57 protein-coding genes and 1 pseudogene (2 of these 58 cut by a window edge) are annotated in these 57,671 nt (G+C 33.9%); 48 read left to right on the top strand and 10 right to left on the bottom strand.

The annotated features are described in order from the left end of the window. On the top strand, positions 1 to 43 hold the end of the coding sequence (locus FS802_RS02960) for an SAM-dependent methyltransferase (protein WP_000493262.1). It extends 431 nt beyond the left edge of the window; only the last 43 of its 474 coding nucleotides appear in the window; the start codon falls outside the window, past its left edge; it ends in the stop codon at positions 41 to 43. After that, positions 40 to 480 carry a GNAT family N-acetyltransferase gene (locus FS802_RS02955; RefSeq protein WP_001223855.1) on the top strand — a complete coding sequence of 147 codons (441 nt, stop codon included), beginning with the start codon at positions 40 to 42 and terminating at the stop codon, positions 478 to 480. Before FS802_RS02960 ends, FS802_RS02955 begins: the two co-directional genes overlap by 4 nt. A 57-nt stretch (positions 481 to 537) precedes the next feature. On the opposite strand, the gene FS802_RS02950 is transcribed toward FS802_RS02955, so the two are convergent. Beyond that, positions 538 to 1,065: an HAD-IIIA family hydrolase gene (locus FS802_RS02950; RefSeq protein WP_000181712.1), complete on the bottom strand. Its 528-nt coding sequence runs from the start codon at positions 1,063 to 1,065 to the stop codon at positions 538 to 540. Between the two features lie 29 nt (positions 1,066 to 1,094). After that, a complete protein-coding gene (locus tag FS802_RS02945) occupies positions 1,095 to 1,526 on the bottom strand; it encodes a GNAT family N-acetyltransferase (protein WP_000009770.1) in 432 nt (143 codons plus the stop codon). 153 nt (positions 1,527 to 1,679) lie between these two features. On the opposite strand from FS802_RS02945, the gene FS802_RS02940 reads away from it, so the two are divergent. The 6 genes and pseudogenes from FS802_RS02940 (at position 1,680) to FS802_RS02915 (ending at position 6,261) form a co-directional block, all read left to right on the top strand. Continuing rightward, positions 1,680 to 2,390, top strand: a complete 711-nt coding sequence (locus FS802_RS02940) for an ABC transporter ATP-binding protein (protein ID WP_000887839.1) — start codon at positions 1,680 to 1,682, stop codon at positions 2,388 to 2,390. Continuing rightward, entirely contained in the window at positions 2,383 to 3,582 is a 1,200-nt protein-coding gene (locus FS802_RS02935; RefSeq protein WP_000595452.1) for an ABC transporter permease, read from the top strand. Before FS802_RS02940 ends, FS802_RS02935 begins: the two co-directional genes overlap by 8 nt. Before the next feature lie 282 nt (positions 3,583 to 3,864). After that, positions 3,865 to 4,452 carry a YpjP family protein gene (locus FS802_RS02930; RefSeq protein ID WP_098654685.1) on the top strand — a complete coding sequence of 196 codons (588 nt, stop codon included), beginning with the start codon at positions 3,865 to 3,867 and terminating at the stop codon, positions 4,450 to 4,452. Between the two features lie 106 nt (positions 4,453 to 4,558). Next, the gene (locus tag FS802_RS02925; RefSeq protein WP_001174998.1) at positions 4,559 to 5,194 is read left to right on the top strand and encodes an HAD family hydrolase; all 636 of its coding nucleotides are present in this window, start codon (positions 4,559 to 4,561) and stop codon (positions 5,192 to 5,194) included. A 1-nt stretch (position 5,195) separates the two neighbouring features. Further along, positions 5,196 to 5,305, top strand: a pseudogene (locus tag FS802_RS32000) (aminoglycoside phosphotransferase); the annotation flags it as partial. A 29-nt stretch (positions 5,306 to 5,334) separates the two neighbouring features. Continuing rightward, complete coding sequence (locus FS802_RS02915; protein ID WP_098654686.1) at positions 5,335 to 6,261, top strand: aminoglycoside phosphotransferase family protein; 927 nt, start codon at positions 5,335 to 5,337, stop codon at positions 6,259 to 6,261. Between the two features lie 41 nt (positions 6,262 to 6,302). On the opposite strand, the gene FS802_RS02910 is transcribed toward FS802_RS02915, so the two are convergent. Together FS802_RS02910 and FS802_RS02905 are read right to left on the bottom strand one after the other, a co-directional pair. Then, complete coding sequence (locus tag FS802_RS02910; protein WP_098654687.1) at positions 6,303 to 7,586, bottom strand: S41 family peptidase; 1,284 nt, start codon at positions 7,584 to 7,586, stop codon at positions 6,303 to 6,305. Positions 7,587 to 7,715: 129 nt separating this feature from the next. Further along, complete coding sequence (locus FS802_RS02905) at positions 7,716 to 9,173, bottom strand: serine hydrolase (protein ID WP_098654688.1); 1,458 nt, start codon at positions 9,171 to 9,173, stop codon at positions 7,716 to 7,718. A gap of 184 nt (positions 9,174 to 9,357) precedes the next feature. Between FS802_RS02905 and FS802_RS02900 the strand changes: the two genes are divergently transcribed. The 6 genes from FS802_RS02900 to FS802_RS02875 all read left to right on the top strand — a co-directional run bounded on the left by FS802_RS02900 (position 9,358) and on the right by FS802_RS02875 (position 17,337). Then, positions 9,358 to 11,940, top strand: coding sequence for an alpha-L-rhamnosidase (locus FS802_RS02900; protein WP_098823019.1), 2,583 nt, complete (start codon positions 9,358 to 9,360; stop codon positions 11,938 to 11,940). Positions 11,941 to 12,046: 106 nt separating this feature from the next. Then, positions 12,047 to 13,003, top strand: coding sequence for a thymidylate synthase (locus FS802_RS02895; protein WP_000679600.1), 957 nt, complete (start codon positions 12,047 to 12,049; stop codon positions 13,001 to 13,003). A gap of 19 nt (positions 13,004 to 13,022) precedes the next feature. After that, a complete protein-coding gene (locus FS802_RS02890) occupies positions 13,023 to 13,511 on the top strand; it encodes a dihydrofolate reductase (protein WP_000637214.1) in 489 nt (162 codons plus the stop codon). A gap of 154 nt (positions 13,512 to 13,665) precedes the next feature. Next, positions 13,666 to 15,651, top strand: coding sequence for a penicillin-binding protein 3 (gene pbpC / locus FS802_RS02885; protein WP_001227227.1), 1,986 nt, complete (start codon positions 13,666 to 13,668; stop codon positions 15,649 to 15,651). Between the two features lie 219 nt (positions 15,652 to 15,870). Continuing rightward, positions 15,871 to 16,506, top strand: a complete 636-nt coding sequence (locus FS802_RS02880) for an FMN-dependent NADH-azoreductase (protein ID WP_000170043.1) — start codon at positions 15,871 to 15,873, stop codon at positions 16,504 to 16,506. A gap of 111 nt (positions 16,507 to 16,617) precedes the next feature. After that, on the top strand, positions 16,618 to 17,337 hold the full coding sequence (locus FS802_RS02875) for a lysophospholipid acyltransferase family protein (RefSeq protein ID WP_000616596.1): 720 nt from the start codon (positions 16,618 to 16,620) through the stop codon (positions 17,335 to 17,337). Between the two features lie 41 nt (positions 17,338 to 17,378). Here the strand turns inward: FS802_RS02875 and trhA are convergent, their stop codons facing one another. Then, on the bottom strand, positions 17,379 to 18,035 hold the full coding sequence (gene trhA / locus FS802_RS02870) for a PAQR family membrane homeostasis protein TrhA (protein ID WP_000136877.1): 657 nt from the start codon (positions 18,033 to 18,035) through the stop codon (positions 17,379 to 17,381). A gap of 213 nt (positions 18,036 to 18,248) precedes the next feature. Between trhA and FS802_RS02865 the strand changes: the two genes are divergently transcribed. From FS802_RS02865 to FS802_RS02850, 4 genes are all read left to right on the top strand, one after another. After that, positions 18,249 to 18,434 carry a twin-arginine translocase TatA/TatE family subunit gene (locus FS802_RS02865; protein WP_000492443.1) on the top strand — a complete coding sequence of 62 codons (186 nt, stop codon included), beginning with the start codon at positions 18,249 to 18,251 and terminating at the stop codon, positions 18,432 to 18,434. Between the two features lie 42 nt (positions 18,435 to 18,476). Beyond that, complete coding sequence (gene tatC, locus FS802_RS02860; protein ID WP_000390124.1) at positions 18,477 to 19,220, top strand: twin-arginine translocase subunit TatC; 744 nt, start codon at positions 18,477 to 18,479, stop codon at positions 19,218 to 19,220. A gap of 328 nt (positions 19,221 to 19,548) precedes the next feature. Then, the gene (locus FS802_RS02855) at positions 19,549 to 19,800 is read left to right on the top strand and encodes a DUF2535 family protein (RefSeq protein ID WP_000629012.1); all 252 of its coding nucleotides are present in this window, start codon (positions 19,549 to 19,551) and stop codon (positions 19,798 to 19,800) included. A gap of 152 nt (positions 19,801 to 19,952) precedes the next feature. After that, a complete protein-coding gene (locus FS802_RS02850; protein WP_098654782.1) occupies positions 19,953 to 20,795 on the top strand; it encodes a DegV family protein in 843 nt (280 codons plus the stop codon). A 200-nt stretch (positions 20,796 to 20,995) separates the two neighbouring features. Here FS802_RS02850 and FS802_RS02845 read toward each other — a convergent pair whose 3' ends face one another. Beyond that, the gene (locus FS802_RS02845) at positions 20,996 to 21,970 is read right to left on the bottom strand and encodes an MBL fold metallo-hydrolase (RefSeq protein WP_000167209.1); all 975 of its coding nucleotides are present in this window, start codon (positions 21,968 to 21,970) and stop codon (positions 20,996 to 20,998) included. Between the two features lie 335 nt (positions 21,971 to 22,305). On the opposite strand from FS802_RS02845, the gene FS802_RS02840 reads away from it, so the two are divergent. Beyond that, a complete protein-coding gene (locus FS802_RS02840; protein ID WP_000833346.1) occupies positions 22,306 to 22,893 on the top strand; it encodes an SCO family protein in 588 nt (195 codons plus the stop codon). Between the two features lie 34 nt (positions 22,894 to 22,927). Here FS802_RS02840 and FS802_RS02835 read toward each other — a convergent pair whose 3' ends face one another. After that, positions 22,928 to 23,392, bottom strand: coding sequence for an Hsp20/alpha crystallin family protein (locus FS802_RS02835; RefSeq protein WP_001288088.1), 465 nt, complete (start codon positions 23,390 to 23,392; stop codon positions 22,928 to 22,930). 217 nt (positions 23,393 to 23,609) lie between these two features. Here FS802_RS02835 and asnB point away from each other — a divergent pair, with 217 nt between their 5' ends. The 10 genes from asnB (at position 23,610) to FS802_RS02785 (ending at position 32,093) form a co-directional block, all read left to right on the top strand. Continuing rightward, positions 23,610 to 25,511, top strand: coding sequence for an asparagine synthase (glutamine-hydrolyzing) (gene asnB / locus FS802_RS02830; protein ID WP_000333825.1), 1,902 nt, complete (start codon positions 23,610 to 23,612; stop codon positions 25,509 to 25,511). Between the two features lie 93 nt (positions 25,512 to 25,604). Continuing rightward, a complete protein-coding gene (locus FS802_RS02825; protein ID WP_000627500.1) occupies positions 25,605 to 25,964 on the top strand; it encodes a GNAT family N-acetyltransferase in 360 nt (119 codons plus the stop codon). Positions 25,965 to 26,012: 48 nt separating this feature from the next. Beyond that, complete coding sequence (locus FS802_RS02820) at positions 26,013 to 26,342, top strand: hypothetical protein (RefSeq protein ID WP_000200467.1); 330 nt, start codon at positions 26,013 to 26,015, stop codon at positions 26,340 to 26,342. A gap of 350 nt (positions 26,343 to 26,692) precedes the next feature. Further along, positions 26,693 to 27,538, top strand: coding sequence for a phosphatase PAP2 family protein (locus FS802_RS02815; RefSeq protein WP_000481799.1), 846 nt, complete (start codon positions 26,693 to 26,695; stop codon positions 27,536 to 27,538). A gap of 145 nt (positions 27,539 to 27,683) precedes the next feature. Next, entirely contained in the window at positions 27,684 to 28,649 is a 966-nt protein-coding gene (locus FS802_RS02810) for an ABC transporter substrate-binding protein (protein WP_000198714.1), read from the top strand. A gap of 131 nt (positions 28,650 to 28,780) precedes the next feature. Further along, positions 28,781 to 29,656 (top strand): D-amino-acid transaminase, encoded by an 876-nt coding sequence (gene dat / locus FS802_RS02805; RefSeq protein WP_000648370.1) that lies wholly within the window; start codon positions 28,781 to 28,783, stop codon positions 29,654 to 29,656. 98 nt (positions 29,657 to 29,754) lie between these two features. Further along, positions 29,755 to 30,402, top strand: a complete 648-nt coding sequence (locus FS802_RS02800; RefSeq protein WP_001105302.1) for a nitroreductase family protein — start codon at positions 29,755 to 29,757, stop codon at positions 30,400 to 30,402. A 259-nt stretch (positions 30,403 to 30,661) separates the two neighbouring features. Beyond that, the gene (locus FS802_RS02795; protein ID WP_000713502.1) at positions 30,662 to 31,150 is read left to right on the top strand and encodes a putative periplasmic lipoprotein; all 489 of its coding nucleotides are present in this window, start codon (positions 30,662 to 30,664) and stop codon (positions 31,148 to 31,150) included. 85 nt (positions 31,151 to 31,235) lie between these two features. Then, on the top strand, positions 31,236 to 31,430 hold the full coding sequence (locus tag FS802_RS02790; RefSeq protein ID WP_078183176.1) for a hypothetical protein: 195 nt from the start codon (positions 31,236 to 31,238) through the stop codon (positions 31,428 to 31,430). A 114-nt stretch (positions 31,431 to 31,544) separates the two neighbouring features. Next, entirely contained in the window at positions 31,545 to 32,093 is a 549-nt protein-coding gene (locus FS802_RS02785) for a cysteine hydrolase family protein (protein WP_000816760.1), read from the top strand. Between the two features lie 35 nt (positions 32,094 to 32,128). Here FS802_RS02785 and FS802_RS02780 read toward each other — a convergent pair whose 3' ends face one another. After that, positions 32,129 to 32,578: an NUDIX hydrolase gene (locus tag FS802_RS02780; RefSeq protein ID WP_000540502.1), complete on the bottom strand. Its 450-nt coding sequence runs from the start codon at positions 32,576 to 32,578 to the stop codon at positions 32,129 to 32,131. A gap of 254 nt (positions 32,579 to 32,832) precedes the next feature. Between FS802_RS02780 and FS802_RS02775 the strand changes: the two genes are divergently transcribed. The 5 genes from FS802_RS02775 (at position 32,833) to adhP (ending at position 38,143) form a co-directional block, all read left to right on the top strand. Then, positions 32,833 to 33,726: a mechanosensitive ion channel family protein gene (locus FS802_RS02775; protein WP_098654690.1), complete on the top strand. Its 894-nt coding sequence runs from the start codon at positions 32,833 to 32,835 to the stop codon at positions 33,724 to 33,726. A gap of 163 nt (positions 33,727 to 33,889) precedes the next feature. Beyond that, a complete protein-coding gene (locus FS802_RS02770) occupies positions 33,890 to 35,008 on the top strand; it encodes a GAF domain-containing sensor histidine kinase (RefSeq protein WP_144524844.1) in 1,119 nt (372 codons plus the stop codon). Positions 35,009 to 35,022: 14 nt separating this feature from the next. Continuing rightward, complete coding sequence (locus tag FS802_RS02765; RefSeq protein WP_098096036.1) at positions 35,023 to 35,670, top strand: response regulator; 648 nt, start codon at positions 35,023 to 35,025, stop codon at positions 35,668 to 35,670. 192 nt (positions 35,671 to 35,862) lie between these two features. Next, positions 35,863 to 36,717 carry a MurR/RpiR family transcriptional regulator gene (locus FS802_RS02760; RefSeq protein ID WP_001119634.1) on the top strand — a complete coding sequence of 285 codons (855 nt, stop codon included), beginning with the start codon at positions 35,863 to 35,865 and terminating at the stop codon, positions 36,715 to 36,717. Between the two features lie 388 nt (positions 36,718 to 37,105). Next, positions 37,106 to 38,143 (top strand): alcohol dehydrogenase AdhP, encoded by a 1,038-nt coding sequence (gene adhP, locus FS802_RS02755; RefSeq protein ID WP_000649116.1) that lies wholly within the window; start codon positions 37,106 to 37,108, stop codon positions 38,141 to 38,143. A gap of 130 nt (positions 38,144 to 38,273) precedes the next feature. On the opposite strand, the gene FS802_RS02750 is transcribed toward adhP, so the two are convergent. Continuing rightward, complete coding sequence (locus tag FS802_RS02750) at positions 38,274 to 39,293, bottom strand: ABC transporter permease (protein WP_000836586.1); 1,020 nt, start codon at positions 39,291 to 39,293, stop codon at positions 38,274 to 38,276. Then, positions 39,290 to 40,192 (bottom strand): ABC transporter permease subunit, encoded by a 903-nt coding sequence (locus FS802_RS02745; protein WP_000902494.1) that lies wholly within the window; start codon positions 40,190 to 40,192, stop codon positions 39,290 to 39,292. The genes FS802_RS02750 and FS802_RS02745 overlap by 4 nt, the downstream gene beginning before the upstream one ends. A 513-nt stretch (positions 40,193 to 40,705) precedes the next feature. Between FS802_RS02745 and gntK the strand changes: the two genes are divergently transcribed. The 14 genes from gntK to FS802_RS02675 all read left to right on the top strand — a co-directional run. Continuing rightward, positions 40,706 to 42,244, top strand: coding sequence for a gluconokinase (gene gntK, locus FS802_RS02740; RefSeq protein ID WP_098654691.1), 1,539 nt, complete (start codon positions 40,706 to 40,708; stop codon positions 42,242 to 42,244). A gap of 14 nt (positions 42,245 to 42,258) precedes the next feature. Next, a complete protein-coding gene (locus tag FS802_RS02735) occupies positions 42,259 to 43,608 on the top strand; it encodes a GntP family permease (protein ID WP_141499288.1) in 1,350 nt (449 codons plus the stop codon). Positions 43,609 to 43,626: 18 nt separating this feature from the next. Next, a complete protein-coding gene (gnd, locus tag FS802_RS02730; protein ID WP_000765990.1) occupies positions 43,627 to 44,523 on the top strand; it encodes a phosphogluconate dehydrogenase (NAD(+)-dependent, decarboxylating) in 897 nt (298 codons plus the stop codon). A gap of 272 nt (positions 44,524 to 44,795) precedes the next feature. Continuing rightward, on the top strand, positions 44,796 to 46,016 hold the full coding sequence (locus FS802_RS02725) for a tetratricopeptide repeat-containing glycosyltransferase (RefSeq protein WP_000526208.1): 1,221 nt from the start codon (positions 44,796 to 44,798) through the stop codon (positions 46,014 to 46,016). A gap of 34 nt (positions 46,017 to 46,050) precedes the next feature. Continuing rightward, on the top strand, positions 46,051 to 47,205 hold the full coding sequence (locus tag FS802_RS02720) for a CgeB family protein (protein WP_064477343.1): 1,155 nt from the start codon (positions 46,051 to 46,053) through the stop codon (positions 47,203 to 47,205). Positions 47,206 to 47,353: 148 nt separating this feature from the next. Further along, complete coding sequence (locus FS802_RS02715; protein ID WP_098654692.1) at positions 47,354 to 47,890, top strand: NADPH-dependent FMN reductase; 537 nt, start codon at positions 47,354 to 47,356, stop codon at positions 47,888 to 47,890. A gap of 1 nt (position 47,891) precedes the next feature. Beyond that, positions 47,892 to 49,121 carry an MFS transporter gene (locus tag FS802_RS02710; RefSeq protein ID WP_098654693.1) on the top strand — a complete coding sequence of 410 codons (1,230 nt, stop codon included), beginning with the start codon at positions 47,892 to 47,894 and terminating at the stop codon, positions 49,119 to 49,121. A gap of 63 nt (positions 49,122 to 49,184) precedes the next feature. Next, entirely contained in the window at positions 49,185 to 49,742 is a 558-nt protein-coding gene (locus FS802_RS02705) for a YdcF family protein (RefSeq protein WP_098654694.1), read from the top strand. A gap of 100 nt (positions 49,743 to 49,842) precedes the next feature. Further along, entirely contained in the window at positions 49,843 to 50,790 is a 948-nt protein-coding gene (locus FS802_RS02700; protein WP_064477340.1) for an ABC transporter ATP-binding protein, read from the top strand. Between the two features lie 3 nt (positions 50,791 to 50,793). Then, positions 50,794 to 52,305 (top strand): ABC transporter permease/substrate-binding protein, encoded by a 1,512-nt coding sequence (locus tag FS802_RS02695; RefSeq protein WP_098654695.1) that lies wholly within the window; start codon positions 50,794 to 50,796, stop codon positions 52,303 to 52,305. 213 nt (positions 52,306 to 52,518) lie between these two features. Continuing rightward, positions 52,519 to 53,946 carry a basic amino acid/polyamine antiporter gene (locus FS802_RS02690; protein ID WP_098654696.1) on the top strand — a complete coding sequence of 476 codons (1,428 nt, stop codon included), beginning with the start codon at positions 52,519 to 52,521 and terminating at the stop codon, positions 53,944 to 53,946. 75 nt (positions 53,947 to 54,021) lie between these two features. Beyond that, positions 54,022 to 54,282, top strand: a complete 261-nt coding sequence (locus tag FS802_RS02685; RefSeq protein WP_000391452.1) for a hypothetical protein — start codon at positions 54,022 to 54,024, stop codon at positions 54,280 to 54,282. 106 nt (positions 54,283 to 54,388) lie between these two features. After that, the gene (locus FS802_RS02680; protein WP_141547123.1) at positions 54,389 to 56,209 is read left to right on the top strand and encodes an AAA family ATPase; all 1,821 of its coding nucleotides are present in this window, start codon (positions 54,389 to 54,391) and stop codon (positions 56,207 to 56,209) included. Then, positions 56,199 to 57,671, top strand: the 5' portion of a protein-coding gene (locus FS802_RS02675; protein WP_098654698.1) for a hypothetical protein. The gene runs 378 nt beyond the window's last position; 1,473 of the gene's 1,851 nt are visible here — the first part of the coding sequence; its start codon is at positions 56,199 to 56,201; the stop codon falls past the right edge of the window. Before FS802_RS02680 ends, FS802_RS02675 begins: the two co-directional genes overlap by 11 nt.

Below are 57,671 nucleotides of genomic sequence, written 5' to 3'. Positions count from 1 at the left end.
AGATATAATGAGAGAGTATTGGAAGGGGAATGGAGTAAAATGAGAATATATGAGGCAACAATTGCAGATTTAGATGGACTAGCATCAGTTTTTAATAACTATCGTATGTTTTATAGACAAGATTCCGATATAGAAGGAGCAAAAGGATTTTTGCGAAATCGAATAGAGAGAAAAGAATCCGTTATTTTTGTAGCAGTTGAAGACGGTGAATATATTGGCTTCACACAATTATATCCATCATTTTCTTCCATTTCGATGAAAGAATTATGGATATTAAATGATTTATTTGTACAAGCCACTAAGCGCGGAGCAGGAACAGGTAAAAAATTACTAGAAGCTGCTAAAGAATTTGCCTTAGAAAATGGTGCAAAAGGTGTAAAATTACAAACGGAGATTGATAATTTATCAGCACAGCGATTATACGCTGAAAATGGTTATTTGAGAGATAATCGTTATTTCCATTATGAATTAACGTTTTAAAAAAATATAAGATTAAAAGAGATGCTTTCATTGTGAAAACGTCTCTTTTAATTTGTATTATTGTTGATTTAAAATCCAATTTGTAGCATCTTCAAAGTTTTCTGCAATGTAGTTTGGTTCAATATGTGCCCATTTGTCTCGGTACGTATGTAAAGCATCATATCCAGCGCCTGTTCGAACTAATATCGTTGTCGCATGTACTGTTGCTCCTGCAACGATATCAGTCCAGCGATCACCAATTACAGCGCATTTTGTTAAATTAAGTCCGTGTTTTTCAGCCGCTTGCAGCAGCATACCTGTACTTGGTTTACGGCATTCACAACCATCACCGTGTTTATGAGGACATACGTATATATCATCAAAACCGAAGCCTTCTAATTCTTTTACAAAATCAGCTACAGTCGCTATCCCATCTGCGATACCTGGTTGATTTGTGAAAGAGAAAATTTTTATATTTTGAGCTTTTAGTTTTTGCAGAGCTGCTTTTGTGAAAGGAAATAATGTAAAAGAGCCTGGATAATGTATTGTAGTGTCACCGCCAATTGTACCGTCACGATCAATAAAAATAGCTTCGATGTTTGTCATAGTTTTAGTCCTTTCCATTTATAAGTAGTTTAAAAATGTTTTACAAATCGATATCCATTTACTTCATATCCTAATTTTTTGTAAAAAGGATGTGCTTCTACTCTTTTTGTTCCACTGACTAGCCATGTGCCGATACAATTATGTGTCTTTGCTAATTGTTCTGCATAATCCATTAATACTTGTCCAATGCCTTTCCGTCGTATTGTAGAATTAACGCTAATAATTGAAATCTCCCCATAACGAGTTATATCTTCTAAATTTTCACGTATACGAAACCCAAGTAATCCACATATGGTTTCTTCTTCCTCATAAACATATAAAAAATCAAAAGGACTCATTTGTACGAATTGCAATCGGTTGTTCATATCTTCATAGGAAATAGAAGAACCTTTTAATTCTTTCGCTAAAGAACAAAGTGCATCTATATCGTCTATTGTAGCTTCGCGAATTTGAAAAGACATATAATCCACTCCAATAAAATGTAATCAAACATTAAATATTCTGTTAAAAAGTATGTATTCCTGCTATGAAAATAAATATTTTATAATGATATATAGATAGTTATCTGTTATTCTTTTCCTTGATTTTATTGGAAATGGAAAGAAGGGGAATGTATGTTAGACGTGAATATTCGCTCTGCCGGATATGATATAGGGGAAAAGACAATTCATGATATTGCCTTTTCAATTGAAAAAGGTGAATTAGTTGCACTTATTGGTGCGAATGGTGCTGGGAAGAGTACGACGATTAAAACGATGCTCGGTTTACTTGTAAATATGAATGGTGAAATATCATTTGGTGAAAAGAAAAATCCTTATGCATACGTGCCGGAACACCCGACATATTATGATTATTTGACGCTTTGGGAACATATCGAACTATTAATGGATGCTCGCGAGAACGAAGTAGGAAGCTGGGAAAGAAAAGCAGAAGAGTTATTACATATGTTTCGAATGGATAAACATAAACATGAGTATTTATCAAAGTTTTCAAAAGGTATGAAACAAAAATCGATGCTCATTTTGGCATTTTTAACTGAACCAGATTTTTATATCATTGATGAACCTTTTATCGGTTTAGATCCAGTAGCTACGAAAGAGTTTTTAAGTTATTTATATAAAGAAAAAGAACGTGGCGCAGGTATTTTACTTTGTACGCACGTATTAGACACAGCTGAAAGAATTTGTGAGAGATTTTTACTCATTTCACAAGGTACATTAGTCGCAGATGGAAATCTAGAATCTATCCAAGCGTTAGCAGAAATGCCAGGGAGTTCATTATTAGACTGCTTTGATGTAATAGTAAGGCGTGAACAGCATGATTAAACAACAATTTTATAAAAGATTGCGCCATGAACTTGGGCGTAAATGGAAGTCCATACGTTCTATAACTGATTGGACGGTTGCACTATATATTATTATTCCTGCACTTATATTTATAGGGATTTATTATCGTTCACTATGGATGGAAGAATTATCGATGGGAGAGACAGTTTATTTCGGATTAGGTTTACTCGCATTTTATGTGATTACATATTCTAGAGGAGTTCGCTCATTTTTTGAACAAGCGGATAGTTTATTTTTAATTTCTTATCCCGCTCACATGCAAAAGTTAATCCAGTATGGCATGACATATACGTTAATTCGAATAGCGATAACGAATGTAGTGGTAGTAGTTGCTATGTTACCAGTGTTGATGAAAAGTATTGGAGTGGCGCAGGTACAAATCATATTATTTTGGCTATTTTTTACTGCATTTCGATTTATGTTGTCGTTGTTAACGAGATTTATTCATATACGTGTGGGGAAACGATGGCTACTATGGATTGTAAAAAATGTGATATTTTCTATAAGTCTATCCTTTTTTGGATTGAGTCTGTTTCTTATTTATAAAAATTCCTTTTATTCTATACTATGTATCGGTCTAGCAGTTTTATTAATTATCGTATTGATAAAAGAAAAACTAAATTATAAAAATTGCTTTTTTAAAGAAGTTGAGAAAGAGAAAGAAGAAAGTATGCGCTGGACGAGTGGGATTATGCAAGTTGGTGGTCATGCGGCTAAACCGAGTAGTTCGAATAAAAAGCCGTGGATGTTTCCATGTTCTAAAAAGTTTTTAGGGAAGAAAAAAGATTCTCGTATTGTTGAATCCTTTTTAAAAGAATTTTTCCGTACAAGTAGTGCACGAATATTTTATATTCAAATTGTATGTATAAGTACTGTAAGTATTATCATGAGTCCGAGGTGGATTGTAGCTATTATTCTTGTATTTTCTTTAGTTGCAATTTCTCGTTATGCGCGCGATTATTGGAATGAATTTACGAAAAAAATGTTTCTTCATTTATATTGTGATGAAGGAAAATTACTACTGTTAAGATGGAAGGCAGATCGCTATTTATTACTTCCAGTACTGCTTTTGTATGGAATAGTTATACTTTCTCATTTTTATTTATTACCTACTGTAATTGCCGGGATTATTTTTATAGTATGGATTGGTTGGATTGTATTTTTACCATAGAAAAAGAGCCGGAAAATGGCTCTTTTTTTAATCTGTTACACATTGATAAAGGAAATATACTAAAACGAGTATGCTTGCGGCGGAATACATGACATCTAAAGTCATCTGATTGCCTCCTCATTGTTGTTGTACTTATATTGTATGAAATCTTACAATTTCATATTCAAGTGAAAAATATGTGAACGTTAACAAAATTGTAAAGTGCAAAAATTACAATCATTTTGTATAATAGAAGAAACAACCGTTATATAAAATATAATGAGTGAAAGGGAGGGAACATAAATGCCAAATTGGTTTAGAAAAACCTTAGTCGCATTAATTACCGTATTTACATTTGGTTTAGTGACGCCTCCTTCCATATTGCTTGATAATGCCAAAGCTGCGGACAAGCCTACGAGTACAGCTGGGCAACAAAATTTGGAGAGTACGTCCTATACATATGAAGAAACGAATGACAGGTTAACCACCGATACTTTTATTACTTATGCAATGCTAGAAGCAGAGAAGCAGTCGATGCAAAAGTTTGGCACTAAAATTGGTCCAGTAATTGAAGATGAGTTTAAAGGTCTAATATTACCGAAAATTGAAGAGGCAATTGCTGAGCTTGCCAATGATGTACCAGAAGATTCGCTGCAATCATTAGCGATTTCTCAAAGGCCAGCTGGCGGAAATAATGAAAAGATTTTTCATGTGTATGACACGAAATCAGGAAATGACTTATTGCGATTTCATGTAAGAAGAGATCATCCACCGCAAGATGGTTACTATTTTAATTTCCACTATCATCGATTTGATGATGGGTACTCAGGACACCATGAGTTAGGAAATATTTATTGGAATACGAATGTACCGCCAAAATGGCTTTCTTAAAAAGAACAAGAGAAAATCTTGTTCTTTTTTATGCTTATAGAAGGGTAAGACAACTATATTGTTGAATAAAATAGGTTTAGGAAAAAAGAAGTAAGGGAGTATGGGAATGCAAAAATATATTGTTTTTGACTTTGATGGCACATTAGTAGATTCACAAAATATATTTGTACCAATTTATAACCAGCTTGCTGAAAAGCATGGATATAAAACCGTAAGGGAAGAAGAAATTGAGTATTTACGTAAATTAACGATGCCGGAGAGATGTAAACAACTCGATGTACCACTGTATAAACTACCGATATTAGCATTAGAGTTTTATAAATTGTATCAACCTGCTATAAAAGATCTCATTTTGTTCCATGGGATGAAGGATGTATTAGATGAACTACATAAGAAAGGCTACGGAATTGCAGTCATATCATCGAACTCAGAAGAGCATATTCGAGCATTTTTACACAATAATGATATAGAAAATATTCAAGAAGTGTATTGTTCAAAAAATTTGTTCGGAAAAGATAAAATGATAAAACGGTTTTTAAAATCCAAAAAGATAACAGAGAAAGATATGTTATATGTTGGTGACGAACAGCGAGACGTAGCAGCATGTAAAAAGGCTGGGGTAAATGTAATTTGGGTATCTTGGGGATATGATGTCATTGAAACAGTGAAAAAAGATGCACCAGATTATATGGTCAATACACCGATGGAAATTGTACAAGTAGTACAAGGGGCGTATTCTTAATATGAATACACTTCGAGCAGGTATTCATCATATTGAATTTTGGGTAGCAAATTAGAGGAGCCCATTTCTTTTTACGATCCGAATGGTTTTATAATAGAAGTAGCGTATACACCAAATGTAGAAATGTAAGGGGAGTATATATGAAGACAATTACAGCATGGCAAAACAATATACAAATAGTAAAGGATGCAGTTAATATTGAAGAAATCTCCAAAGGTTTCTCACCAGATAAGAAATATATAATTACGTGTGCGAATAACGAAAAATATTTATTGCGGACAGGCGATATGAAAGAGTATGAAAGAAAGAAAATAGAGTTTCAAATTTTAAATGAAATGCAAAACCGTAGTGTGCAAGCACAAAAACCAATTGAAATGGGTTTGTTGGCAGAAAAAGGTTTATGCTATGGCATTTTTTCATATTTAGAAGGGAAAGATGCGAAGAAGCTATTGCCTACGTATTCACCAAAAGAACAATATGAAATTGGTATAGAGGCAGGAAAAGATTTAGCAAAAATGCATACATATGAAGCTCCTAAGGATATCCTTCCATGGTATGAAAGAGCAATGAAAAAACATCGAAAATATGTAGAGGCATATAAAACATGTGGAATAAAAATAAAAAAAGATGATAAAATCATTAAGTTTATAGATGAAAATGAAATATATTTACAAAACCGCCCAAATCGATTTCAACACGATGATTTTCATTTAGAAAATATAATTGTACGTGATGCGAAATATGTAGGTGTTGTTGATTTTAATGGCTACGATTGGGGCGACCCACTTCATGATTTCGTAAAAATTGCACTATTTGCAAGGGACATTAGTATTCCGTATTCAATCGGACAAATAGAAGGATACTTTAACGGGAGAATACCAGAGGAGTTTTGGAAATTATATGCGGTTTACGTTGGCATGACGGTTTTCTCTTCAGTTGTCTGGAGTTTACGAGCAGCACCGCATATGTTAGATGATACGTTAGAGCGTCTTACTATAGTTTTAGAAGATCATAAAGACTTTGAGTCATTAAAGCCAATTTGGTTTCAACCAGAAAAATTAATATGAAATAGAAAAGGGAGGTGTGATTCACATCTCCCTTTATTTTTTTACCATTCTTCGTTTTGAAGCAGTTGTAATGCTAATTTTAAATCAACATCTTCTTGTAGATGTTCCGGAGTCCACGGGATATGTATATGCGGCTGTATACCAATTCCGGACATTCCTTCGCCTTTATCTATAATAGAGAGCCGTGAAGTAGGGTAGTAAAGTGCGAATGTATCAGCCCATTCCATTACCGCTAAATTAGAATAAACATTTAAACCAGCAGTAGGACGACCTATTACTTTTACTTTCAATGATTTTTTTGCTACTTCTACAAAAGAATCACCAGAACTTCCACATGTAACATCTGTTAATATAACTACTCTACAAGGTGATTTTCGTCCGTGTATTTTTAATGATTGAAGTTCTTTTGGTAACTCAGAAGTATCAAATGTAACGAATCCTTTTTTATAATTCTTTTTTAAATCTTGAATAAATATATCTGTGAATATTTTGGAAAGTTCGTCTAAAGAATCATAATCTTCCATTTCGATGTCTTTCATGCGTAAATGAAAGTTTCGTTCTGTATGATTTAATTGCATTGTATCTGAAGAATCTAAAAGGGAAATCTCTTTGTCTTCGAATAAGTAAGGAAGTAATTTGAAAAATGCATCATCACTCCCGCCACGATTCAATCGCACATCTATTATTAAGTTCGGAAAAGTATTAAGCTCATCTTTATGTAAGTCTAATAATTTATTAATAGCATCAGTATTTGCGAAATCCGTCAAAGTAATTAAGAGTGTATCTTTATTCTGCTGTTTAAATGAATAAATAGGCGTATATTCGCTTTGTTTATACTTTTGTAAAGTAATGGTTTCGGTTACGCCATTTTCATTTATAAGTGTACAATTTGATGATTTTAATAAAACATAATCCCATTTTTCACGTTCATATGTATTCTCATTTAAATACTTCTTATATTTTATTAATAACTCTGGAATTTTCATATTATCTAATGCTAGAATAGCCTGTCCTTTTTTCAATCTTATTTCTTGTGAATTGGATGTAATATATAGGCGGTCTTCGTATCTTTTCACCTGGAAGCCAACACTGTTAAGAGGTTGATTTTTAGAGTGCATTTTGAAAAACATATGATTATCTTTAAAGTCTAGTAAGTAATCACGTACAATTTCAGTAAATTGTACTGGTGTTAGTTCTCCTTGTCTCTCTAGTTTTTCAACTGTCTGTAAATAAGTAGCAGGATCGTCCCATCCTTCCTTATCTATACAACCTGAATAATCGTGATGAGTAATCGAAACAATTTCTTTGGAAATTTCTGTGTACACAGCTTTTCCTCCTGGTAATTTAATTAGTTGAATAATAGAATTCTGTATCCTTTACGTATTATCCTTTTTTTGGGATGGATAATTTAAAGGGAAATAGAGGGAAGTGTTATCTTCCCTCTATTAAAATATTTATTTAATTTTCTTAAATGCAAGCGGCTGCGTGCTTAACATAGCTGGTACATGTAACTGAAGGGATGGGAATTCACCACTAACACTCATTTCATAAGCCAATAATAAACTCATTTTCATTTGGAATAAGTCAACTTTTGCAGAGAAGATGTCGTAATGATGATGCGCTAATTGAATGTCCATCTCCATAAATTTTACAAATAACGACTCATCTCGTTTGTATACTTGTAATGTTCCATATGCAGGATGCTCGAAAGTACCGGTATAATCTTCTAACTTGTGAGAAGGTGTAGTCCCTTTAATTTGTTCAGGAATGGATTCAGTTGCTTCTTTCATCATTTCCTTCATTTTTTCAGTATCTTCTACAGCACGTTTATGCCAATCAATGGATTCTAATTCAAGTAGTTCGTCATAAATTTGATTAGCGAGATAAGTAGGTAGTAATGTACCTCCAGCATTCGTTAAAATGACAAGGCCTATGTTTTCTGTTGGTATGAATGAAACAAGCGCTGAAAATCCATCAATATTACCACCATGATGAATCACCTTATTACCACGATAAGCGCTAATAAACCAACCAAGGCCGTAACTATTTAATGGAGATTCAGGAAGTGATAAAACCGGTTGATCTGGAATTGAATTGTGCGGTGTATACATTTGTTGTAATAATTCAGGAGAAATTAATTCATGCTCTCCAAATTTCCCTTGTTTTAAGTGAAGAAGGACCCAATTGGCCATATCTTCAATTGTAGAATTAATACAACCAGCAGCGCCAACCGTATCAATATTGCGGAATGGAACTTCTTTTATTTCACCTTCATTTTCAATGTAAGGTAAAGCATAATCATCTGTAGTTTGTGAATCTGTAACAGAGAAATTTGTATGTCTCATATTTAAAGGTTCTAAAATATGTTCTGTAGCGTATTGCTCCCACGTTTGATTCGTAATGTTTTCAACAATGTAGCTAATTGTTGCATACATTAAGTTGTTATAAAGAAATGCTGTGCGGAACGGTGCATCAAGTTGTAAATGTTTTATTTTTTCAACGAGATCTTTTCGAGATAAGGAAGAGCTGTACCAAAGAGCCTCATGACGGCTTACACCAGTTCGATGAGAAGCTAAATCTCGTCCGGTAACTTGTGAGCTAGCAAGTAGTTCAGATAAAGAGAAGTTAGGTATATAAGACTGGACAGGAGTATCCCAATTAAACTTATTTTGTTGTGCTAACAAGCTTAATGAAAGTGTACCAAAAGCTTTCGTTGAGGAACCGATTGCGAACCGAGTATTCGGTGTAACAGTGTCTTTTGTCTCTATATTTCGATAGCCAAATCCTTCTGAAATAATAACTTCACCGTCTTTTATAACAGCTACAGCAGCTCCAGGAACATTTAAATCCTTCATCATTTTTTCAACCGTTGTTTGTAAAGAAGTCATAACAGGAGTTTCAATTTTAGACATACTTCTAACCTCCAAATATAAATTTTATCCTACCGCACTATACTTTCGGTAATAGAAAATGAAAACCTTTTTAATTATGGAAAGTTAATAATTTTGTAAGAATGAATGAAATTATTATTTATTTAGAATTTTATTTTTATTATAATTAATTTAAATTAAGATATAGAAAAGATGGTGAAGAAGTGTGCTAACAATAAAGAGAGTGCTTTGCGATAATAAAAAAAATCCGATAGGTATAGATTCAAAAGTTGTTAAAATGAGTTGGCTGCTTGAGTCGAGTAACCGAAATGTAAAACAACTTGCTTATCAATTGCAGGTTGCGAAGGATAGAGATTTTGAAATTATAATGTTTGATTCGCGAAAAGTAGAAACAGATCAAAGTTTACATATACCAATCAATTCATTTTCATACAGAGCGGAAACGCGTTATTTTTACCGGGTAAAGGTATGGGATAATTACGGAGAAGAATCATCTTGGTCAGAAGTAGCATTTTGGGAGACTGGATTACAAGGGCAAGATAACTGGAGCGGGAACTGGATTGCTGCGAAAAAAGAACGAGCGCAAGTTATGTCCTTTAATAAAAATTTTACTATTAAAAAAGTAGTTAAAAAAGCGCGTTTATATATCACAAGTTTAGGATTATACGAGGCTTCTATAAATGGAGAGCGCATTGGAGATTGTTATTTTACCCCTGGATGGACAAGTTATGATAAGAGAGTACTGTATCAAACGTATGATATAACGCATTTATTAAAGGGTGAGCACAATACTATTTCGGTTCTGGTAGGTAATGGCTGGTATAAGGGACCACTTACCATGCATCATGTACGTAATTATTACGGTAGAAGACGTGTGATAATTGCTCAAGTACATATAACGTATGAAGATGGAACGAAAGAAAAAATTGTAACAGACGAAACATGGAAGGTAACACCAAGCCCAATTTTGTATTCAGAAATTTATGAAGGGGAGGTTTACGACGCTAGGCTAGAAGAAAGTGGGCAAGGGCTAGAAGATGTTGAAGTAATTGAGCATTCCAAACAAATACTTGTTGCGCAAGAAAACGAAGCAATTCGTAAAATGAAAATTATTAAACCGATTTCTATTTCAAAACTACCGAATCACGAATGGCTCATTGATATGGGGCAAAATATGGTAGGTTGGGTTCAATTTACAGTCCGTCATGTTTATATTGGCCAAAAGATAGAATTGCATCATGCTGAAATATTGAATAAAGACGGTAGTTTTTACACCGGAAATCTCCGAAAGGCAAAACAAAAAATAGTGTATATAGCAAAAGGAGAAGAAGAGGAAACGTTTGAACCTCATTTTACATATCAAGGCTTTAGGTATGTGAAGATAAGTGGATTAACCCAGCCGCCTCAAATAGCAGATTTTGAAGGGATTGTATTACATACGGATATGGAAAAAACGACTGAATTTGAAACGTCTAATCCATTAATCAATCAACTTCATCATAATGTGGAATGGTCTCAAAGAGGGAACTTTTTTGATGTGCCAACAGATTGTCCGCAGCGAGATGATCGACTTGGATGGACCGGAGATGCACAAATGTTCATTGGGACAGCTACGCAAATTATGAATGTACAATTGTTCTTTAAAAAGTGGCTCCAAGATTTATCATTAGATCAAAATGTTAATGGAGCTGTGCCTTTAGTTATTCCAGATGCTTTTGGGAAAAGAGCGGATTTTGATTTACATACTTCTGGTGGTTGGGGCGATGCAGCAATTATATGCCCGTGGGTTCATTATTTACATTACGGAGATGTATCGATTTTAAAAGAACAATATAACAGTATGAAGAAGTATATAGATTACATACGTTCACAAGGTGAGAACGAGTATTTATGGGATACAGGCTATCATTTAGGAGATTGGCTTGCATTAGATACGAAACCAGATGTATATGAAGGCGGAACAGACAAGCATTTTATTGCGACAGCTTATTATGCGTATTCTACATCGCTTTTACGAAGAATTGCTGAGATTTTAGATGAAAATACAGATGCTAAGTTTTATGCAGAGTTACATGGAAATATTGTTCAAGCGTTTCAAAATGATTTCGTTACACCGAATGGAAGGTTAATTTCAAATACCCAAACAGCCCACATATTAGTACTTCTTTTTGAACTAGTGAAAGATGATGTGAAGGAGAAAGTATTTAATCGCTTAATTGAGCTATTAAAAGAAAATAAAAATCATTTAACAACAGGTTTTTTAGGAACACCGTATTTGAATTTAATATTAAGCAAGTTTAACAGGCATGACCTTGCTTGTAAGCTTCTATTTTATGAAGATTATCCATCATGGTTATACCAAGTGAAAAAAGGTGCCACAACGATTTGGGAACATTGGGATGGCGTGAAAGAGGATGGAACACTTTGGAATGATAGTATGAATTCTTATAATCATTACGCATATGGCTCTATCGTTGAATGGATATACCGATATATTATTGGATTAGAAATGGATGAGACAAAACCTGCATATAAACATTTTTATGTACAACCACATTTTGATTCGAATTTAGAATGGATTAGAGTAAAACGTGAGACAGCTTATGGAGAAATTAAGATTGAGTGGCGTGTAGAAAATGAACAAGCCTTTCTCAAGATTTCTGTACCACCAAATACAAGCACTACATTGCGGATAGACGAAACGAATTGGAAAGCAGAACATAACATTGAAAAGGATTTAGGATCAGGCGATTATAAATTTACCTTTTGTAAAAATATAAAGGGGTAGAATTCTGTTAATATAGAAATATTTTTTATTGATTAGGATGATTAAATTTACTATTTTTCATGTTATGATAAATTTCATACACGATTGAAAGAAGGTTTTACTACATATGAAACATGCTGAAAATGAATACTTAAATTTATGCCGCCATGTAATGGAGCATGGTACGAAGAAAGAAGATCGTACAGGGACAGGCACTGTATCTGTATTTGGATATCAAATGCGTTTTGATCTAAGTAAAGGTTTTCCTTTATTAACGACAAAGAGAGTGCCGTTTCGCCTTGTAGCAAGTGAACTGCTTTGGTTTATGAAAGGTGATACAAATATTCGTTATTTATTGCAGCATAATAATAATATTTGGAATGAATGGGCATTTAAGAGCTGGGTAGAAAGCGATGAGTATACTGGTCCTGATATGACTGATTTCGGTCTTCGCTCACAACAAGATGAGGAATTTAAAGTGCAGTACGATGAGCAAATGGAATTGTTTAAAAAGAACGTTTTAGAAGATGATGATTTCTCGAATAAATATGGTTATTTAGGAGATGTATACGGAAAGCAGTGGCGTGCCTGGAAAACGACAGCTGGTGAGACGCTTGATCAATTAAAAGATGTAATTGAAATGATTAAAAAAACGCCAGACTCCCGTCGCCTAATTGTTTCTGCCTGGAATCCTGAAGATGTACCAAGTATGGCATTACCACCTTGTCATACGCTATTCCAGTTTTATGTAGCGGATGGCAAACTTTCTTGTCAGTTATATCAAAGAAGTGGTGACATATTCCTTGGAATTCCATTTAACATTGCAAGTTACTCATTACTAACACATTTAATCGCACATGAATGTGGTCTTGAAGTGGGAGAATTTGTTCATACAATTGGAGATGCACACATTTATACGAATCATTTTGAACAAGTAGAAAAGCAATTGGCACGTGAACCACGTCCATTCCCGAAACTTACATTAAATCCAGATGTGAAATCTGTGTTTGATTTTGAAATGGAAGATTTAACGATTGAAGGATATGATCCACACCCAGCAATTAAAGCACCGGTTGCAGTATAATTGTAGAGGAGATGAAAAAATGATTGTTTCATTTATGGTCGCAATGGACGAGAATAGAGTAATTGGCAAAGATAATAATTTACCTTGGCGTTTACCGAGTGAATTACAGTATGTAAAGAAAACAACGATGGGCCATTCACTTATTATGGGCAGAAAGAACTACGAAGCGATTGGTAGACCACTGCCTGGAAGACGTAATATTATTGTAACTCGTAATGAAGGGTATCATGTTGAAGGTTGTGAAGTAGCACATTCTGTAGAAGAAGTGTTTGAACTATGCAAAAATGAAGAGGAAATCTTTATTTTCGGCGGAGCACAAATTTATGATCTCTTTTTACCTTACGTAGACAAGTTATATATAACAAAAATCCATCATGCATTTGAAGGAGATACATTCTTCCCAGAAATGGATATGACAAATTGGAAAGAAGTTTTTGTTGAAAAAGGTTTAACGGATGAAAAGAATCCGTATACGTACTATTATCATGTATATGAGAAGCAACAATAATAATAAGGATTGATGTGAAATTCACATCAATCTTTTTATTTGTATTCGTTAATATAAGTTTATAGATGATATTCAATAGTGCTATAATGAAATCTAGCATGTAAAAATGCTAAAATTTTCAAAAGTATTCATATAGAAAGAGGAGGAGAATCGATTGAGAAAGATATGGGGGATTCTTTTTCTTTGCTTAACGTTCATGTTAGTTGGATGCGGTAAAGAAGAAAAACCACAAGAAGCGTTTGATACATATACAAAAGCATGGAATAAACAAAAATTTGCAGAAATGTATGATCAATTATCCGAAAAGGCAAAAAAAGATATTTCAAAGAAAGAGTTCACTGAGAAATATGAAAAAATTTATTCTGGCATTGAAGTGAAAAACTTAAAAGTAGAAACAGGGGAAGTAAAAGAAGATAAAAAAGATGAAGGTCCTGTTCCTTTTAAAGTAAGTATGGATACAGTTGGTGGTAAAATCACTTTTGGTCATGAAGCAAAAATGGTGAAAGAAAAAGATGGAGATAAAGAATCTTGGAAAATAGATTGGACTCCTGATTTTATATTCCCAGGTATGACAAAAGATAGTAAAGTGCGTATGCAAACAACACAACCAAAACGTGGTGAAATATACGATCGTAATGGAAAAGGTCTTGCGACGAATGGGAAAGCTTCTGAGATTGGAATTGTTCCAGAAAAATTAGATGAAACTGCTCCGCAAACGAAAGAAGCAGTAGCGAAGTTGTTAAATATGTCTGTAGAAGAGATTGATCAAAAACTAGCTGCGAAATGGGTAAAACCAGGGTATCTCGTACCAATTGGAATTTTGCCTGAGGGAGCAACGCAAAATACGTACATCGATTTACCAGGTGTTGCAGCAAAACCTGTAAATGTTCGTACATATCCGTTAGGGGAAGCAGCAGCGCATCTTACTGGTTATATCGGAAAAGTAAATGCTGAAGATTTAAAAACGCTTCAAAAGAAAGGCTATCAAGCCGATGAACCAGTTGGTAAGGCTGGATTAGAGCAAGTATTGGAAGAACAGCTACGCGGGAAAAAAGGTGGCCGTGTCTTCATGGAAGATGCACAGGGAAAAGAAATTAAAAATTTAGCGAAGACAGATGCTGTTGATGGAGAAAATGTAACTTTAACTATCGATAGTGTTGTTCAAGAAAAAACGTATAATGAAATGAAGGGAGAAGCTGGTTCAAGTGCGGCAATTAATCCGAAAAGTGGAGAAACAATTGCTCTTGTAAGTAGTCCAGCTTATAATCCTAATTTAATTGCACGAGGAACATCAAAAGCACAACGCGAGGCTTGGAATAATGATCCGAAAAAACCGATGACGAATCGATTTACACAATTATCGGTACCAGGTTCTGTATTTAAGCCAATTACAGGTGCAATTGGTCTTGAAACGAAAACAATCGATCCAAAAGAAGAATTGAAAATTGAAGGACTCAAATGGACAAAAGATTCTTCTTGGGGTAATTATTATGTAACGCGTGTAAAAGATGCAAATCCGATTGATTTTGATAAAGCGATGAAATACTCGGATAATATTTATTTCGCACAAGAAGCTTTGAAAATCGGAAAAGATAAATTTATGAGTGAAGCGAAAAAATTCGGATTCGATGAGAAATTACCAATTGAATATGGATTCCCAGCTTCTAAAATCGCAAATGATGGAATTAAAAATGATATTCAAATGGCAGACACAGGTTATGGACAAGGGCAAGTATTAATGACGCCACTCCATCTAGCATTAACGTACGCACCAATTGTTAATGATGGAAACATACCTTCTCCATACATTATTAAAACAGATAAGCAGCCAAAAGTTTGGAAAGAGAATGTCATTTCAAAAGGCAATCAGGATATATTAAAAACTGCTATGACGAAAGTAATTAATGATCCAGATGGCACTGGGAAAATTGCTAAAATTGATGGTAAGACGCTTGCTGGAAAAACAGGTACAGCGGAATTGAAAGTATCAAAAGAGGCCGAAGGAAAAGAGCTAGGCTGGTTCGCTGCATTTGATTTAAATTCACCAGATATGGTCATTACAATGATGATTGAAGATGTAAAAGGTAGAGGCGGAAGTAATATTCCGGCTGAAAAAGTGAAACATGTGTTTCAAAAATAGAAAATGATGAAGGCTATCTCCATGGAATGTGGAGGTAGTTTTTTGTTTCACCAAAAACGTATTGAAAAGATAGTGTTTATTAACTTACGAAAAAAAAGTAGCTATTTTTTATTGACATTGAACACAACTTTTTGTATTATACTTACATAAGGTAAGTTATTTACTTTCGAAATATAAATCTCAAATTAAAGATAAAATCTGTAAAAGGGAGAGAATACAATGACAAAAGTACTATTTATTACAGCAAATCCAAATTCAGCAGAAGGTTCTTTCGGAGTGGCAGTAGGGGAAGCTTTCATAGAGGCTTATAAAAACGAACATCCACAAGACGAAGTTGTAACAATTGATTTATTCAACACTACAGTACCAGCAATCGATGCAGATGTATTCGCTGCTTGGGGTAAATTTGCAGCAGGTGAAGGCTTTGAAACTTTAACTGAAGTTCAACAACAAAAAGTTGCAGCAATGAACACAAACTTAGAAACATTTATGCATGCGGATCGTTATGTATTCGTAACTCCAATGTGGAACTTTAGCTATCCACCAGTAGTAAAAGCATACTTAGATAACTTAGCAATCGCAGGTAAAACATTCAAGTATACTGAAAATGGTCCAGTTGGCTTATTAGAAGGCAAAAAAGCACTTCACATTCAAGCAACAGGTGGCGTTTATTCTGAAGGAGCATACGCAGCTGTAGACTTTGGCCGCAATCACTTAAAAACAGTATTAGGATTCATTGGTGTAAATGAAACTGAATACATTGCAGTTGAAGGTATGAATGCAAACCCTGAAAAAGCACCAGAAATTAAAGAAGCAGCAATTGCTAATGCTCGTGAATTAGCAAAACGTTTCTAATATAGAATACTTAAAAATGTCCAAGCACTTGCTGTTTGGACATTTTTTCTTCTTTTTCCTTCGTTTGTCTAGTATAATGAAGGACGGAATGATAATAGGTGGGGGTTCTGTATGATTCAAACGTTTTTTAAAATCTTTTATTTAATTTTAATCGTAATTGCGATTACACCGAGAATGTGGCGTCTGAAAAGACAAGTAAATACGATGTCGCCACAAGAAAAAGATAATGTTGTGTATAAAACGACAAATTGGTTTGGTAAGAAAATGGTACGTGTAGCTGGTGGGGCAATTGAAGTAAATGGTCTGGAAAATGTTCCAAAAGATAAGCCGGTACTAGTTGTAAGTAATCATCAGAGTAATATGGATATTCCTGTTTTACTAGGTTACTTAAATAAACCAATTGGATTCGTTTCAAAGGCAGAGATTAAGAAGTTTCCAGTTGTGCCAACTTGGATGGAACTTATGAATTGTGTATTTATGGTTCGTAATGATCGTCGTCAATCTCTTCAAGCAATTAAAGATGGAATTGAGCTGTTAAAGAACGGGCATTCTATCGTAATCTTCCCAGAAGGGACGAGAAGTAAGGGTGGCGAAATTGGAGAGTTTAAGGCTGGGAGTTTTCACCTTGCAGTAAAATCTGGTGTAGCAATCTTACCTGTAACATTAGATGGGACATATAAAATGTTTGAAGCGAATGGAAACCGTATGAAACCAGCTCATGCAACAGTAACCATTTCGAAGCCGATTACATCTGAAGAGTATGCGAATATGGATATTAAAGAATTAACGAAGCATACACAGGATGTAATCGCATCACAATTACATAAGTAATAAAAAAGGTTTCAGCTTACATTAAGCTGAAACCTTTTTTATTACGCTGTAGGTAAGACATAAAAGAGTACGCAGAAGAACATCATCGCACTACCACCTAAAACGAAAAGATGCCAAATGGCATGATTGAAAGGTAACTTTTCCCAAAGGAAGAATATAGCCCCTACAGAATATAAAATTCCGCCTGCTAAAAGTAGTGAAAAACCATGTCCAGTTAGATTTTCATAAAGTGGCTTAATAGCAACGATTATGAGCCATCCCATTATGATATAACATAATGTTGATGCCTTAATAAAGCGGCGTACAAAGAAAATTTTGAAGATGATACCTCCGATTGCTAGTGTCCATATAATAGCGAGTAACGTCCAGCCTAATGGTCCGCGAAGCGTAATCAGTAAAAAAGGAGTATATGTGCCAGCGATTAATAAATAAATGGCTGAGTGATCTAGTATAGTAAATAATTTTTCTACTTTTGGATGATGAATGCTATGTAACAAGGTCGAAAACAAGTACAGTAAAAACATGCTTACACCATAAACCGTAAATGCAACTACAGCAGATGCGGTACCATGCTTAGAGGCATGAATAATTAATATAATTAAGGCAGGGATGCTTAAAATGGCACCGATACCATGTGTAATTGCATTTGCAATTTCTTCTTTCACAAAATGTGTCATTCGTGTCATTTTTTCAGTCATAATGCAAATCCTTTCTACTATCATAAAATAATATGTCATTTCCCTTACCATATCATACACAAGAGCAATAGAAAATGAAATTTGTATAATTGATTATATTTTTGAATTTTTTTGACAAAAGGCAATGGATTTGTTGACGTTTTCAAACTTTTTTGACAAAATAAAATTATGCAATAGTAGGACAAAGAATCTACTAATAAAGGGGATGGAGAAATGTTTTCAAATATTGGCTTTCCAGGATTAATTTTAATTTTAGTAGCTGTACTCATTTTGTTTGGGCCGAAAAAATTGCCGGAAATCGGAAAGGCTTTAGGGGAAACGTTAAAAGAATTTAAAAAATCAACGAAAGAATTGACTGATGATGCATTTCAAGAGAAGGAAAAGAAAGAAAAAATGTAATGAATTTTCCTCGAAATGGATAAATAAAGTGTGGTGAACGAGATGGAAGATCGGGAAATGAGCGTAGTAGAACATATTGTTGAGCTTCGCAAACGAGTAATATATACAGTACTATCCTTTGTCCTATTTTTAATTATCGGATTTACTTTTACGAAGGATATTTATTTTTGGCTAGTAAAAGATTTACCAATGAAATTAACTGTTCTCGGTCCAAGTGATGTATTATGGATTTTTTTCTCGATTGCTACAGTATTTGCTATCGTTTGTACAATTCCTTTTGCTGCTATACAAATTTGGTTATTTGTAAAACCGGGTTTACATCCAAATGAACAAAAAATGACAGTAATGTATATACCGGTATTGTCTATATTATTTATTGCAGGTTTATGTTTTGGATATTTCGTTGTAATGCCGTTTTTATTTCATTTTTTAACTACGATAGGTAATGAAATGTTTAATACGATGTTTACGACAGAAAAGTATTTTCATTTTGTTCTTAATTTAACAGTTCCATTTGCTGTAATTTTTGAATTACCTGTAGTTGTCATGTTTTTAACGAGTATTGGACTGTTAACGGCGGAATTTCTAATAAAAATAAGAAGGTATGCTTACGTAGCATTGATTATCATTGCATCGTGTATATCACCGCCTGATTTTTTATCTCATAGTTTAGTAGCGGTACCGCTTATTTGTATTTATGAAATTAGTATCGCTTTATCAAAGATTGTTAATAAGCGAAAAAAGAAAAGAGAAGAAGAAATACAGTCGAAAAGTGCCTCGTTATAAAGGCACTTTTTTTATTTATTTGTTATACTTTAGACATAAACGTATACAATATATAGAAGAAAAAAATTATAGAATCTCCAAAATTTAGACAAACTTTGCGCTTTGCTAAGTTTATACTAAAATTATTAAGCAATATACGGATAACGGGATTCCTGTCTTATCGGATATTTAGGACGGAGGATGAATAGAGTATAAATCTTCTAACCAAAAGGACTACAGGGATTGACTAAGGATACTTTTGTATTCATAGAAGTCTCCACTTTAAACAACGTGTTACAGTGTAAAGTAGAGGAAGTTCAAAAATCCAATGAAAAAGAGGATTGATATTGTGATTACGAAAAGTTTTTATTTCACTCATTCAACAGGGGATTGTATTAAAATATTCGAAATCCCTGTCCTACAGGCACAGCATCCATTATCGTTTCTAATTCAGTCTCGTCTTCAATTATTTATTGCAAAAATTCAAAAACAAAAGCACCCAAGATTTTCGTATTCTTTCCGTGAATATTTGCAAAATTGTTTGAAGTGGAATGATTATTTAAATGTATATAAAACAAATACCCTTGAAAAAAATGCATGATACAGAGTATGGACAGGGTTAGTAAACTCTGTCTTTTTTATTTTAGGTATAAAAATATAATTAATTTGGTGAAATTTGTTCGAAATTGTTGAAAGCACAGGGAATGCTAGTATAATAACAAGGAGAGCGTATTGGAAAGGGAAGAATATAATATGCAAAAAATTAAAATTGTAACAGATTCAACTGCAGATTTAACGCAGGATGTAATCGAAAAGTATGGCATTCATGTGCTACCATTATCAATCTTTGTAAATGGACAAACATATTTAGATCGCGTTGATTTACAACCTGATGAATTTATTGAAGAAATGATCAAATCAGAGGAATTACCAAAAACATCACAACCGGCAATGGGTACATTTGTAGAAATGTATGACAAGTTAGGTGAAGATGGAAGTGAAGTACTTTCCATTCATATGACAAGTGGAATGAGTGGTACTGTGGCAACTGCCAATAGTGCTGCATCAATGACCGACACAAAAGTAACAGTTGTTGATTCTCAATTTATTACACATGCTTTAGCATATCAAGTAATAGAAGCTGCGAAAATGGCAAATGAAGGACGCTCACTAGAAGAAATTTTAAAACGTGTAGATGAAGTGAGAAAGAATACTCGTTTATATGTAGTAGTAGATACATTAGAAAATTTAGTGAAGGGTGGGCGTATCGGTAAAGGAAAAGCGTTTATCGGTTCGCTACTTAATATAAAGCCAATTGCTAGCCTTGAAGATGGTGTTTATAACCCTGTAACGAAAGTGCGTAGCCAAGGTCAAATTGTAAAAACGTTAGCTAAGTTATTTGAGGAAGATACAGCTGGAAAAGTTGTAAAAGCTGTTGCAATTCCGCATGCGAAAGCAATTCCTTTAGCTGAAAATGTAAAAGCGGCTGTTGAAAAAGTGAGTGGATTTGCTCAATCAGAAATTTTCTTTACAACGCCTATTATTAGTACTCATACAGGTCCAGGTGCAATCGGATTTATGTATTTAGCAGAGTAATAAAAAAGCTACTTGAAATATATTTTCAAGTAGCTTTTTTTATGTGAATAGAAAGTAAGAAATAAGAAGGGTTATACAGGCACTCCCGCTAATGATATAGCGAGTCTGTAAATATTCATTCATAGAAAACACCCACTGATTAAAGTTTTACTTTATGATTTTCTATAGTATATGTTGGATATAGAAAATAAGTAGTTACGTTATACGTGTAATGTTTCAATTTTTTCATTTACTTGCTTACCGCTTGTTGCGCTATTATAAGTAAAAGTTTGGCCTAAAAAGAGTACATGCAGTTGTTCCCACGGTAACATACGTAAATTCCAATTATTTCGAAGCCTTGTTACTGCCTCGCGGGGTGTTTCATCGGCGAGGGCAAAAGCTCCGTAATGCATCGGTATAAAGTGTGTAGCGTTTAAATCTAAATAAGCTTGCACTGCCTCTTCAGGTGAAACATGAGATACTTTCATAAACCACTCTGGTTCATAAGCGCCAATTGGCATAAGGGCAATATCAATTGAAAAGCGTCTGCCAATTTCTTTGAAACCTTGGAAATAGCCACTGTCACCACAAAAATAAACGGTTTCATTCGTTGGTTCATTATTAATAATCCATCCACCCCAGTGAGATGTATTCATATCAAATAAGGATCTTCTCGTCCAGTGTTGAGCAGGTACGAAGTGAAAGGAAACATCATTAATGATTGTATTTTCCCACCAATTATACTCTTCTACACGAGTAAATTTTTTGCGAGTAAATAGTTTTTTCAGTCCAATAGGTACAAGGTATAAAGCATCATCATTTAGCTGACGAAGCGTTGAAAAATCTAAATGATCATAATGACCGTGTGAAATGAGGACAATATCAATTTTAGGTAGTTCTTGTATAGAAAGACCAGGTTCAGTAAGTCTTGGAACTAATTTTAATTTAGTAGCCCATACTGGATCTGTTAATATATTCAGCCCATTCGTTTGGATAAGAAATGTGGAATGACCAATCCAAGTTATAGTCGTCTTTTCAAAGTTGTTTTGTAGGAATTTACTTTGTTTAACAGGTGATTGTTCTACTAAAAAAGAAAAATCCTTTTTATTTTGTTTTCGTTCTTTTCGCCAACGTATAAAGGAACGAATTGATTTTTTTGTACTCACATTATCCATGTTTTCATAACGTTTTGTCATGAACATCACCTCATTTAAAATCGTTGTAATTGTATTGTACCGAAATGTTGTTAAGGAATACAGTGTATAACATGGATGAATGTTTAAGGAATTGTTAAAAAATAGGGGGATGCGTTTACAAAAGTAACAATAAAATTAGTTTTGCAACTTCTATTTAGAGAAATAATAGTAAAAAAACAAATTTTGTCTAGTAATTGGCTTGAAATAAAGAAGTAACATACGTAAATTCGTACGATTTCGTGAACAAATGTAGTAAACAATTTTCTCGTAGTGTTAACTTTTGTTATGATAAACATAACCTATTTAAATTTAGGATAGAGAAAAGAGGTTTATAAATGAAGCGTTATCAAAAAATAATTGGTCTTATGGTTGTATTTTGTCTCTTTGTACTTGCTGGATGTAGTGGATCGGGTTCAAAGCTTCGTAAACCATTGAATTGGGATTTAGAAACTTTCCAATTTACAAATCAAGATGGAAAGTCATTTGGTACAAAAGATTTAAAAGGGAAAGTTTGGGTTGCTGATTTTATGTTCACAAATTGCCAAACAGTTTGTCCGCCAATGACTGCTAATATGGCAAAACTGCAAAAGATGGCCAAAGAAGAGAAATTAGACGTTCAGTTTGTTTCGTTTAGTGTAGATCCAGACCTTGATAAGCCGGAAAATTTGAAGGCTTTCATTCAAAAGTTTACAGAGGATACTAGTAACTGGAATTTATTAACGGGTTATTCGTTAGAAGATATTACAAAGTTTTCAAAAGATAATTTCCAATCACTTGTAGATAAACCAGAGAATGGTCAAGTTATGCATGGTACATCATTTTATTTAATTGATCAAAACGGAAAAGTAATGAAAAAGTATAGTGGTATTAGTAATACGCCGTACGAAGACATTATACGTGATATGAAGAGATTAGTGGATTAAAAAGAAGGGTGCACAGCACCCTTCTTTTTTTACATTAGTCTATGGATAAAATGTCATGTTGTTGTGGAAGTTTTGGTGCCCGAATTTCTAACACGCCGTTTTGATACGAAGCTTTCGCTGCTTTTTTATTAATTGAGTACGGTAATTTAATCAATCTTGATGCTTCTGAAATGGAACGTTCTCGGCGATAATAGTTATGAGATGTTTCTTCCTCGACCTCTTCAAGTATCTCTTCTTTTACAGAGACTTTTAAGTATTCACTTTGTATTTCAATTTGAATTTGTTCTTTTTGTATACCTGGTAGTTCGGCTGTAACAACGAGTTCTTCACCAACTTCATATAAATCTACAGGGAATGTTAATAAACGATTTCCTTTTTGGAAAAAATGATTTAAATCAGCGATTACATTGCGAAGAGGTGTTTGCTCGAAGAAATCATCAATTTGCTTTAAATAATTGCGAACCGGTGGGCGAGAAGAGTCTTTTTTTTCTTCACTCATGGTATTCCCTCCTAGAAATCAATTTGCAATATCATATGACAAAAGCGGAGAAAGGTGATTGCCTAGTTTTCATGTTTTCATAAAAAATTGTTAAAAATGTGAAATGGAGTGATTTTTTTATAGTTTTTGGTCGCCATATTCAATTGATTATGCTAGTATAAATAGGGTTGATATAGTAGTATATAGACAGAATGAAAACTGAAAGAGGGTAAGAAGTATGTGTGGTTTTGTAGGATGTTTATGTGAAAACCCTAGAGAGTTTTCAGAAACAGAAAAACATCAATTTGAAAATATGAACACGATGATTTTCCACCGCGGTCCAGATGACGAAGGATATTTTCGTGATGAACATGTACAATTTGGCTTCCGCCGTTTAAGCATCATTGACTTAGAGGCAGGACATCAGCCGCTAACTTATGAAAATGATCGATATGTAATTATTTTTAATGGTGAAATTTACAACTATGTAGAATTACGTGAAATGTTACTTGAAAAAGGTGCAACGTTTGCAACACAATCTGATACAGAAGTTATCATTGCATTGTATGCACATATGAAAGAAAAATGTGTAGACTATCTTCGTGGTATGTTTGCATTTATGATTTGGGATCGTGAAGAGAAGAAACTTTTCGGTGCACGTGACCACTTCGGTATTAAACCTTTATACGTCGCACAACAAGGTGATACTACATTCTTCGCATCTGAGAAGAAAAGTATTATGCATGTGATGGAAGATAAAGGCGTTAATCCAACGTCACTACAACATTACTTTACGTACCAATATGGTCCAGAGCCAGAAACATTAACAATTGATGTTAATAAAATCGAGCCTGGTCATTATTTCGTAAAAGAAATCGGTAAAGAGATGGAAATCCATCGCTACTGGAAACCTTATTTCAATGCTTCAAGCGCAACGAAAGAGGAGCATATACAAGCAATTCGTGATGTGTTATATGATTCAGTAAAAGTGCATATGCGCAGTGATGTACCAGTAGGTTCATTCTTATCTGGTGGTATCGATTCATCTATTATCGCTTCTATCGCAAGAGAAATGAATCCAAATCTTTTAACATTCTCTATTGGTTTTGAACAACGTGGTTTCAGTGAAGTTGATGTTGCCAAAGAAACTGCTGAGAAATTAGGCGTTAAAAACCATAACGTATTCATTTCAGCGAAAGAGTTTATGGATGAGTTCCCAAAAATCATTTGGCATATGGATGATCCTTTAGCAGATCCAGCAGCTGTACCATTGTACTTCGTTGCAAAAGAAGCACGTAAGCATGTAACAGTTGTTCTTTCAGGTGAAGGTGCAGACGAGCTATTTGGTGGTTATAACATTTATCGTGAGCCAAACTCACTAAAAATGTTCTCTTACATTCCTAGCCCAGGTAAGAGCGTTCTAAAAGCATTAAGTGGTGCTCTTAAAGAAGGCTTTAAAGGAAAGAGCTTCCTAGAGCGCGGATGTACGCCAATTGAAGAGCGTTACTATGGAAACGCGAAAATCTTCCGTGAAGAAGAGAAAGCTGAATTAATGAAGTATTACGATGAAAGTGTTAACTATATGGATATCACGAAACCATTGTATAACGAAATTAAAGATTATGATGATGTAAGCAAAATGCAGTACATTGACATGTTCACATGGTTACGCGGTGACATTTTATTAAAAGCTGATAAAATGACAATGGCAAACTCATTAGAACTTCGTGTACCGTTCTTAGATAAAGAAGTATTCGATGTTGCATCTAAAATTCCAACTGAATTTAAGATTGCTAACGGAACTACGAAAGCTATTTTACGTGAAGCGGCACGCGGAATCGTTCCAGATCACGTATTAGATCGTAAAAAACTTGGATTCCCAGTACCAATTCGTCACTGGTTAAAAGACGAAATGCATGATTGGGCTATCAATATTATAAACGAGAGTAAAACAGAGCATTTAATCGACAAACAGTATGTATTAAACTTACTGGAAGCACATTGTGCAGATAAAGGCGATTATAGCCGTAAAATTTGGACTGTACTTGCGTTTATGGTATGGCATCAAATTTATGTTGAGCATAAATACGATACGAATAAGTTCCACGAAGAAACGAAACGTGCGTATAGCTTAGTTTAATTAGAAAAACCTTAAGATCGCATAGGATCTTAAGGTTTTTTTCATAAATGGAACGAATTATTGATACAATAATAGTAAAAGGATGGACAACATATGATTACGTTTGAAAAAGTAAATGTAGAAAATGAAAACGTTGTTAAAGAAATGTTTCGCTCACATAGTTTAAGTGAGAATCAGGTACAGTATTGTGTGAAAGTTGATGATACATATATTGGTGTGATAGATTATCGTGTTCAAGAGGAGAGTGCGGTTTTATCTCAGTTAATTATTCATTTTGATTATCAAAGTTACGGTTATGGGACAAATACGTATTTTACATTTGAAGCGATGATGAAAGAAAGAAATGTGAAAGAGATAAAGGTATTACAAACGGAATTAACAGAACAAGCAAAATCGTTCATAGAGAGCTTTGGTTTTAATGAGGAAGATGGAATATATGTGAAGAAAATATAACGATGAGTAGTCGTGCGGGATAAATATAAGGCAGGTGGATGTATGACGATGACTTCTGGTCTTGTATTAATTGGAGGGTGTTTTATAGTAGCAGAGCTAAGCCATATGTTCATTCGAAAAAGAATGAATAAGAAGAGAAAGCCGTATGAATTGCAATATGCCCCTGTGTTTTTCCTTTTATTTTGTATGCTTATTACATTACAAAACATAACGAACTTTCCACCGCTTTTAAATATTTTTTTAAAGTTCGGTTTACTGTATAGTAGCACTGGAATAGCCCTTTTATTTCTTTTATTTTGCATACGTTATATTCACTATCAATCGTATATATTTATTTTAAATTGGTTAAAGCAAAATGATAGAAACCGCCTTACATAAGGCGGTTTTTTATTTGTAATTGTAATGGCTTTGAAAGTTATATGTATACTGCTTTATTTAATAGTAGTTCCATATAACCCAAAATACGAACTGCGATGGGTGCGATCTGAAATGAAAGATAAGTAATGGGATACAAGATATAGATGTTTTTGTATATAAAGCTCAAAATTTCATTAAAATTTATAAAAATGATTAGATGATTTAACATAGTATCTATTATTAGTATGTGGTACTATATATTCTTAATCTATAACGTAAGTAGGTGTATAAATTTGACATGTAAATCAACTAGTTTAACTTAAGTGCTGACAAATAGCAGAAAGAAATTTTTTTGGAGGTATCGTTTTTGTATGTTTAATATTGATCTTTTATTTCTTGAATGGATGACCAGTCTGGAGGGAAGTGTGCTTACAATACTTTTTAAACTTATATCCAGTATTGCAAATGAAACGTTGTATTTAGTCATTATTTCGATTTTATATTGGTGCGTTTCTAAAAGAAAAGCGTTTCATATGATTGTTATGCTTTGCTTCTCTGGTTATATGGGGATAGTGGTAAAAGAATTCATGAAAATCCCACGACCGTATACATACGACGGAATTCAAGCTTTATATGAAAAATCAGCCGCTGGTTATTCTTTTCCAAGTACACACGTCCAGTTAGCGACAACATTTTGGGGCTCTTTTATGATGTTATGTAAAAAGAGAATCATTTGGATCATTGGAATTATTTTTATAATATTGGTTGCTACTTCTCGTCTATATTTACGTGTACATTGGCTCAGTGATATAATAGGTGCCGTTTTAATTAGTGTCATAGTTGTTTATTTATATACGAAAGTAACAGGGGAATTGAGTGATAGGAAATTTATATTGTTACAACGAATTGTATTGGCAGTTTCACTCATTATGTATTTTATGACTGACCAAATAGATAATTTAAAATTACTTGGAGTTTTGACAGGTTCAACGATTGGTATCATGTTAGAGAATCATTTTATTAAAATGAATGAAAATAATAATTTTAAAATACAAGCAGTAAAAACAGTTTTAGGTCTTAGTTTCATGTTAATGATGCAGCTCATACTAAAAAAAGTAATACCTGATATGTATTATGTACGTTATGCATTGATTGGAATTACAATTACTTTCTTATGTCCGTTTATGTTTCACATGTTACGGTTAAAAAGTGAATAGCAAATAAGTACAAAAATATTTTGAATAAAAATGAGATCTAAATTATATATACTGAAAAAGTTTTCTGATATATCTATTGACAATGTATAAGATATACATTAGTCTTGTGAATATAATTGAAAATCATTTTCAACTGGGAGGATTTATGACACGCACTAAAAATATTCTTATACTTTGCATTATGTTATTAATGGTCATAATCGCAGGGTGCGGTAAAGAAGAAGAGAAGAAAGATAAAGATACATCAGTAAAGGCAAAAGATTCATATAGTATAAAACATGCAATGGGCGAAACGACAGTAAATGGTACGCCAAAAAGAGTTGTTGTTTTAACAAATGAGGGTGCTGAGGCACTTTTAAGTGTTGGAGTAACGCCAGTTGGAACGACAAAACCACGAGCTGGGGATGAATGGTATCCTCATTTAGCGAAAGAGTTAAAAGATACGAAAGTAGTAGGAACTGAACGTGACATTAATTTAGAGGCAGTAATGAAGCTTCAGCCGGATTTAATTATTGGAAATAAAATGCGTCACGAAAAAATATACGAGCAGTTAAAAGAAATCGCACCAACAGTATATGCTGAAACATTGCGCGGTGATTGGAAAGAAAACTTTACGCTTTATACAAAAGCTGTAAATAAAGAAAAAGAAGGGCAAAATGCTCTTAATGATTATAAAAAGCGTATTGCAGCAATAAAAGAACAATTAGGTGATAAAATTAACTCTAAAGTTTCAATTATTCGCTTCGTCCCAGGTGATGTTCGTATTTATCAAAAAAATTCATTCTCAGGCGTTGTATTAAATGATATTGGATTTAAACGACCACCACTACAAGATAAAGATGAATTTGCGATAAAAGGAATTACAAAAGAACAAATTCCAAATATGGACGGGGACTACTTATTCTATTTCACATCTGATAAAGATGCGGATAAGAATAATGAAGGAAACACGTTAGCGAAAGAATGGACAGAAGATCCGCTCTTTAAGCAGTTACAGGCTTCTAAAGATAATAAAGTATTCGAAGTAGATGAAGTGATTTGGAATACAGCAGGTGGTATTGTAGCTGCAAACCTTATGTTAGATGATATTGAAAAATATTTTTTAAAGTAAATGAATGGTCTAGTACATCACTTTAAATGGGTGATGTACTTTTTTATTTATGAAAATACAGAAAATTCCTTCTTTTGAGTGTGGATAAGTTGTACAATTAAACCAATTATGGAATAAAGGAGTGGGAATGAATGAAAGCTACTCATAAAGATTGGATTTTGTTTAACGGAAGAATTGTAAATACGAAGGAAGAACAGCCGATGATTCCATTAGAGGAGAGAGGCTTTCAATTTGGTGATGGTATATACGAGGTATTCAGACTATATGATGGGAAGCCACATTTATTAGATCTACATTTGGAACGATTCTTTAATTCTATGGAAAAAATAAAACTAATTCCACCTTTTACTAAGGAGGAGTTAGTGGAAGAGTTGCATCAAATGATTGAAAAAAATCAATTTCAAGAAGATGGGAATGTATATTTGCAAATATCAAGAGGTGCTCAAGCACGTAATCATGTATATGAGTCAAATATGCAACCAACATATTTTGCAAATATTGTTTCGTTTCCAAGACCAATTGCTGCTATGGAACGAGGAATAAAAGTTACTGTAGAAGAGGATATACGGTGGAAGTTCTGTCATATAAAATCTTTAAATCTGCTACCTAATATTATGATTAAAAATAAAATAAATGAACAAGGCTATCAAGAAGCGATATTAGTACGAGATGGAATTGTAACTGAAGGGTGTCATTCAAATTTCTTTATGGTGAAGAATAATAAATTGATTACACATCGGGCTGACAATTTCATTCTACACGGCATTACACGTCACTTCGTTATTACATTAGCGGAAGAGTTACATATTGAAGTAGAAGAACGAGAATTTTCACTACAAGAAGTATATGAGGCTGAGGAGTGCTTCTTTACAGCGACACCACTTGAAATATTCCCAGTCGTTCAAATAGGTGATGAACAGTTTGGAACCGGCGAAAGAGGACCAATTACAAAGAAACTCCAAGTTGCATATGAAGAAAGTATTCGTTTGTTTAAAGTTACGAACTAATATTGAAGAAAAAAGCTGGTATTCCTCCAGCTTTTTTTCATGATATAATTCAAGCATAGGACAAGATTTGAAAACGCTGTAAAAAGGGGATTTAATGTATGAATTATGAAGATTTTAAAGAAGTAATTCACGGTAGACGAAGTGTTAGGAAGTTCACAGAACAAGAAGTATCCACTAGTGATATAAAAGAAATTATTGATTGTGCTCGTTATGCACCGAGTGATACAAACTCACAAACTTGGGAGTTCTTGGTCATTATGAACCGAGAGAAAATTAAAGAAATTGAACAAATGACATGGGATGCATTACATAAACTTGCGGCAAAAGCGGCAGAAAACGGAGAAGAGAAAGCAGGGAAATTACTTACACGTTCTTTCGGACCATATGCAACAGCTTTCTCGGAGGCGCCAGTATTAATCGTATGTTTGGCAACACCATATGAATCAAAGTTTCGTGAAAAGATATTTGATCCAATTGCTTTTGTTCCAGATTCAGTTTGGGAAGAAGAAGGAATTAAGAGTAGCTGTTTAGCGGCACAAAATTTAATGCTGGCTGCACATGCAAAGGGGCTTGGTACTTGCCCGATGACAGGACCGGTATTGTTAGCTCAAGATGAACTACGACAATATTTACAAGTTGAGCCTGAAAAACAAATAAATATGGTTATTTCACTCGGTTTTCCGAAAGATAAGCCGAAGAAACTTCCAAGAAAAGAAGTAGATGAGATTACAACATTTGTTTTTTAAAGCCTAAAATAAAAAGACATTGAATGAACAATGTCTTTTTATTTTGGGCAGGTATGTAATTAATTTGTTGGGCTAAAATGATAGATAAGAGGGAATTACTATTTATTTCATAAAAAAAATTAATGTTCTATTAAGGAAAATATGATACATTAATCGTGGGCAAGATTCTATTTGTTCATGAAAGTTTTAAAATTAGTTTTAAAATTTAAAAGTTATTTTTGTATAATAAATTATAATGAAATGACAGGGGGGATGAATTTTGAAAAAATTCATAATCACTGGATTGTCTGTATTGTTACTAGTTGGTTGCGGTACTCCACAGGAAAAAGAGGGCACACAATCAAAGCAGGAAGAAAAAGTTGTAAACGCAAGTAATGAGAATATAGTTGTATTTCCTGAAGGAGCGGTGCCAGTCGGAGAAGGAAAAGTGAAAGTTATTACTCCAGATGGCACCTCTGAAAATGGAAATATACCGGCTGTGTTCATCAAAAAGGATACTTTAATTCAGCAAGTTGAATTAGAGCTTTCTAATTTTCAAAACGATAAAGAAACATTTATATTTGTAGATCAAGTATATGCAGATAAACATCAAGTCACTAGTACAACACAGACAACAGTACAATTAAAAGAAAAGGCGCTTGAGACAGGTAATCATACGGTTACTGCAGTTCAGTATGAAAACAATGACCCGAAAGGAAAGGTTATTAGTTTTAATCAAGCAACATTTGAAACAAAACCTGCGTCTTAAGAAGAATAAAAAGTACATTACTCAAAAAGTAGTGTACTTTTTTATTTATACTAGAGGATGTCATAGTAAATCACTTGTTTCTACTATGACAGAGAAAGAGGCTGAAGATGTGAATCGGTGTATTCGTATCGTCTTTATTCGTATAACGATGTCATTAATTTGGTTTATGATACAAGAAGTAATTCAAATTACGCTCAATGAACAAATTCATGATTTGTTAATAGGAGCTATTTGTTTTACCATTGTTTATCTATCATATGATAAACTCAGATTAAGGTAAGTTTTACATGAAAAATGTAGGTATTTCATTTGAAATGTCGAATAGTACATACGATGTCGTAATAACAAATTTTCTATTGTTTACTGTGAAACAGAAGAAGGGGAGATAGTAGTTATGAAACGAGCGCTTATTAATATTGATTATACATATGATTTTGTAGCTGAAAAAGGTGCTTTAACCTGCGGGAAACCAGGACAAGAAATTGAGAAGGAAATTGTCCATATAACGAAGCAATATATTGAAAATGGAGATTATGTTGTCTTTGCGATCGATAAACACGAAGAAAACGATGTATATCATCCAGAATCAAAGTTATTCCCGCCTCATAATATAGCTGGTACAAATGGAAGTGATTTGTTTGGTGAATTACAAGATGTGTACGAAACATATAAAAATGCAGAGAATGTATATTATATGGATAAAACACGATATAGTGCATTTGCAGGAACAAACTTAGAGATGAAGTTAAGAGAAAGAGGAATAGAAGAAGTTCATCTTGTAGGTGTTTGTACTGATATTTGTGTTCTTCACACAGCAGTAGACGCTTATAATAAAGGATTTAAAATTGTAGTTTATGAAAAGGCAGTTGCATCTTTTAATGCGCAAGGACATGAATTTGCACTTGGACATTTTAAGTCATGCTTACATGCAGAAGTGAAGTGAAAAAAAGAGGCCTTTAAAAAGGTCTCTTTTTTCGTTTAAATTGTGACGACGTTTTGCTCGATTAGTTTTTTTATGAATGGACTAATTTTTTCTGGTAATCCATTTAAATTAAAAAATTGTACATGCAATGATTCAAACCCATCAGCTTTTAACGTACCACTTGTAATATTTTTGCAAAGGTATGCGATTGTTATAGGGTAAAATTCATCTCCGTTCGGTAATTTCACAAAAAATTCTTTTCCGGAAAATACATGTATTAACTGTAAAGTTCCTATTTCAATCCCTGTTTCTTCAAGAACTTCACGTCTTCCGGCTTCTTCTGTTGATTCACCAAGTTCAACAAATCCACCGGGAACACCCCAAACACCATTTCGCCTTTGTTGTAGTAATATTCGTCCTTGTTCATTGAAAACAGCTACAGCAACGCCAGCTAGATTGAGTGGTCTTGATCCAATAACTTCTCTTAGTTCTTCGATATAGCCCATTGTTAGTTAACCTCCGCGAGTCAAAATATTTTCAAATGAACAATTCGGCGTTGTGTTAATATTCCCCTTTTTGTTTAGGTAAGTATTGAGGTCTTAACATAAAGTCATTTATAAAAAATTCTATTGTTATCTCCCTTTAGATAATAAAAAAGGGTATATTTATAGAAGAAAGTGTAACAAGTTTTAAGGAAATCAAAAAGTATGACAATAAATTAGTTTTTCATGAAATTTTCATTAGTTAAGGGTGTGGATGGATGAGTTTATTAACGTATACTGAAGAATTTTTTAATTATGTAAGAGAGTTTTTACTTTTAAGATTTTTACTATTTGCTTTAGTACTAATCATTATCTCTTTTGTAATTAACCGCATTATTGATTGGTTTTTTAGGAAATCAAGCTTTTTTGATGAAGAGGTAGAGCAAACGATTCAAAGTGTGATTCGATCTATTTTTAGATATATCATTATCATCAGTCTAATCATATATTTAATTAGCCAATTTGTAGATATAAAAAGTATCATTGCAGGTGCAGGGATAGCGGGAGTTGTTATTGGTTTTGCTGCACAACAGATGTTAAAAGATGTTATATTAGGCTTTGCGAGATTAGCGGACAAAGAGTTTCGTGTTGGCGATTTTGTTACTTTTAACGGAACAAATTCAGGAACAATTGAGGAAATTAGTATTCGTTTTATGCAAATTCGTGAATGGTCAGGAAAACTTCTTACGATACCACACGGAGAGATTAGGACGATACAAAATTTTAATAAAGGATGGATGCGCGTAATTGAACGGATTACGGTAAGTTATCAGGAAGATCCTACAAGAGTTAAGGAATTGTTAGAAGAAGTTTGTGTTAATTGTAATGAAAGATTGGCTTCGAGTCTTTATAAAGTAGAGAATGAAGCTGTTGAGCCGTTTAAATATGTTGGTGTCACAGATTTAAACCCGAATCTTAAATATGTTGGATATGAATTTTGTATTACAGGTTTAATAAAGCCAGAAGATTATTTTGAAACTTCTAGACAAGTAAGGTTTGAATTAATGTCTATGTTCCATAAGAATCAAGTGCAAATGCCAGCAGCAAATATGGTCGTTACTACTGAAAGTTTACAGCATAACCATGGTGGACAATCTTTATCGGACAGCTAAAGAAGAACAAGAACAGTTTATTAACAAAATTCTGTTTTTAATATTGGATAGAAACACAATAATAAAATGATTAATTTAAAGAAAGAACTGAAGGAATTCGGTTCTTTCTTTATTTGTAGAATTTAGAAATTTCTTAATGTTATAATGGTAGTTGGTGATGAAAATGAACTTTGAAGAAAAAGAGATGCATCGTTTAGAAGCATTAAAAGCAATTGCTGAATTATTAAATGAAGCAACAGACTTACAGGACATGTTAGAAAAAGTGTTACATACATTGTTACAAGTTATGAATTTACAAACAGGGTGGATATTCTTTATCGATGAAAGTGGAAAGCACCGTATGCTTGTAGATGAAAACTTACCACCGGCTCTTACATGGAAAGAGAAGAAGCCGATGTGTGAAGGAGATTGCTGGTGTGTAGAGCGTTTTGTGAATGGGAGATTAGAAAAAGCAACAAATATTATTGAATGTAAGCGGATAGAGGATGCGATTGAATGTAATTGGGGAGAGACCGAAGATGTTACGCATCATGCGACAATTCCCCTTAGGTCTGGATCGGAGAAGTTTGGTCTATTAAATGTGGCTTCACCTCAAAAAACACATTTTTCAGAGGAAGAATTAGCATTACTAGAATCAATTACATTTCAAATAGGAACGACAATACAACGTATTCAGTTAGTAGAGAAAGAACGTAAATACGTAGTGGTAGCTGAAAGAAATCGACTTGCACGTGATTTACATGATTCAGTAAAACAATTGTTATTTTCTATTATGCTAACAGCAAAAGGTACTTTAAATATGACGCAAGATAGAGACTTGCAAGAGATGTTGAGCTATATTGGAGAATTATCACAGGAAGCATTACAAGAAATGACACTTTTAATTTGGCAATTAAGACCGGAAGGATTAGAGAAAGGTTTAGCAGAAGCAATTAAAAATTACGGAAAGTTGTTAGGGATCCACGTGGAAGTTCGAATTGATGGTATGGTTTCAATTGGAGATGAAATAGAAGAAGTTTTATGGCGTATTAGTCAAGAAGCAATACATAATTGTAAAAAACATGCTTCATGTGAAAAGGTATATGTTCTTTTAAAAATAGAAAATAACCAGTTGTATTTTTACATAGAGGATAACGGAATAGGATTTATACAAGATCACGTAAGAGAGTCAGCGCTCGGTTTAAAAAGTATGAAGGAACGTATTCAGTTAATGAGGGGATCATTTCAAATAAAAACTGAGCTGAAAAAGGGTACGAAAATTGAAATTCAATTGCCGGTTTAAAGGGGAGAAGAAGATTGAAGATTAAATTACTACTAGTTGAAGATCATCATATCGTTCGAAGAGGACTTGTATTCTTTTTAAAAACGAGAGAAGAATTTGAAATAGTTGGGGAAGCAGAAAATGGTGAAGAGGCATTAATATTCATTCAAACGGAAAGACCAGATGTAGTATTAATGGATCTATCAATGCCGAAGATGGATGGTATAGAAGCAACAAAACGGATAAAACAATATGATGAAACAATAAAGATACTTATATTAAGCAGTTTTTCAGAGCAAGATTATGTTTTACCAGCACTGGAAGCTGGAGCAGATGGTTATCAATTAAAAGAAGTACAACCAGAGCAACTTGTTGCTTCTATCATTGCAGTACATGAAGGAAATGCGAATTTTCATCCGAAAGTAACACCAGCACTATTCGGACAATCAGCAGTCAAGAAAGAAAAAGAGAACCCTTTTTCCATGTTAACGAAAAGAGAGCAAGAAGTACTTCGTGAAATTGCGAAAGGGCGAAGTAATAAAGAAATTGCAGCAGAGCTTCATATTACAGAACAGACTGTGAAAACACACGTTTCAAATGTTTTAGCTAAATTGGAAGTAGATGATCGTACGCAAGCTGCATTATATGCGGTGAAGCACGGGGGAAATAATAAGTATGAATAATTATGTACCATATTACGACAGAATACATAGGAGTATTTAAAATTTATCATGCTATTTGCGGGCTTATAATTAGTGGTAGATGTACAATACTCTCACTGATTAAAGTTTCAATTTATAGTAGTGCTAAATAAAGGTTTTTCTTCTTTCTATAATTAGGTACAATAAAACTACGATGGAAGGGGAAGATATGCTATGCCAGGTACAAGAAGTGGGATTGGAAAAATTCAAGCTTCGTTAAACGGTTTATCACCGAAATTGCGAAGTATTGCCGAACATATATTGAAACATCCACAAGATGTTGTACATAAATCTATTACAGAATTAGCTGAAGTTACGAATAGTTCTGAAGCTACGATATTCCGCTTATGTAAGCACCTCGGTTTTCAAGGGTTTCAAGATTTAAAGATTACATTAGCTCGTGAAATTGTACATACTCCTATGCAAAATATTCATGAAGAAGTATCGGCAGAAGATAGTATGGTAACAGTTGCTAAAAAAGTTTTTCATTCGCATATTACAGGACTGCAAGATACATTGCATTTGTTAAATGATACAGCGCTAGAGCAAGCCGTAAAGGTATTGCAAGATGCAAGTCGTATTGAGTTTTATGGAAATGGTGGTTCTGGTATTATTGCGATGGATGCATATCATAAATTTATGAGAACGGGTATTTCTTGTATTGCTCATACAGATTCACATTTTCAAATTATGGGTGCGGGTTTACTTACTAAAGAAGCAGTGGTAATTGCAATTTCTCATTCTGGTAGCAATAAAGGGTTACTAGAAGCGTTAGAAGTAGCAAAAGCAAGGGGAGCTCACATTATTGCAATTACGAGCTATCAGAAATCAGCATTAAGTCAACTTGCTGGTATTACTTTGTATACCTCAACACGTGAGACAGAATTCCGTACAGAAGCAAGTTCATCAAGATTAGCACAGTTAAGTTTGTTAGATACATTATACGTTGGGTTATCGTTACAACGCCAAGAAGAAACGTTGCAAAATTTACAAAGTATACGTGAAACAATTTCGATGAAACGAATATAAAAAGTCCTTCAGTTGAAGGGCTTTTTATATTCGTCAATAGTTTGATGATATATAATCTAGGTTTACTCGTTATAATTTTTTTGAAAATATGATGATAATAATTTCCTATATTAAAAAAATTTTTATTTATTACTCCGCGTCTTGAATTCTAATAAACGATACATAGATGAAATCTCAGTTTTCCCTTCAAATATAGTAAGAAAACATTTGGTTAATAATTCAAATATTGTTCAATATTTAACAATAAGCTTTTAAAATTACATGTTATGATGAACGTGTAATGATGATTGAACATTTAAATTTGGCATAATGATTAGCCAAATCAGTGAAGACAGAAGATTTGAGATGTACTCATTAAAATTCTAAAACACTAAAGGGGAGATCATATATGAAAGCAGTAGTAGTTAATAAAAATAGTAAAGCAAACATTGAAGTTATTGAAAAAGAATTACGTCCGTTACACTCAGGTGAAGCGCTTGTAGATGTAGAGTATTGTGGAGTTTGTCATACTGATTTACACGTTGCAAATCATGATTTTGGAAACACAGATGGCCGTATTCTTGGTCATGAGGGTGTAGGTATTGTTACGAAAATTGCTGATGATGTTACTTCACTAAAGATAGGTGATCGTGTAAGTATTGCATGGATGTTCCAATCTTGTGGGCGTTGTGAATATTGCATAACTGGTAGAGAAACTTTTTGCCGTGAAGTTAAAAATGCTGGTTATTCAGTCGATGGTGGTATGGCAGAACAATGTATTGTTACAGCTGATTATGCTGTGAAAGTACCAGAAGGATTAGATCCTGCTCAAGCATCATCAATCACATGTGCGGGCGTAACTACATATAAAGCAATAAAAGTATCAGACATTAAACCTGGTCAACCTATCGTCATCTATGGTTGTGGTGGATTAGGTAACCTAGCTATCCAATATGCTAAAAACGTATTTGGTGCAAAGGTAATTGCAGTAGATATTAATGACGATAAATTAGCGTTAGCAAAAGAAGTTGGTGCGGATATGACTATCAATCCAATTTCTCAAGGTCCTGCTGATAAGATTGTTCAAGATGAATTTGGTGGTGCTTATGCTGCTGTAGTAACAGCCGTTTCTAAAGTAGCATTCAATTCAGCAGTTGATGCAGTACGTGCTTGTGGTAAAGTCGTTGCAGTAGGTTTACCAGTAGAAACTATGGATTTAAACATTCCGCGACTTGTACTAGATGGAATTGAAGTAGTTGGTTCTCTAGTTGGTACTCGTAAAGACTTAGAGGAGGCGTTCATGTTCGGTGCAGAAGGAAAAGTAGTGCCGGTTGTTCAAACTTGTTCTCTAGATAAAGTACAAAATGTATTCGAAGAAATGGAACAAGGCAGAATTCAAGGACGTATGGTAATCGATTTTAAACAGCATAATTGTGATTGTAAATAATTCACTTTAAATATAAAAAGCATGAGTCTAGCAAAGGACATGTAAAAAAGTTAGACGGCATAAAGAAGCTGATCCCTGTATTCAATAGGGATCAGCTTCTTTTATATCAATGCCGATTAATGAGAAATGATTAAAGATTCACTTTATCTACAAACGAAAAAGAATCTTTACTTTTAACAAATTTTTTATGATTTGGAACGGTTTGAATTGCTACAACTTGCGAATCTCTTGCTTTCAGTGCATCTTGAATCCCGATTGTCATAAGCTTAATAAATAGAATCGTAATAAAGAATGAAACGAGAGTATACAAAATAATCCACCATGAAATATTCATTTCATAACGATTTAATCCAATAAGGCCTGCCCAATCATTCGATAGAGAAACAGGTTTGAGTACTCCGTCATAGAGTTCACGCATTTGTATCCCACCAATTATAATATCAAGCAACGCTAAATGGATAACGAGTATGAGAGTTTGGACGATATGTTCCATAAATAACACAAATAAGCGGTCAAGTAATAAGACTCGTAAGTGTTTTTTGATAATATGAAAACGGCTAGCACCCAGTAATTGTGAACTTAAAATATAATCTTGTTTCATAAATTCATCAACCTCTGAGGATATATATAAAGAAAGTGTAGGCAGAGCGACGAAAATAAGTACGAGTACTTGATAAAACGCAAATGAAATATTTGGATCTAATCTATCAGCATTTGATATGATTACAATATTAACGGGCGTGATGAGTATAAATGCGATAAATAAAGTAGGAATATAGTAAAACACTTCTGAGCATGCCTGGAAAAATCTCTTGAATTTTGGAGCATATAAACTTAAGAGAATTCCTATACATGTTCCGAATAAAATTCGAAAGAAGCTAATTGCCACAGCTAATAAGATAGTGAATTTTGCTCCTTCTATAATTTGTAAGAAAACAGACTCTCCAAAACGATCAGATCCAAAAGGCGGTATTAACGATGGTGGAAAGGGGGCCTTTCCAAGTAATTCGTTATTGTCATTGTAAAGTAACTGAGGAGGTTTTGGGATGTTATCTTTAAAGAACCAACTATAAATAAAACTAGCTGAAACAAGTATGAATAAATAAGTAAAGCCGATTAAAAAGCGTTTTGATTTCCAAATAGATTTCATAAAGCTGCTCCTTTCAATTGCTTTTGCCATCTATTCATCATGAAAGAGATTATTTGAAAAATGGCATAAAACGGTAAGATAATCATGACAAGTATAATAAATGCAGCCGGAGGTGAAATAAACGCCTTTTTAAATAAAAATTGAATAATGCCTTGCATATTAAAAACAAATTCTAAAATGAATAAGTTAGAAAGTAAGAAAACAAAAATCGTTTTTAAATGGTGGAAGAAGTGGATAGATATATTTTTGAATAAATGAATGCATAGTATATAACTTGATGAAAACCCTTTTCCATATGCAACCTCTACATAATGTTTTCCATGTTCTTCTTTTATGTATAACACCATCATCCGAAACATTTGTAATGTAGGTAAGACAGCTAAAGATAAAATAGGGAGTAAATAAGCTCGATTTTCATTAAAAGAAATAATGGTGACAGGTAATTCCCCGAATTTCCGCAGTAACCATATGAAAAATATTTGTAAACAAATCATCATCATCATATCAGGGACAGCTTCTAATATGAACACAATTCGGTTTATCCATTTTTTTATATAATCTTTTGCTAAAAAATAAAAAAATGCCATGCTAGATGAGATAAAGAGCGCAAGCAAAAAGGCTACGAATAATATAATAAACGAATATAGGTAAGGTTCTAAAACAGTTGGAAATAATGGTGTTGTTTTTAAATGACCAAACTTTGGGTCTGATCCTATAACCAACAATGATTCAGGTGAGAAAACCTGTTTTAACATAGTAACGATCTGGTTAAAAAAATAAATTGGTTGAAAGGTGAATCCTTGTTGAGTGATAAATAAATAAGGTAAATTTAATAATAGTAACAGTGATAAAAGAATTGATGAAAGCTTAATTGTGAATTGAGATATTTTATGTAACATTAAATCCCTCCGACATCTTTTTACAACATTATACAATAAAGTCTAAAATATTGTTTTATTTTTCTGAAAAATATAAATACTATTAGATTTTATAGTATGGAACATATATTTACAAGTTAATAAAGTGATAGTAGGATCCGCACTCTAAGACTATTAAGATAAAAGGAAGAGTGAACTTAATACAATAAAAACGAGCAAAGTGCACAAAATTTCCATTGCGGAGGTAGTTGCTGTACAACTCATTTTTCAGACAAATGAGTAGAAAGTACGGAAGGACTATATATGTGTTGTTAATGAAAGAAAAAGAATGTGTTGCGAAACGAATATAATGCAACTTTACCGCACGTAAAAGCTAAATTTAGTATGTAAGTGAAATGGAATGAGGGGGATATATTTTTTATTGTGAAAAAAATTTTCTTTTTAAAACTTGATTAATGAAAAAATATTTTATATACTAATTCATGTAAACGGTTTACTAGATCGTATTTTGCTAGAAACGAAGGGAAGATTCGCATGGAAACAAGGGGGAGAGTAATCGGGATTGATATCGGTACCACAAGTACAAAAACGGTTGTGTTTACAGAAAAAGGAAAAGTCGTTGCATCACATGCAGTTGATTATCCAATTATTCAACCAAAGGTCGGATGGGCTGAGCAAGATCCTGATGTAATATGTGCTGCTGTATATAAAACTGTAAGCGTTGCCATCGAAAAGGGTAACGTGTTACCAGAGGATATTTCTTCAATCGGTATTAGTACAGCAATGCACGCATTAATTGCAGTAGATAAAAACGGTGCACCATTAACGCGTTCTATCATTTGGGCAGATAATAGAAGTACGAAACAATCGGAAAAATTATTACAACATATGAATGGGCATGACATTTATAGACGAACAGGCACACCAATTCATCCGATGTCGCCGCTTTCTAAATTATTGTGGATGAAAGAGGAAGAGCCAGAATTATATAGGGGCGCTTATAAATTTATTTCCATTAAAGAGTATGTTATTTATCAATTGTTTTCACGTTACGTAGTGGATTATTCAATAGCATCTGCTACTGGGTTATTTAATTTAGAAACATTAAACTGGGATGAAGAAGTTTTAACGATGTTACATATGTCACCAGAACAATTATCAAAACCTGTGCCAACTACATATATTTTATCGGGTATGAAACCTGAATTAGCACAAAAGATGGGCATTCGTGAAGATACGCCAGTTGTTATTGGTGCAAGTGATGGTGTTCTTGCGAATGTAGGCGTTGGGGCAATATCGCCTGGCTCAGCTGCAATTACAATTGGTACAAGTGGTGCAGTTCGAACAATTTCATCAAGTGTTAATACAGATGAAAAAGGAAGAACGTTTTGTTATGCATTAACAGACGAGCACTGGGTGATTGGCGGACCAACGAATAACGGCGGAATATTACTGAGATGGTTACGTGATGAATTTGGTAGCCCGGAACAAGAAGTTGCAAGGAAGCTTGGCATTGATCCGTATGATTTATTAATTAAGTATGCGGAAAGTGTACCAGCTGGAGCGGGTGGATTGCTATTTTTACCGTTTCTATCTGGAGAACGTGCACCTTACTGGAATGCAAATGCTCGTGGTACATTCTTTGGAATAAACCTTCAGCATAAACGAGAACATTTTATACGTGCAGTCATGGAAGGTGTTTGTATGAGCGTATATTCTGTTGCACTCGCAATCAGGGATTGTACAGGGCCACTTACTGAAATACGCGTTTCAGGAGGTTTTGCGAAATCTGCATTTTGGAGACAAATGTTATCCGATATGATGGGAAAAGAATTGCTTGTTCCTGAAAGTCATGAAGCATCTGCGCTTGGGGCAGCGGCAGTTGCTTTATATGCTGTAGGAAAAATTGATTCTCTTGAAGAGGTAAAGGATTGGATTGATATTGTTCATCATCATGTACCGAATAAAGAAAATACGGCTATATATTTAGAAATGTTTTATATGTATGAACGACTTTACAATCGCTTGAAAGAAGAATTTGATTGTATAGCTGCTTTCCAACGTAAACAATAGGGGGATTGGGAGAAATGGTAGTTGGAATCGTACTAGCGGCAGTTGTCATACTACTTTTACTTATTACAGTAGTAAAATGGCATCCGTTTGTCGCGTTAATTTTAACAGCAATTGGTGTAGGACTTGCAATGGGAATGCCATTGATTGGAACTTCACCAAAAGATCCAGGGATTATCGATTCTATTAAGCTAGGGCTTGGTAATACGTTAGGGTTTTTAGCGATAGTATTAGCATTAGGAACGATGCTTGGAAAAATGATGGCCGAATCTGGTGGTGCTGAACGAATTGCTAACACATTAATTAATCGTTTTGGGAAGAAACGTGTTCACTGGGCAATGATGTTCGTTGCATTTTTAGTGGGGATTCCAGTGTTTTTCCAAGTTGGATTTGTACTGTTAATTCCATTAGTATTTACAATTGCGTTAGAAACAGGGGTATCACTTATTACAATTGGTATACCACTAGTAGCAGGTTTATCTGTTGTACACGGACTTGTTCCGCCACATCCAGCAGCGATGGCAGCAGTAGGTATTTTTAAAGCGGATGTAGGGAAGACAATTTTATATGCTTTAATTGTCGGACTTCCAACTGCAATCATTTCAGGTCCGCTTTACGGGAAATGGATTGGTGCTCGTATACATAAAGAAGTACCATTAGATATAGCGGAGCAATTTATTGAAAGAGATAAGAAGAAGGAGCTTCCTAGTTTCGGAAATACATTGTTTACAATTTTACTTCCAGTATTTCTAATGCTAGGTGCATCAATTGCGGAAGTAGCACTAAACAAAACAAGTCAACTTGCACAAGTATTGCACTTTATTGGAGATCCAATCGTCGCGTTATTAATTGCAACGATATACTCTTTCTTTAGTCTTGGTTATGCAAAAGGTTTCTCAAAGGATAAAGTATTACAATTTACAAACGATTGCCTTGGGCCTATTGCGAACATACTGTTAGTTATTGGTGCAGGCGGCGCATTTAATAAAGTATTATTAGATTCTGGAATTGGAACGACAATCGCAGAAATGGCGAAAGAATCTCATATTTCACCGATATTATTAGGCTGGGGAATTGCGGCACTTATCCGAATTGCAACTGGATCGGCAACGGTTTCTATGATGACAGCAGCTGGTATTGTTGCGCCGATTGCAGCAAGTACACCAGGTGTAAATGTTGAACTGCTAGCACTTGCAACAGGTGCAGGGTCATTAATTTTATCACATGTAAATGATTCTGGATTTTGGATGATTAAAGAGTATTTTGGAATGACTGTGAAAGAAACATTATTAACATGGACTGCAATGGAGACGATATTATCTGTTGTAGCACTTGGACTAATTTCGTTATTAAATATATTTGTATAGAATGGGAGATTGATTAATATGAAACTAGGTTTAATTGGATTAGGAAAAATGGGATTCCCATTAGCAGAACATTTATATGAAGACAAGCATGAAGTAGTTGTATACGACGTTAATAAAGAGCTTGTTGAAAAGGCAGGTGCAATAGGGATTACTGCTCGTCATACATTAAAAGAAATGATTGCTGAACTAGAAGCTCCTCGTACAATCTGGGTAATGGTACCTGCGGGAGAAGTTGTTGAATCGGTACTAAAAGATGTATATCCATTATTAGAAGGAGGCGATATCGTTATTGAAGGCGGAAATTCATTCTATAAAGATACGTTACGCCGTGCGGAAGAAGCGGAAAGCTTTGGCTTACATTACGTAGATATCGGTACATCAGGCGGTGTAGAAGGAGCTAGATACGGTGCTTGCTTAATGGTTGGTGGAGAAAAAGAAATATATGATCAATTAGAACCTTTATTTAAAGATTTAGCAGTAGAGAATGGGTATTCATATGCAGGCCGCGTCGGAAGTGGTCATTTCTTAAAAATGGTTCATAACGGTATTGAATACGGTATGATGCAAGCAATCGCTGAAGGCTTTGAAGTGTTAGATAAAAGTGATTTTGATTTCAATTATGAAGATGTTGCAAAAGTATGGGCAAACGGATCGGTTATCCGCGGTTGGTTAATGGACTTAACTGAAAAGGCGTTTGCAGATGATCCAAAACTAGATGGTATTAAAGGTGTGATGAATTCTTCAGGAGAAGGGAAATGGACTGTGGAAACGGCACTTGAACTTCAAGCGGCAGCACCGGTAATCGCGATGTCATTATTTATGCGCTACCGTTCTCAAGAAGATGATACATTCCACGGAAAAGTAGTTTCAGCTCTTCGTAATCAGTTCGGTGGACATGAAGTTGTGAAAAAATAGGAAATGATTTTTGAAAAGAAACTTGTGCATAGGCGCAAGTTTCTTTTTTTATAGTGTAAGAAATCTCTAATTTAAAAATACCATTCAATCATTGTCTATTTGTACTGATTGTATCAAATATAAAAGGAAGCATGAAAGATGTCCCAACATAAAAATAAGAATAAATAAAATGAAATTTTCATAAATAGTAAAAGGATGATTATGTCATCAGTGTAGCTATGAAGTGGTGTTACATATGAAAAGAGCGTGTTAATAAAATATGGGGTGGTTAAATGGGAAATGAGCAAGTGAAGAATGCAGGGGAAGAAAAAAAGTTATGTCTTTGTATGATTGTTAAGAACGAGTCTAGAATTATGGAAAGATGTTTAAATGCTACAAAATCAATTGTAGACTTTGTTTCTATTTGTGATACGGGATCAACTGATCATACACCTGAAATTATTGAAAGTTGGTGTAAAGAAAATGAAATCCCAGGAACAGTTCATCATGAACCATTTAAAAACTTTGGTTATAACAGAAGTTTAGCTGTTTCATTGGCACAAAAAACATATCCAGAAGCAGATTATTTGTTAATATTAGATGCAGATATGATATTAGAAGTTGATCCTGAGTTTGATAAGACTAGTTTAACGGAAGACCATTATCTTACATTGCAATATGATATTCATATTAAGTATTGGCTTACACGCCTTTTGAAAGCTTCTTTACCATGGAAATCTGTCGGTGTTACTCATGAGTATTGGGATATAGATCGTTCCAAAGTTGGTGCGAATTACAATACGAGAGTAGCAAGGTTAGAGACGCTTGTCGTTAACGACCCTGGGGATGGTGGGAGTAAAGCTGATAAATTTGAGAGAGATGAGAGATTGTTGTTAGAAGGGATTAATGATCCAGAAACAACGCCTGATTTGCATATAAGATATTTATTTTATTTAGCCCAAACTTATTTTCATTTAAGTCAATTTGAAGATTCGATTAAATGGTACAAAAAAAGAGTGGAAGCAGGGGGATGGGTTGAAGAAGTTTTCTATTCGTTATTGCGAATAGGATTTTGTTATGAACAATTAGCAAACCGTTCGGCAAATCAGCAACATGAAGTAACAGAAGCGGATGAAAAAGAAACTATGAAGAAGCAAGAAGAACAATATACAGCATTAGCAATTCTTTATTTTCAAAAAGCGTGGGAATATCGACCAACTAGGGCTGAGCCATTATACCAACTTGCAAGAATGTATCGATTAAAATCTCAAAATAATATTGCTTTGATGTATGCGTTGCAAGGGAAGGAAGTTCCTTTTCCGAATAATGATCTTCTATTTGTAGATTATCATGTGTATGATTACTTATTTGACTATGAGATTTCTATAAGTGCTTTTTATATACCGCATAAAAAACATTTAGGCGCAGTGTCACAAAAATTTTTGGAATCGAAAAAAGAAGAGTTACCGTTGCATATAGCAAATATGGTAGAAAGTAATGCGAAATTTTATTAAATACAATTTTGGTTAAAGGAGTAGTGGAGTAATAATGGAATTAATACGATGGGCGCTAGAACTAGGGGAATCTGTGCATGGAAATACGTATGAAGAATTGATGCCACTACTAGATTATTATTATGATCGTGATCATTTAAAAGCGTATTGTATTGCAAATCTTCTTTTAGATATGGACGTAGCAGATGAGCATCGGCAAAGAATTGAATTAAGAAGGTGCATTGCTGCTTATTATGCTGGATTATATAAAGTAGCAAAAAAACATGCAAATGAGCTTTTACTTAAATATCCGGATGTGGATTTGTATAAAAATAATTTAAGGCTAATGGAAGCTTATTTAAATAAAGAATATGATTATTGTCTTTTTATATGCCCAAAGACATATGGTAGTTTCATAGATGTCGCGCGAGCTTTGAAATGGCGATTAGAGCAGGAGGGAAATACAGCAATTATTTCAGAAACAATACTAGAAAATGTGAAAAATACAATTGTCTTTGGAGCGCATACATATGCGCATAACCCGAATCTACTTCCGAAAAATGCAATTATTTATAATTTAGAACAGCTATATGAAGGAAGCCCTTATGCGCACCCACTTTATTTAATGTTATTAAAAGATAAGGAAATTTGGGATTATAGTAAACAAAATATAGCATGGTTAAAACAAAAAGGTGTAGGAAAAGAAATAAGACATATAGGAATGAACTACGCCCCAACTTTGGAAATAAAAAAAGATGCATTTGAAGATGAGGTGACTGAAGACATCGATATACTGTTTATAGGTGCTCTTAATCCGAGGCGGCAAGCTATTTTAGATCAATTAAAAGCAGTTGCCCCAAATTTAAATATTGTTTTTAAAAATAATGCGTGGGGAATTGTTAGAAATGAGTTGATCGCTAGGTCTAAAATTATATTAAATATTCATTTTTACTTATCAGGAATTCTTGAAACACCTCGAGTTTCTTATGCGGTGGCAAATAAGAAATTTATTATTTCGGAAAATAGTAATCCAGAGGACGAGATAGAGTGGCCAGGAATTGTGTTTACTCCATACGAAAAAATAATAGAAAATATTATGAAATATGTAGCTTTACCAGAAGAGCGTATTAAATTAGCAGAAAAAGCGTATAACCATTTTGAAGCGAAAGGAAACATAGGCATACTGTGTCATAAAGAGGAGGAAAAGTAATTGTGAAGAACTCATACTTTCGTATGAGTTCTTTTTTTCGTCTATCATACTATTTTATCAAGCTAGTTCCTTCTTTATATTGTGTTTTGTATAGAAATTTCTGATAATATATATAAGTATAATTGAAAAACAAAGGAGAGAAATAATTATGAAACTAGTCGTTATTAACGGTACGCCAAGAAAATTCGGTAGAACTCGTGTGGTGGCAAAATATATTGTTGATCAATTTGAAGGGGAGTTATACGATTTATCAGTAGAGGAACTGCCTTTATATAACGGGGAAGAATCACAACGTGAATTAGAAGCGGTAAAAAAATTAAAGGCATTAGTGAAAACTGCAGACGGTGTAGTACTATGTACACCTGAATATCATAATGCAATGAGTGGAGCGTTGAAAAATTCGTTAGATTACTTAAGCAGTAGTGAATTTGTTCATAAACCTGTCGCATTACTTGCAGTTGCTGGAGGCGGTAAAGGTGGCATTAACGCATTAAACAATATGCGGATTGTTGCTAGAGGGGTGTACGCAAATGCAATCCCAAAACAAGTTGTGCTTGATGGACTTCATGTACAAGACGGTGAACTGGGAGAAGATGCAAAACCATTAATTCATGATTTAGTTAAAGAATTAAAAGCATATATGAGCGTATATAAAGAGGTGAAAAAACAACTAGGAGTTGAGTGATATGCCATCTCTGTATAAAGATTCACGCTTGTATTTCATTCTAGGGGCCAATAGTCTATCAGCTATTGGTTCCGGTATTGTTATGATAACGATTCCATGGTTGTTAATTAAAGAGAGTGGAGGAGAGACAACGTTTGGTTATGTCTCCATCATCGCAACTCTTATTATGTTTTTATTAACACCGTTTATCGGGCAGAGTATTGATCGTTTTTCAAGAAAATCTTTATTATTATGTAATGAAGGTATTGGGATAGTTGTTATAGGGATGATGGCTATATGGGGATTTACTGGGCAACCTTATCATTCTATTCACTATATTCTTATATATATAGCAGGGTCATTTTACTATTTATTATTTTATCCTACAATATTTGCGTTTAACCAAGAGATATTTCAAGCAGAACATTATAAAAATTTAAGTGGAACAATGGAAATAAAAGGACAGTTAACTCAAGTTATTTCAGGAGCGGCTGCTAGCTTCCTTATTGAAATCATTTCTTTAAAATGGATTTTGTTAGTAGATATGTTAACCTTTGCAGGAGCATTTTTCCTTTTCTTATGTATACCGTACGTAAAGAAAAAGGAAGTAAAAAGGAAAGTAACATTTAAGAAGCAATTGTTCGAAGGGATTCACTTTATGCAAAAGCGTCCGAAGTTCTTTTGGTTTTTACTGGCGACTTATATGCCGTTTATCGGTGTCATGATGGCAAATTATTTAATCCCGGTATATATTTCAGATCTATTAAAAGCCAGTGCCTCAGTATACGCAATAGAAGGTATGATGTACGGCGTCGGAGCGGTTCTTGCGGGAATAGGTATTCCAATTATGATGAAATATATAAAGATAGAAGTTTCAATCGTCATGACGATGCTCATTTATGTAATTTCAATTACCGCAATGATTATTGAACCTTCCGTAATGTTGTTATATGGACTTGCAATTTTTCATGCAATTGGCAATGCAGGTACAAGAGTGGCAAGAAATGTATTGATGATGGAGGAAATTCCAAACGAAGTAATGGGACGTGTAGACAGCTTATTTCGATTAATTGGTACAGGAATACGAATTGTATTATTAATGCTATTTACAGCTGGGGTATCTAAAACTGGGGTAATGCTCCCTTTTTACCTATTAAGCTGTATATTGATCCTATCATTAGGAATCGCTCTTTATTATGTGATATCACAACGTAAACTCGGAGCGGATGTTCCGAATAAATCACTCGTTTAAAAAATACTTCTGCCTCCCTTTCTTTTTCTATATAATAAAAAGAAAGGGAGTGTTAACTTATTTATGAACAAATGGATCTTGCTTCTAATCTTATTATTACCACCACTATACATTCTTTATATGACGTTTCGAATGAAGAATGTTGCTCGTGAAAAATTGAGTAATCACTCTCCATACGTTCTTATATTAGGCGCAAAGTTATTTGGAGATAGACCGTCTTTATCTCTTCAAAACCGTTTGGATGTAGCGTTGGAATATTTATATTCCCATCCTGAAGCGAAAGTAATTGTTTCAGGTGGTCAAGGGGAAGATGAAGATATACCGGAAGCTCATAGTATGAGAAACTATTTAATGGTACATGGTATAGATGAGAATCGTATTTTAATAGAAGATCAATCTACAAATACGTATGAGAATGTAAAGTTTAGTATGGATTTATATGATGTGAAACATGCGGTAGTTGTAAGTAATACGTATCATTTATATAGAACGAAAATAATCGCAAAGCGTTTAGGTATGAAGATGGAGGCACTAGCTGCTGAAACACCAATGCGCTCTAAGAAAAAAATGTATGTACGTGAATATGCTGCAATAATGAAAACAATATTGTTCGACCGTTAGAGCTCAAATGTGGGCTCTTTTTTAATTATAAAGCGTATCATTTGAAATGAATGCCGTATTCCATCAAAATAAAGGAAACAACATTAAAGGAGTTGTATTTGTGATTCAATTTAATCATGTGTCAAAAGCGTATGAAGATGGCACGAAAGCAGTGGATTCATTGCATTTAGAAATTAATAAGGGAGAATTTTTTGTTCTCATTGGTCCGAGTGGTTGCGGGAAAACAACGACAATGAAAATGATTAACCGTTTAATTGAAACGACTGAAGGATCTATTTTAATCGATGGAAAAGATATTCAACAATATAATATTAATGAATTGCGTTGGAATATAGGATACGTATTGCAGCAAATCGCTTTGTTTCCGCATATGACAATTGCAGAAAACATTGCAGTTGTTCCTGAAATGAGAAAATGGAGCAAAGAAAAAATAAAAGCTCGTGTCGATGAGTTGCTACAGATGGTCGGGCTAGATCCAGACGTATATCGCGATCGTATGCCTGATGAATTGTCAGGAGGGCAAAAGCAGCGCGTTGGTGTCGTAAGGGCATTAGCCGCAAACCCGAAAATCGTTCTTATGGATGAACCGTTTAGTGCGTTAGATCCATTGAGTAGGGAACAGCTTCAGAAGGATATCGTACAATTGCAAAAAAAGATTCAAAAAACAATTGTGTTCGTAACGCATGATATGCAAGAAGCGTTATCGCTTGGAGATCGTATTTGTATTATGAAAGAAGGAAAAGTTGTTCAATTAGATACACCAGAAGGTATTATACATAATCCGAAAAATGAGTTTGTAGAGGAGTTCATTGGAAATCGTGGGAGACCTTGGTATGAGGGGAAAAGTATAGAAGATGTATTACCACTTGATAAAAGTATGCGGATAGAAGGGGATGCACTATCATTGCATTCTTCTTTACAAGAAGCATTAATTCGTGTACGAGCTGACGAAGTCGTTCCAGTTGAAGAAAATGGTCAATATGTTGGAGCTTTAACAAGTCGTCATATTGTTAATTACATTGTTGAACAAATGAAGGAAAGAGGCTAAACAGTGACTGATTTTATACAAACGTTCCAAGAGCGAAAAATAGAATTACTAACTGCATTAAGTGAGCATTTACAAATATCGCTTATTTCACTATTTTTTGCAGTAATTATTGCGGTGCCACTTGGCATTTTATTAACGAGAAAACAACGAATGGCTGAATTTATAATAGGAACTTCTGCAGTTATGCAGACTGTCCCATCACTGGCATTACTCGGACTTTTAATTCCGTTAGTAGGAATTGGAAAACTTCCGGCCATTATTGCATTAGTTGTGTATGCACTATTACCTATTTTACGAAACACATATACAGGAATAAGGGAGTTAGATGAATCTTTAATCGAAGCAGCGAGAGCTATGGGGATGAATAGCTGGAGAAGACTGTGGAAGGTAGAACTTCCTCTTGCTTTACCAATTATTATGGCCGGTATTCGTACGGCGATGGTATTAATTGTTGGAACAGCTACATTAGCAGCTCTTATAGGTGCTGGTGGGCTCGGAAAACTCATATTACTTGGTATCGATCGAAATGATCATGCGCTTATCATTTTAGGGGCCGTACCAGCCGCGTTACTCGCTTTATTCTTTGATGTAGTACTTAGAGTGCTTGAGAGTCCAAAACGCTCTTCTAAGCGTATTATATTGACGATATGTATTACTTGTATAATGATTGCTTCTCCCTTTCTTTGGAACACACAAAAGAAAGACATTGTTATTGCCGGCAAACTTGGATCAGAACCTGAAATTTTAATTCAAATGTATAAGCAACTTATCGAACAAGATACCGATTTACACGTAGAATTAAAACCAGGTCTTGGAAAAACAGCATTTGTATTTGAAGCATTGAAATCAGGAGAAGTAGATATATACCCTGAATTTTCAGGAACAGCTTTATCTACTTTCGTGAAAGAAGAGCCAAAAAGTACAAATCGGGATGAAGTATATGAGCAGGCTCGCATTGGAATGGAAAAGAAATATAATATGGTTATGTTGAAGCCGATGGAGTATAACAATACATATGCGCTAGCTATGCCGAAAAAAATAGCAGATCAAAATAATATAAATACAATTTCTGATTTAGGAAAAATGGCACAGGATGCTAAAGTAGGATTCACATTAGAATTTGCTGATCGTGAAGACGGTTATAAAGGAATGCAAAAATTATATAACTATAAGTTTTTAAATGTGAAAACGATGGAACCGAAACTACGTTATAGTGCAATTCAATCAGGGGATGTTAACGTAATCGATGCATATTCAACTGATAGTGAACTTGAGCAGTATGGACTTAAAGTGCTACAAGATGATAAAGGGTTATTCCCACCGTACCAAGGTGCACCATTATTAAGAAAAGAGACGTTACAGAAATATCCTGAACTTGAAAAAGTATTAAATACATTATCTGGGAAGATTACAGATGAAGAAATGCGAAAAATGAATTATGAAGTAAATGTGAATGGAAAAAGTAGTAAAGAAGTTGCGAAACAATTTTTACAAAAAGAGAATTTACTTCGTTAATTTTACAAGAAATATACAAATTTATATGTATGAAATGACCGTTCATTACAAAATGAACGGTTTTTTTGTGCATACTTATACATTTTTTCAAAAAAGTATTCCATTTTTCTTCATTTTCTTTTAGAATAAGTAATGTTTTCCTGAAAAAATATAAGAGAAACGTCTATTAGAGAAAAAGGTGACTTTAATAGTTGAACGAACATAACACCTAGAATGACAGATGGGGTGGTACAAATAGAAAAGAAGTTAGGGTTTTTTCCATTAATTGCATTAGTAGTCGGAACGATGGTTGGTGGCGGTGTTTTTAGTTTACCGCATGATTTAGCAGTAGGAGCGAATAGCGGCTCTATAATAATTGGTTGGTGTATTACAGCGATGGGAATGATTCCACTCGCGCTCGTATATCAAACGTTAGCAAGACAAAAACCGGAGCTTGAGGGCGGAATTTATAGTTATGCACGTGCTGGTTTCGGAGAATATATCGGATTTAACAGTGCTTGGGGATATTGGCTAGCAGGAATTTTAGGAAACGTTGCAACAATCATGTTACTGTTTAGTACATTAGGTTATTTCTTCCCCATTTTTAAAGGTGGAAATAATGTTGCGTCTATTGTTGGAGCATCACTTTTATTATGGACACTTCATTTTCTAATTTTATTTGGAATTCGTGAAGCATCTATTATGAATGTTATCGCAACGATAGGGAAATTAGTTCCAATCGTATTATTTATTGTTGTAATGGTAACAGCGTTTCGCTGGGATACGTTTACACATGATTTTTGGGGAGAAGGAACTATATCAGTTTCCTCTATACTTGGTCAAGTGAAAAATACAATGCTTGTAACTCTTTGGGTTTTCATTGGGGTTGAAGGAGCGGTTGTATTATCTGGTAGAGCGAAAAATAGCCGAGATGTTGGTAAAGCGACAGTACTTGGACTTATTTTAGTAATGTCTATTTATATTTTAATTTCTGTCTTGTCTATGGGAGCGATGACAAGAGGAGAGCTTTCCGTGTTAGAAACCCCATCAATGGGACATGTATTAGAACATGTTGTTGGGACATGGGGCGCAGTTGCGATTAACATTGGGTTAGTTGCTTCACTTGTAGGTACATTAATAGGCTGGTTTTTACTTGTTTCTGAAATTTCCCACGTAGCAGGAAAAGATGGCGTGTTTCCGAAAGTCTTTACGAAAACAAATAAAAAACAAACGCCACATATGGCATTATGGATTTCAAATTGCGTTGCCCAAATTATATTTATAATCGTTCTGTTTTCAGAATCAACATATCAAATTATGTATTTCATAGCTTCAACATCAATTTTAGTACCATATTTATTATCAGCGTTATTCCAATTTAAATTAGTTATTACAAATGAACTAAAAGATGCAAAAGTAAAAAACGGCTCGTTAGCTTTAATTGCTTCTATTTATTCTATATGGCTTCTATATGCAGCAGGTTTGAAAAATTTATTGCTTGTTTCAATCGTGTATGGAATCGGGATTATTGTTTACATGTATGCAAGAAAAGAAAAAGGAAATCGTTGTTTTAAAGGTATTGAGAGATATGTAATGTGGGCAATTGTTATCGCAGCTATCACATCACTTTATATGTTATTAACTGGAAATATAAAAATGTAAAAGTCCTTTTAAATAAAGGGCTTTTTTCTTTGTCTAGAGAATATTTACTACATAAGATATTCAGGAGGGATGAAAATGGAAGAAAAAGAACAGTTGACCAGAATTGTTGATTTAGCGAGTGAAGTAAGGAAAGTATTAGTGCAAGAATCCTTTTTTAATCATCATCCTGAACTACGAGGAGTGATTGAAAATTTAGCGAGTGCTGTAGAGAATTTGGCGGAATTACAGCAAAATACAGATGAAAACGCTGAAGATCGATTACGATATGTACTTGCTAAAATGAAAATTGCTCATAATGCCATTTTACAAGAGAAAAAAGCATTTCCATCTCATTAATATACGTTTTTATTTTTAACCTGGCGGATAACGTCAGGTTTTTTGTTTCTAGTTTTTCGTTTCTTTCATACACTAAGAATAGTATGAAAAAAAGAAGGTGACGAAGGTGAGATTACATAAAGCTCTTCAGCCAAGTTTTATAAAAAGAATGTACTATATGAGGTTTATCGGAAAGTTTACAAAAGCAGAGAGAGAGAAGAATGGAGAGAACTTCTTTGTACAATGCCTATCGCCAATACCATTCACGTTACAAGAGCAATTAAAAAATGAACCATACGTATTTGAAGGTTTATGTAGCAATAAAAAGAATGAAAAAGTCTTTTCGGAATTAAAGAAAAGAAAATTAGAAAAGCAATTGGTTATGTTTCGTCTCTATTATGAAAGAGGACATATATACGTGGAGTTAATTTGTGCAGAAGAACCACGAGAAATGGCCAATGGCTATAAAATGATTCCAGTACCTAAAGTTTCCGAATACAAAAAAGGAGAGTCTTTAGAAAGAAAACTTGGAAATGGTTATTTGTCATTTCTAATGCCAAAATATCCGAAAGACTTTGAGCCTCCCGAATTATTGTGGCACGATGGAAGGTTATATGGAAATATATCTTTAAAGTCATCATCAATTAGTTCAATCGCATATTTTGAACAGCAGCGGGAATGTAAGTATATAGACTTAACTGACTGGATGAAGTATGTGGAAATAGCGGTAGAAGATCAATTGTATTTTGTAAGTAATCACATGTATGAGCAATTAAAAAAACGAATGACTGAAGAAGGTAAGCATGTAGAAGTAGAGGAAAAAAAAATGCACAAGGATGAATGGGAATGGGATGAGCGTGAATCCGTCTTTTTACAGTATGTAAAAAGTTTTGTACGTAATAAAGGGCTATATTTGGATGAAACGGACATTTATAATTTCCATATAAGTGCGAAAACAAATATGTTGACGATTCTAGGTGGTATACCAGGCGCTGGGAAATCCCGATTTGTGCAAGCTTATGCAGAAGCACTTGGATTACAGTATGGGGAAGAATTGGTTTGGATTCCGATTTCACCATCGTATCAAGAACCACATGATTTACTTGGTTACCTTCACCCAAATGGTACTTTTATTGAAAGTGAAACAAAATTAGTTAGGGCGTTAATGAAGGCAAAAGAAAATCAAAATCAACTATATATAATCGTTTTTGATGAAATGAATATGTCACATATTGAGCATTGGTTTACTCCATTTCTATCTGTTCTTCAACTTGAAAAGCAAAACCGTATTCTAAATTTGTATGAAGGTGTACAAGAAAAAGAAAATCCAATTCCATCAACAATTGAAATTGGTGAAAATATTATATTTGTAGGTACAGTAAATTTTGATGAAACAACGAAAGAACTCTCAGATCGATTATTAGATCGGACGAATTTAATAACGTTACAAAAGATTCCGTTTTGTGAGATGTGTATGGAACAAGAGAAAATTGTATTACAACCACCTCTGAAAGTAACTGCAGGAGAATTTCGTATAAGCTGGGTCAGGAATAAAGCGATGATTGAGGTGTTTTCTGAAGAAGAGTTAGAACTATTAGATAAGTTACATGTGGTATTGTCATCACATGATATGTCAAAGGGAATTTCATTTCGATGTGCAAATGCAATCGCTACTTACTTGCAAAATATACCGTTCCAAAATAATCATTCCTATATGATCAGTAGAGAAGAGGGATTTGATTTACAAATCAAGCAACGTGTATTGACGAAAATAAGAGGGACTGAAATGATGGTTGGGTCTTTACTTTCTGAAGACGTAAAAAGGGGGGCGACATTACTACCTCTTTTGCAATCGCCACTTGCAAACAGAGTATCTACATTTGAACACTCTTTAGCATATATAAGAGAAAAGCGTAGAGAACTGGAGCTGTATGGCTATGCAAAATGAAGGGCGATATGAAACAGAAATCGTTGATACGAAAGAAACACTCCCTTTTGTATTAAAGTTAATCATTGGAACTGAGGCAAAAGGGGAATATATTTTATTAAATCGTCTTTGTACATCTACTACAGCATTAGTTCAATGTATTTATAAAGTACAAGAATTAAAACCAATTAGATTGCATTACCATTATGAAAGTCCAATGAATATTACTTTTATATGGAATAAAGTATATGAGGGACAGAAAAATATAAAAGAGTCAAAATATGAAATAAATGAAAAAAAACAAAAGGTATTAATATATGAACATGGAAAAACGGAATTCTTTTATCCATGGCGTTGTGGATTATATCATTTTGAAGTGAATATAGAAGATAGAACGTATTATGGTGCATTTCAAATCGTTCCCAAAAATTTTTTTGATGATCAATTTGAAATGATTCAAAACTATGTAAAGTCAATTTTGAATGAGTTGATTTTAGATAGAGGTTATTATAAAAAGACTTTCTCTGCACTTAGTGATATTGAAGATTCTTCTTATTTAGTGTTACTTAGAAAGTTGCCGCAAAAAATGAAAAAGATAAAGCAAATTTTTAAGAAAATAGAATCGAGTTCAAAATTTATACATGAATATAAATGGGAAGAAAAAGAGCGGAAAGCAACGAGAAAAGGAGCCATAGTGGCGGAAAGAAAACCGTATGCAAAATATTATAATCGTAAGTTTATAGAACAAAAAAATAGTAAGGAAAATGCATTTCTTAAATTTAAAGCGATGCAATTTTATTTCTATTTACTTGAAGCTGAAAGTTTTTTACGTCAAACAATTGAAATATTAGAAAGAGCAAAAAAGAAGAAATCAGAAGAGTTTCAAGCTGTAAAAACGATTATACAAACAATTGAGCGTAATGGATCAGTGACGGATAGAGAGAAACAAAAATATAAAAATATCCATTTACTAAAAGAGGCGGATTTGCGAAAAAGCTCTATGAAGATACAAGAATATAAAATATTAGCGCACTTTGTACATGAAAGTGTACAATACTTTCAAACTTTAATGCATTCTCCATTTTGGAGAGAAGTTTCCGAAACAGGTAACATGTACTCACATAATTTACCGATACCACATCAACAACTACTACAGCATTTAGATGTACTTCCACAATATACAGAACAATCTCCATCTTTATTATTTGTTTATAAACCAACATTTTTAGTGTATGAATATTACGCTTTTTTTATCGTTATTTCCATGTTAGAGAAAATTGGTTTTGAGGCTAGAATTTCCATTCGTGAACAAATTCAAGAACATTTTTATGTAGATGGATTACAGGATGGAACGACAGTAGTTTTACACCGAGATGATATTAGAGTACATGTCGCATTTAATGATTTAATTGAAACTCATCCTCTTATTGCATTAAGTAAAGGGAGTAATTTTTATAATGGAGAAGATACGAAGAAGCCAGAC

The organism is Bacillus sp. DE0042, assembly GCF_007680225.1.
GTDB lineage: Bacteria > Bacillota > Bacilli > Bacillales > Bacillaceae_G > Bacillus_A > Bacillus_A wiedmannii.
This window is presented reverse-complemented; position numbering and strand designations above follow the sequence as displayed.

What these genes read in the sequence shown, in the direction of transcription:
- tatC (WP_000390124.1), top strand. Translation starts at nt 18,477, where the DNA reads ATGGAAGATCGGGAAATGAGCGTAGTAGAACATATTGTTGAGCTTCGC.
- FS802_RS02845 (WP_000167209.1), bottom strand. Translation starts at nt 21,970, where the DNA reads ATGACAAAACGTTATGAAAACATGGATAATGTGAGTACAAAAAAATCA.
- FS802_RS02940 (WP_000887839.1), top strand. Translation starts at nt 1,680, where the DNA reads ATGTTAGACGTGAATATTCGCTCTGCCGGATATGATATAGGGGAAAAG.
- FS802_RS02720 (WP_064477343.1), top strand. Translation starts at nt 46,051, where the DNA reads ATGGAATTAATACGATGGGCGCTAGAACTAGGGGAATCTGTGCATGGA.
- FS802_RS02820 (WP_000200467.1), top strand. Translation starts at nt 26,013, where the DNA reads ATGACTTCTGGTCTTGTATTAATTGGAGGGTGTTTTATAGTAGCAGAG.
- FS802_RS02815 (WP_000481799.1), top strand. Translation starts at nt 26,693, where the DNA reads ATGTTTAATATTGATCTTTTATTTCTTGAATGGATGACCAGTCTGGAG.
- FS802_RS02890 (WP_000637214.1), top strand. Translation starts at nt 13,023, where the DNA reads ATGATTGTTTCATTTATGGTCGCAATGGACGAGAATAGAGTAATTGGC.
- dat (WP_000648370.1), top strand. Translation starts at nt 28,781, where the DNA reads ATGAAAGCTACTCATAAAGATTGGATTTTGTTTAACGGAAGAATTGTA.
- FS802_RS02915 (WP_098654686.1), top strand. Translation starts at nt 5,335, where the DNA reads ATGAAGACAATTACAGCATGGCAAAACAATATACAAATAGTAAAGGAT.
- FS802_RS02760 (WP_001119634.1), top strand. Translation starts at nt 35,863, where the DNA reads ATGCCAGGTACAAGAAGTGGGATTGGAAAAATTCAAGCTTCGTTAAAC.
- FS802_RS02850 (WP_098654782.1), top strand. Translation starts at nt 19,953, where the DNA reads ATGCAAAAAATTAAAATTGTAACAGATTCAACTGCAGATTTAACGCAG.
- FS802_RS02880 (WP_000170043.1), top strand. Translation starts at nt 15,871, where the DNA reads ATGACAAAAGTACTATTTATTACAGCAAATCCAAATTCAGCAGAAGGT.
- FS802_RS02935 (WP_000595452.1), top strand. Translation starts at nt 2,383, where the DNA reads ATGATTAAACAACAATTTTATAAAAGATTGCGCCATGAACTTGGGCGT.
- FS802_RS02715 (WP_098654692.1), top strand. Translation starts at nt 47,354, where the DNA reads ATGAAACTAGTCGTTATTAACGGTACGCCAAGAAAATTCGGTAGAACT.
- FS802_RS02895 (WP_000679600.1), top strand. Translation starts at nt 12,047, where the DNA reads ATGAAACATGCTGAAAATGAATACTTAAATTTATGCCGCCATGTAATG.
- FS802_RS02685 (WP_000391452.1), top strand. Translation starts at nt 54,022, where the DNA reads ATGGAAGAAAAAGAACAGTTGACCAGAATTGTTGATTTAGCGAGTGAA.
- FS802_RS02875 (WP_000616596.1), top strand. Translation starts at nt 16,618, where the DNA reads ATGATTCAAACGTTTTTTAAAATCTTTTATTTAATTTTAATCGTAATT.
- FS802_RS02710 (WP_098654693.1), top strand. Translation starts at nt 47,892, where the DNA reads ATGCCATCTCTGTATAAAGATTCACGCTTGTATTTCATTCTAGGGGCC.
- FS802_RS02780 (WP_000540502.1), bottom strand. Translation starts at nt 32,578, where the DNA reads ATGGGCTATATCGAAGAACTAAGAGAAGTTATTGGATCAAGACCACTC.
- FS802_RS02930 (WP_098654685.1), top strand. Translation starts at nt 3,865, where the DNA reads ATGCCAAATTGGTTTAGAAAAACCTTAGTCGCATTAATTACCGTATTT.
- FS802_RS02955 (WP_001223855.1), top strand. Translation starts at nt 40, where the DNA reads ATGAGAATATATGAGGCAACAATTGCAGATTTAGATGGACTAGCATCA.
- FS802_RS02810 (WP_000198714.1), top strand. Translation starts at nt 27,684, where the DNA reads ATGACACGCACTAAAAATATTCTTATACTTTGCATTATGTTATTAATG.
- FS802_RS02725 (WP_000526208.1), top strand. Translation starts at nt 44,796, where the DNA reads ATGGGAAATGAGCAAGTGAAGAATGCAGGGGAAGAAAAAAAGTTATGT.
- adhP (WP_000649116.1), top strand. Translation starts at nt 37,106, where the DNA reads ATGAAAGCAGTAGTAGTTAATAAAAATAGTAAAGCAAACATTGAAGTT.
- FS802_RS02950 (WP_000181712.1), bottom strand. Translation starts at nt 1,065, where the DNA reads ATGACAAACATCGAAGCTATTTTTATTGATCGTGACGGTACAATTGGC.
- FS802_RS02745 (WP_000902494.1), bottom strand. Translation starts at nt 40,192, where the DNA reads ATGTTACATAAAATATCTCAATTCACAATTAAGCTTTCATCAATTCTT.
- FS802_RS02865 (WP_000492443.1), top strand. Translation starts at nt 18,249, where the DNA reads ATGTTTTCAAATATTGGCTTTCCAGGATTAATTTTAATTTTAGTAGCT.
- FS802_RS02800 (WP_001105302.1), top strand. Translation starts at nt 29,755, where the DNA reads ATGAATTATGAAGATTTTAAAGAAGTAATTCACGGTAGACGAAGTGTT.
- FS802_RS02735 (WP_141499288.1), top strand. Translation starts at nt 42,259, where the DNA reads ATGGTAGTTGGAATCGTACTAGCGGCAGTTGTCATACTACTTTTACTT.
- FS802_RS02770 (WP_144524844.1), top strand. Translation starts at nt 33,890, where the DNA reads ATGAACTTTGAAGAAAAAGAGATGCATCGTTTAGAAGCATTAAAAGCA.
- FS802_RS02945 (WP_000009770.1), bottom strand. Translation starts at nt 1,526, where the DNA reads ATGTCTTTTCAAATTCGCGAAGCTACAATAGACGATATAGATGCACTT.
- FS802_RS02785 (WP_000816760.1), top strand. Translation starts at nt 31,545, where the DNA reads ATGAAACGAGCGCTTATTAATATTGATTATACATATGATTTTGTAGCT.
- trhA (WP_000136877.1), bottom strand. Translation starts at nt 18,035, where the DNA reads ATGACTGAAAAAATGACACGAATGACACATTTTGTGAAAGAAGAAATT.
- gntK (WP_098654691.1), top strand. Translation starts at nt 40,706, where the DNA reads ATGGAAACAAGGGGGAGAGTAATCGGGATTGATATCGGTACCACAAGT.
- FS802_RS02775 (WP_098654690.1), top strand. Translation starts at nt 32,833, where the DNA reads ATGAGTTTATTAACGTATACTGAAGAATTTTTTAATTATGTAAGAGAG.
- gnd (WP_000765990.1), top strand. Translation starts at nt 43,627, where the DNA reads ATGAAACTAGGTTTAATTGGATTAGGAAAAATGGGATTCCCATTAGCA.
- FS802_RS02790 (WP_078183176.1), top strand. Translation starts at nt 31,236, where the DNA reads ATGACAGAGAAAGAGGCTGAAGATGTGAATCGGTGTATTCGTATCGTC.
- asnB (WP_000333825.1), top strand. Translation starts at nt 23,610, where the DNA reads ATGTGTGGTTTTGTAGGATGTTTATGTGAAAACCCTAGAGAGTTTTCA.
- FS802_RS02750 (WP_000836586.1), bottom strand. Translation starts at nt 39,293, where the DNA reads ATGAAATCTATTTGGAAATCAAAACGCTTTTTAATCGGCTTTACTTAT.
- FS802_RS02705 (WP_098654694.1), top strand. Translation starts at nt 49,185, where the DNA reads ATGAACAAATGGATCTTGCTTCTAATCTTATTATTACCACCACTATAC.
- FS802_RS02835 (WP_001288088.1), bottom strand. Translation starts at nt 23,392, where the DNA reads ATGAGTGAAGAAAAAAAAGACTCTTCTCGCCCACCGGTTCGCAATTAT.
- FS802_RS02690 (WP_098654696.1), top strand. Translation starts at nt 52,519, where the DNA reads ATGACAGATGGGGTGGTACAAATAGAAAAGAAGTTAGGGTTTTTTCCA.
- FS802_RS02840 (WP_000833346.1), top strand. Translation starts at nt 22,306, where the DNA reads ATGAAGCGTTATCAAAAAATAATTGGTCTTATGGTTGTATTTTGTCTC.
- FS802_RS02825 (WP_000627500.1), top strand. Translation starts at nt 25,605, where the DNA reads ATGATTACGTTTGAAAAAGTAAATGTAGAAAATGAAAACGTTGTTAAA.
- FS802_RS02925 (WP_001174998.1), top strand. Translation starts at nt 4,559, where the DNA reads ATGCAAAAATATATTGTTTTTGACTTTGATGGCACATTAGTAGATTCA.
- FS802_RS02905 (WP_098654688.1), bottom strand. Translation starts at nt 9,173, where the DNA reads ATGTCTAAAATTGAAACTCCTGTTATGACTTCTTTACAAACAACGGTT.